A 57,671-nucleotide genomic window follows, 5' to 3' on the forward strand; every position below is an offset into this window, starting at 1 on the left:
ACCCGGGCCGCCGCGGTGGCGGCCCGCGCCACGGAGCTGGCCCGCGAGGCGGCACGCCGGCACCCCGAGCGCGTGTGGGTGGCGGCGTCGGTCGGGCCGCTGGGGGCGGTGCGTGCCGACGGCGGCGAGTACCGGGGACGCTACGGGCTGACCGAGGCGGAACTGGTCCGCTTCCACCGGCCGCGCATCGAAGCGGCCGCGGCGGGACGTCCCGACGTGCTCGCCCTGGAGACGGTCCCCGACGTCGTGGAGGCGCGGGCGATGCTGACCGCCGCGGCACGGGTCGACGTGCCGGTGTGGCTCTCGTACACCGTCGCCGACGGGCGGACGCGCGCCGGGCAGTCCCTCACCGAGGCGTTCGCCGTCGCCCTCGGGCATCCCCGCGTCATCGCGGTCGGCGTCAACTGCTGCGCCCCGGCCGAGGTCGCACCGGCGCTGCGCGTCGCAGCCGCCGTCACCGGCCTGCCGGGGGTGGCCTACCCCAACAGCGGCGAGCGGTGGGACGCCGAGCGGGGCTGGCACGGGTCGGCCGTACCCACCGCCGACGCGGTCGCCGCGTGGTACGCGGCCGGTGCCCGGCTGATCGGGGGGTGCTGTCGGGTCGGCCCCGCCCGGCTCGCCCCCGTCGCCGCCGCGGTCCGGGATCTCGGGGCACCGCCGACTGGCGCCGGGCTGAGGGGCTGACCGAGGGGCTGACCGACGGGCGCCGGGCCGCGCCGCGGCGGCACGGCCCCTGGGCGCGTCGCTCAGCCGAGGGTGGCGACCAGGACCGCCTTGATGGTGTGCAGTCGGTTCTCCGCCTCGTCGAACACCACGGAGTGCGCGGACTCGAAGACCTCGTCGGTGACCTCCAGGGACTCCAGCCCGAACCGCTCGTGGATCTCCCGCCCGAGCGCCGTGCCGAGGTCGTGGAAGGCGGGCAGACAGTGCAGGAACTTCACGTCGGGGTTCCCGGAAGCACGCAGCACGTCCATGGTGACCGCGTACGGCGCGAGGTCGACGATCCGCTCCTCCCACACCTGTGCGGGCTCTCCCATCGACACCCAGACGTCGGTGGCGACGAAGTCGACGCCGGCCACCCCCTCGTCCACGTCCTCGGTGAGGGTGATCCGGGCCCCGCTGACCTCCGCGAGCCGGCGTGCCTCGGCGACGACCCCGGCGGCCGGCCAGTACCGCTCCGGCGCCACGATGCGCACGTCCATGCCGAGCAGCGCCCCGGTGACCAGGTAGGAGTTGCCCATGTTGAAGCGGGCGTCGCCGAGGTAGGCGAAGGAGATCTCCTCCAGCGGTCCCGGGCGGTGCTCGGTCATGGTGAGCACGTCGGCGAGCATCTGTGTCGGGTGCCAGTCGTCGGTGAGCCCGTTGTAGACCGGGACGCCGGCGTGGGCGGCGAGCTCCTCCACGGTCTGCTGGGCGCTGCCCCGGTACTGCACCGCGTGGAACATGCGCCCCAGGACCCGCGCGGTGTCCTTCGCCGACTCCTTGTGGCCGATCTGCGAGCCGGCCGGGTCGAGGTAGGTGGTGGTGGCCCCCTGCTCGGCGGCGGCCACCTCGAAGGCGCAGCGGGTCCGCGTCGAGGTCTTCTCGAAGATCAGCGCGACGGAGCGGCCGGTCAGGCGCCTGACCTCGGTGCCCGCGCGGCGGGCTGCCTTCAGTTCGGCCGCCAGCTCGATCAGCTGCCGGAACTCAGCGGCGGAGAAGTCCAGTTCCTTGAGGAAGTGGCGCCCGGTGAGGTCTGTCGCCATGGTGGCTCCTGGGTCGTTGCGTCGGCGCGGTGGATACCGGAAGCTGGAAGTATATGCATCACCCAGTATCGCTATGCGGGGTGGGGGTGGGTCGGCCGCCTCCTCGCGCGGGCCCGCACCAGGAGGCGGCCGCCCCCGCTCAGCTCACCGGGTCGCGCTCCACCGGGCAGCTCATGCACCGCGGGCCACCCCGGCCGCGGCCCAACTCCCCACCGGGGATCTCCAGCACCTCGACCCCGCTGCGCCGCAGGTGGGCGTTGGTGGTGGTGTTGCGTTCGTAGGTGAGCACGACGCCCGGCTCCACCGCCAGGACGTTGCAGCCGTCGTCCCACTGCTCCCGCTCCGCCGAGTGCGTGTCCTGCGTCGCGGTCAGCACCCGCAGCCCGTCCAGCCCCAGTGCGGCGGCGATGGCGCGGTGCATGTGCTCCGGGGGGTGGTCGGTCACCTTCAGCTCGTTCTCCGCGGCGCCCGGCTCGATGGTGTACGAGCGCAGCATCCCCAGCCCCGCGTACTGGACGAAGGTCTCGCCGTCGACCATGGTCAGCACCGTGTCCAGGTGCATGAACGCCCGGGTCTTCGGCATGTCCAGCGCCACGATCGTCCGCGCCGACCCCGCCGCGAACAGCCCCCGGGCGAGCATCTCCACCGCCTGCGGGGTGGTCCGCTCGCTCATCCCGATGAGGACCGCGCCCGACCCCAGCACCAGCACGTCGCCGCCCTCGATGGTGGACGGGTAGGCGGCCTGGCCCTCCGACCACAGCCGGAAGGGACGCGCCGCCGCCGAGGTGAAGAGCGGGTGGTGGTGGTAGATCGCCTCGAAGTGCACCACCTCGCGCCGGCGAGCGGGCCAGCGCATCGCGTTGATCGAGACCCCGTCGTAGACCCACGCCGAGGTGTCGCGGGTGAACAGGTGGTTGGGCAGCGGATCGAGCAGGAAGTCGTCCGGCTCCATCGCGTGGAACCGGACCGACGTCGGCTCGGCGTGGCGCTCCAGGAACTCCCGCTTGGTCATGCCGCCGACCAGCGCGCCGGCCAACTCCGCGCCCGGCAGCTCCTCGAACGCCTCCCGCAGGTGGTCCGTGGCCAGCGGGCCGTACTCCTTCTCGTCGAAGACCCGGTCCAGCACGAGCTCGCGCGCCGCCGGAATCGACAGGCTCTCGGAGAGCAGGTCCTGGAACAGGTGGACGGCCACGCCCCGCTCGCGCAGCACCGCGGCGAAGGTGTCGTGCTCCTGCTGGGCCCGGCGCACCCACAGCACGTCGTCGAAGAGCAGGTCGTCCTTGTTGGACGGTGTCAGTCGCTTCAGCTCCAGACCCGGACGGTGGAGCACGACGCGTCGCAGTCGGCCGACCTCGGAGTCGACGTGGAATCCCATGCCCTCCATCCTGCCCGGCCGCGCCGGCTCACGCGCCTGATCCGGTCGTACCCCGGCGCCGACCGGATCACCGGCGCGTACCGCCCTCCCCGGTCCGTCCCTCGATCAGCACCGCGACCCCGTCGAGCAGCCGCTCCAGGCCGAAGGCGAAGGACTGCTCCGGCGGAATCCGTGCGCCGTGCAGCTCGCCGACGACCGGGCCGACGCGGTCGGAGACGGGGTACCTGCCGGCGGGCCAGACCTCGTCGAGCAGCGGCGCGACCGCCCCCCACCACTGGTCGTCGGTCATGCCGGTGCGGTTGTCGACGTCGGCGGCGGCGACCGCCGAACGCGACGCGCCGTGGACGTAGTGGGTCACCAGGTCGACCACGCTGTCCATCTCGACCTCCGTCAGGCCCACCCCGTCCACCGCGTGCAGCGCGCGTTCGTACCAGTCGAGGACGTGCGGGCCGAGGGACGGGCGCGCCGTGGTCACCTGCAGCAGCCAGGGGTGGCGGAGGTTCAGCTCCCACTCCGCCCGCGCCACCGCCGCCAGCCGGTCACGCCAGTCGGTTACCGGGGCGCCCCCGGTGTCGCCGTGGAGCGGGGCGGTGCGGGTCAGTTCGGGGCCGTCGGGTCCGGCGAGGACCCGGTCCAGCATCAGGTCCACCAGCTCCGCCTTGCCCGGTACGTAGGTGTAGAGCGACATCACGGTGACGCCCAGCCGTGCCGCCAACCGGCGCATCGAGAGCGCGGCGAGTCCCTCCTCGTCGGCGAGCGCGATCGCCTCGCGCGCCACTGCCTCCGCGTCCAGGCGCGGCCGCGGTCCGCGGGAGGGGCGGGGGCGTGCGCCCCAGAGCAGCTCCATGGTGGCGCGGGGGTCGCCGGCGTTGTTGCTCGCCGTGGCCTCGGGCTGCTCCTCGCCGCTGCCGGCGGTGGGCCGGGGCGGGTCGCCCGCCATCGGGGCCGCGGGGGCGCCGGCCGGGTCGGTGGGGCCGGGTCGGCCGGTCGGTTCGGGGGTGCGGTCGTGGTCCTCGGTGCTCACCGTGCTCGCTCCTCGCTCGGGTGGTCGTCGCGGGTCCGGCGCGGGAGGTGGTCGCGACGGTGGTCCGACTGTACTCCGTACAGTGTAGAGTGTCCAGCTCCGTACAGCGTAGAAAGGTAGGGGTGCATGTCGACCGACGGTGAGATCAACGTGGTCAGAGCGAGGGAGAACAACCTCCGCGAGGTGTCGCTGCGCATACCGAAGCGGGGGATCACCGTCTTCACCGGCGTCTCCGGCTCCGGGAAGTCGTCCCTGGCGTTCGACACCATCGCCGCCGAGGCGCAGCGCCAGCTCAACGAGACCTTCACCGCCTTCCAGCGCGGCTTCCTCCCGCAGCACGGCCGGCCGGACGCCGACGCCCTGGAGAACCTCTCCGCGGCGATCGTGGTCGACCAGAAGCGGCTCGGCGGCAACTCCCGCTCCACCGTCGGCACCATCACCGACATCGCCCCGCTGCTGCGGCTGCTGCTCTCCCGGGGCGGTGCTCCGCACCACGGCGCCGCCCACGCCTATTCCTTCAACGACCCGCTCGGCATGTGCCCGGCGTGCGAGGGCATCGGCCGCACCACCGAGATCGACCTCGACGCCCTCGTCGACCGGTCGCTCTCCCTCAACGGCGGCGCCATCCAGCACCCCGACTTCGGGGTCGGCAAGTGGTTCTGGGACAGCCTGGCCGGATCCGGGCTCTTCGACAACGACAAGCCGCTGTGCGAATGGACCGAGGCGGAGTGGCGGACCCTGCTGCACGGCGGCGACGCCCTCGGGCCCACCCCGAAGGGGTACGAGGGGCTGCTGGACCGGTTCACCCGCGTCTACGTCCGCAAGGACACCGCCGAGATGGCCGAGCGCAACCGCAAGGTCTTCCTCCGGTTCGTGACCTCCGCGACCTGCGGCCGATGCGACGGCAGCCGGTACAACGACGGTGTCCTCGCCAGCCGCATCGGGGGCCACTCCATCGCCGACCTCTCCGCCCTGGAGGCCACCGAACTCCTCGCCCTCCTGCCGAGCCTCGCCGCCCCCGACACCGAGCCCGTCGTCGCGAGCCTGGTGGACCGGGTCGGCGACCTGGTCGCCATCGGCCTCGGGTACCTCTCGCTGGACCGGCGGACCACCACGCTCTCCGGCGGCGAGTCGCAGCGGATCAAGATGGTGCGCCACCTCAGCAGCAGCCTCACCGACATGCTCTACGTCTTCGACGAGCCGAGCATCGGGCTCCACGCACGGGACGTCCACCGCCTCAACGCGCTGCTCCGCAAGCTGCGCGACAAGGGCAACACCGTGCTGGTGGTCGAGCACGACCCCGACGTCATCGCCATCGCCGACCACGTCGTCGACATGGGCCCGCGGGCCGGGGAGCACGGCGGGCAGGTCGTCCACCAGGGCACCCCGCAGACCCTGGCGGCGGCCGACACCGTCACCGGGCGCGAACTGCGGCGCCGCGCCCCCGTCCGGCAGACGTTCCGCACACCCACCGGCCGGCTGGAGATCCGCGCCGCCGCGCGGCACAACCTGCGCGACGTGACGGTGGCCGTCCCCACCGGCGTCGTCACCGCGGTCACCGGGGTCGCCGGCTCGGGCAAGAGCACCCTGGTGGGGGCGTTCCTGGAGCAGCATCCGGAGGCCGTCGTCGTCGACCAGTCCGCGGTCGGCACCAACCGGCGGTCCAGCCCCGTCACCTACACCGGCATGCTCGACGGCATCCGGCGGCTCTTCGCACGCGCCGGCGGGGTGAGCGCCTCCCTCTTCAGCTTCAACTCGACCGGCGCCTGCCCGGGGTGTCAGGGCATGGGGGTGGTCTGGACCGACCTGGCGTTCATGGACGGCGTCCGGACCCCGTGCGAGGAGTGCGGCGGCCGCCGCTTCCGCGAGGAGGTGAGACAGCACACCCTGCGGGGCCGCTCGATCGACCAGGTCCTCGCCATGACCGCCCGGGAGGCGGCCGAGTTCTTCACCGAGCGCGCCCTGCACGCCGCGGCGCGGGCAATGGTCGACGTCGGACTGGACTACCTGCGGCTCGGCCAGCCGCTCTCCACGCTCTCCGGCGGGGAGTGCCAGCGGCTGAAGCTCGCGACCGTCCTGCACGGCGAGGGCAGCGTCTACGTGCTGGACGAGCCCACCACCGGGCTGCACATGGCGGACGTGGACCGGCTGCTGGGCATCGTGGACCGGCTCGTCGCCGCCGGGAACACCGTGCTGCTCATCGAGCACAACCTGGAGGTGATCAAGCAGGCCGACTGGATCGTCGACCTGGGTCCGGAAGGCGGCAGCCGGGGCGGCCGCGTGCTCTTCGAGGGGACACCGCGGGCCCTGCTGGACTGCGCCGAGTCGCACACCGCCGCGTTCCTCCGGCGCGAGGCGGCCGCCGCCCGCTGACCACGGGCGGCGGAGCGGGTGGGGACGGCCGCGGGCCGCCCCCACCCCGGCGCGTCAGGGCTTGCGTGCCACCAGCCCCCACTGGTCCATCTGGTCCGCCGGCGCCGGCGCCGCCGTGTCCGGGTGCCACTCCGGGATGGGGCCGATCCCCGGGGGCAGGATCTCCAGCCCCTTCGCCGTGGCGGCCAGGTCCTCCCGGGACCGCACGTAGTAGGGCGCGGCGCCGGAGGCGGCGTAGTGCACGTTCAGCTCCACCATCGCCGGGGAGTCGATGCTGTCGCACGTCACCAGGTAGGAGCCCGACGGCAGTCGGCTCATGTACTCCTGGACCAGCTCCGCCGCGGGCCCGGGCTCGATATGCCCGAGCATCGACAGCAGCATCAGCGCGATCGGCTGCTCGAAGTCCAACGTCTCGCGAGCCGCCGCCAGCACCGTGTCCGGATCCCGCACGTCCCCCTCGATGTAGACGGTGGCACCCTCCGGGGTCGAGGTGAGCAGCGCCTCCGCGTGCAGCAGGACCAGCGGGTCGTTGTCCACGTACACGATGCGGGCGTCCGGGGCGTGGCGCTGCGCCACCTGGTGCGTGTTGTCGCCCGTCGGCAGCCCCGTGCCGATGTCGAGGAACTGCCGCACCCCGGCCTCCCGCACCAGGTGGCGGACGGCTCGGCCGAGGAACTGCCGCGAGGCGACCGCCAGGCCCGCGGCGCTCGGGTAGTCGGCGAGCAACTGGTCGACCAGTTGCTTGTCCACCTCGTACCAGTCGCTGCCGCCCGCGCAGTAGTTCCACACGCGGGCCGAGTGGGGGACGGAGGTGTCGATCCGGGAGATGATCTGGTCGCGGTCCCACTGGGACGGGTCTGCGCTCACGCGGTTGCTCCGTTCGGGTCGGGTACGGCCCTGGCGGCCGGCTCCGGCGGGCGGTGGGCGCCGCGCCCGCCCGTGCAGGCCGCGGCGCCCGCCGCAGGCCGGGGGCGGCGGGCGACACCATGCGTCCGCACACGGAACAGGTGCGTGGCGTCACCACCAGTCAGCGTACTCCGGGGGCGCCCGCCCGCACGGGGACCGCTGCCGTGCGCCGTGCCGCCCGCGCGCCGGCCGGGCCTCGCACGGGCGGGGCCCGGACCCCCTGGGGAGAGGGGGTCCGGGCCCCGCCGTCGGCGTGCCGTGCCTGCTACCGGTCAGAGCTCCTTGATGCGGATGTCGCGGTAGGAGACCACCTCACTGGCGCCGTGGACCTGCAGGCCCAGGTAGCCGGAGGCGTTGCGGCGGCCGTTGGTGCCCGGGTCGCCGCCACGCGGCGGCTCGAAGACCTGGCCGCGCGCGTTCTCGAACTCGTTGATGAGGACACCGTTGCGGTAGACCTCGTAGGACTGCCCGATCACCCGGATCTCGTAGTCGTTCCAGGTGCCCTTGGGGGTGACCCCGGCGCCGCCGAGACCGACGCGGTCGAACCCGTAGATCGAGCCGGTCTTGTACATGTCCCCGTCGGGGCGGTCGTAGATCTGGATCTCGTGACCGTAGTTGATCGCCACCCACTCGGGCCGCGACTCCTCGGGGTGCCCGTGGACGTCGGGGAAGCGCACGAAGACGCCGCCGTTGGTGAAGATGCCGTCGGGCGCGTCGTCACGCCACTGGAGCTTCAGCGAGAAGTTCTCGTACTGCCGCTCCGGGAACCACAGCATCCCCATGCCGTTGACCTCGGTGCTGCTGGTCATGGCGTTGTCCTCGGACAGGTCGAACGCCCCGCCGCCGACGTGCTGCCAGCGCTCGAAGCTCCGCTCGCTGCCGTCGAAGAGGCTGCGGTAGCCCTCGGTGTTGCCGGGGGTGCCGACACCGGAGTCGCGCGCGGCCTCACGGATCAGACCGGCCTCGCGCTCGTCGATGACGCCCTCGTCGAGGAGCTGGCCCACGACGTCGTCCACGTGACGCAGGAACAGGGCGTGCGAGGACCAGTCCTTCTCGTCCTCGATCCGCTCGTTGATGCGGCAGCGGGTGTCGGTGATGCGGTTGGGCACCCCGGTGTCCACGTCACCGACGATGACCGTGCGGCGCTCGTCGAACTCGGCGCAGTTGGGGGCGGGAACCCCGCCGCCGCGCGCCACGCTGAAGACGACCTGGCCGGGCTCGGAGGTGTTGCCGGCGACGTCCGTCGCGCGGTACGAGACGGTGTGCCGCCCCACGCCGTCGACGATGACGGTGTCGGTGTACTCCAGGTAGGGGCCGGCGTCGAGCGAGTACTCGATCCGCTCCACACCGGAGTCGTCGTCGGTGGCGTCGATCGTCACGCGGGCGTGACCGATGTAGGCGCCGCTGGAGTTGGTGGTGCCGGCCACCGTCGCGGAGACGTCCGGGGGAGTGGTGTCCTCCTCCACCTGCTCCACCACGGTGAACTCGACGCTCGCCTCCTCGGAGGTGTTGCCGGCGCGGTCGGTCGCCCGGTAGCGCAGCACGTGGGTGCCGAGTTCGTGGACCGCGACCGGGCCCTCGTACTCCTGCCACTCGCCGTCCGCACCGAGCGCGTACTCGATGGTGTTGACGCCCGAGCCCGCGTCGGAGGCGGTCACGGTCACGGTGGCAGAGCCGAGGAAGTTGCCGTCCCCGTCCTGCTCGCCGCTGACGGTGGCCGAGGTCTCCGGCGCCTCCTGGTCGTCACTGGGCTCGACGACGGTGAACTCCACGGTGCCCGGCTCGGAGGTGTTGCCCGCCACGTCGGTGGCGCGGTAGCGGATCAGGTGGTCGCCCACCTGGTCCACCACGACCGGGTCGGTGTAGGGCTGCCAGTCGCCGTCCTCGCCCTCGGCGAACTCGACGCTCTCCACGCCGGAACCGCTGTCGGTCGCCTCCAGGGTGACCGTGGCGGAGCCGAAGAAGTTGCCGTCCTCGTCCTGGGCGCCGCCCACGGAGGCGGTGACCTCCGGCGGGGTGGAGTCCTCGCCGTCGTCCTCGGTCACGATCAGGGTGCCCTGCATGGTGCCGTGGCCGGGGATGGCGCAGTAGTACCGGTAGGTGCCCGGCGTCAGGTCGACCTCGACCTCGTGCACCCCGCCGTTGTTGTCGGTCGGGTTGGCGAGGAGGTTGATGTCGACGTCGTCGTTGTACTGCGGGTCGCTGGTGTCGAAGGTCAGCGTGTGGGGCATGGCGATGTCGTTGCCGGCCTCCACGCTGTTGTCGAACACGATCGTCGCAGGTCCCGCGACGGCGGTCTCCGGCGCGGAGGCGTAGGTGTCGACCCGGTCGTCGGCCGTCCAGGTCAGCACCTGCTGCTGCGCGGTCTCCGCGTCGTCGCGCGGCTCGGCCTCACCGGACCGGCCGTCGGCGCCGGCGAAGGCCACCGTCGGGGTCAGCCCCAGCAGCAGCACCACCGAGGCCAGCAGCGCGGTCCACAGGCCGCCGCGTCGAACGCGGTGCGGCGCTACGGTCGTCGGTCTCATCAGTCGCCCTTTCTGACCAGGTCGGCCGCGGCCGGGGTCGGCGCGCCACCGTCGTAGGTCACCCGCCACAGGGCGGACTCGGAATGGGAGGTGAAGAACCCGCGGCCGTAGTCCAGCACGTACAGCGACCCGTCGGGCGCGAACTTCCAGTCCATGAGGTTGCGGATGCCGCCCTCACCGACCGGGATGATGTCCTTCAGCGACTCGGCGTGCGTGGGCAGCGCCCCGGTCCCGAGGCTGTCGGGGTCGAGGAGCACGGCGTGGCGCGGCTGCACCCCGTCGTAGAAGTCGCCGACGAACCACTTGCCGTCCCAGTAGGAGGGCCACTTGACGTCGCTGGCGCGGTTCTCGTCGTAGCGGTAGACCGGGCCGGTCATCGCGGCCTGGCCGCCGCCGCGGGCCCACGGCAGGAGCTGGAACTCCTCGTCCGCCTCGTAGGAGGGGACGCCGTCGGCGTTGCGCGGGTAGTCGGTGCCGCCGCCGTTGGGGGCGTACCAGATCGACACCGGGGTGATCGGCGGGATCTTGACCAGCCCGTCGTTGTGCGGCGACTCGTTGCGCGGGGCGTCGCAGTCGTACCAACCCAGCGGCTGGTCCGGGTTGGGCAGATTGCGGTCCCGGTAGGGCTGGTTGTTGCCCATGCAGAACGGCCAGCCGAAGTTGCCGGGCTCGGTGATGGCCGCGTACGACTCGTACTTGGCGGGGCCCCAGGTGGGGCTCGGAGCCGAGGCGTCGGGGCCGACCCAGCCGGCGTAGAGCACGTCGGTCTGCTTGTCGACGAAGATTCGCGAGGGGTTGCGGACACCCATGGCGTAGATCTCGCCCTTGGTCTTGCCGCCGCCCTCGGCCGTCTCGCGTCCCGTGAACAGGTTGCCCGCGGGGAGGGTGTAGGTGCCGTCCTGCTCGGGGTGGATCCGGAGGATCTTGCCGTTCAGGTTGTTGGTGTTGCCCGAGGTCCGGCGGGCGTCCGCGAACGAGATGCCCTGGTAGACCGGCTCCGGGTTGTTGCCCGAGTAACCGCCGGTGAAGCCGGAGGAGTTGGTGTCACCGGTGGCGATGTAGAGGTTGTCGTGGCTGTCCCACGCCATGCCGCCGCCGGCGTGGCAGCAGCTGTGGATCTGCACCTCCCAGTCCAGCAGCACCTTCTCCGAGGACAGGTCCAGCCTGCCGGTGGAGCGGTTGACGGTGAAGCGGGAGACGCGGCGCTCGGCGACGCGCTTGTCGCGGTCGATCTCCGAGTGCGGCGTCCAGTGCAGGTAGATCCACCCGTTGCTGGCGAACCGCGGGTCGAGCTCGATGCCGAGCAGGCCCTCCTCGGTCTTGACCAGCTCGCCGCCGCCGCCCTTGTTGCCGAAGATCGTGAGCGACCCGACCAGCGAGACCTCCTCCGTCCTCGGGTCCCAGACGTGGATCTCGCCCTCGCCCTTGCCGATGTCGGGGTCGTTCCAGTCGGTGACGACGGGTTCGCCGGAGGCGCGGCCGCCGCGGCTGATGTAGAAGATGCGGCCGTCGGGCGCCGCGACGAGACCGTGGGGCTCACCGATCTGGTCGTGCTCGCCGGGCTGGTTGGGCGCGGTCAGCCGCTCGGCGACGTAGTTCCCGGTGACGGTGGCCTGGCAGTCCGCGCGAGCGACGCGGTTGGTCCAGGTGAGGGCGCCGCGCAGGTGGTCGCGGAAGTCGGCCTCGGCCCAGGACCCGACGGTGCCGCCCATGGCGGTGTAGAACGACCGGCCGCCGGCGTAGTCCTGGCACCAGCTGATCGGGTGGTCCGGTCCGTTGGCCGACTCGCCCGGCTCGTAGTCGAGTTCCCGGACTCGCGCGACGGTGTGGACGTCACCGGAGGGGTTGTCCTCCCAGTTCAGCCAGCGGTCGAGCCGGTTCCACTCCAGGGGGAGGTCGGCGGTGGCCGGGTGCTCGCGGTCGCCGACCTCGACGGTGGCGCGCTGGGCGACGCTGCCGCTGTCCTCGGTGGCGCGGGCGCCGATCAGGTCGCGGTACCAGTCGGAGTAGGGCTCGGTGCGCGCTGCCTCGTGGACGCCGAGGAAGCCGCCGCCGGCACCCAGGTAGGCCTGCAGGCCCAGCTCCTCCTCGGGGTTGAGGACGTCGCCCTCACCGGTGAGGAAGACGACGGAGTTGAACGTGCCGAGCTTGCGGCCGTCGGTGAAGACGGAGGCGTCGTCGGTGGCCTCGATGCGGAACCGCTGGGCGGCGGGTCCGGAGCGGCCGATGCTCTCCAGCGCGGCGATGCCCGCGTTGACGGTGGGGGACTCCTCGTTGGCCGAGCCGTGGAAGACCAGGACGCGGACGTCGTCGCCGCCCGGTGGGGACGGCAGGTTGAGAGCCGAGGCGACGCTTTCCGCCGACGGCTGGGCGCTGGCGGGCGTCGCGTAGAGCGCGCCGGTTGCCATCACGCCGGAGAGCAGAGCCGCGGACCAGGCGCGCGTGCGACGCGAGCGGCGCATGCGGCCGCCCGCGTCCGCGCCGGGTCTGTTCCCGGGCTCCGAACTCATGGGACTGTGATGCGGTGTTGGCCGCATGTGCCACCCACTCCTCACTGCTTACGGGGTCAGCGAGCAAGGTAAACCCCCGACAGGTGCACGCCAAGGGGTTATGCCGAAGAACGGCAAAAGTTTGTCCCAGGTCTGGAAAAAGTCACCGCGGCTGGCTACGTTGTGCCGGTCCTGAGAGGTGGCGCTCCTCGCGTCGATCGCTCAACTGGCCGAAGTCAGAGGGAGTTCTGCTGATGAATGCCGCGACCAGCGGCCACGGCGGTGGCAACGGATCCGAGGGCGCCTGGCGCGACGCGAGCACCACCACGGGGGACCGCGGGCTCGGCAGACGGTCCCTGTTCTGGGGCGCCGCCGCCATCGCCGGCGCCGCGTCCCTGACCGCGGTCAGCCCGCCCAGCCGCGCCGACGGCGCCTCGCCGCTGTCGGTCCGCACCGCGAAGGCCCGCAACGAGACCCGCCGCATGAAGCTCTTCATCGAGCGGCTGAGCGACGGACGGATGGGCTACGGGCTGGAGAAGGGCAAGGCCAGCGTCCCCGGGCCGCTCATCGAGATGGTCGAGGGCGACACCCTCCACATCGAGGTCGAGAACACCATGGACGTGGACGCCAGCCTTCACGTCCACGGCGTCGACTACGAGATATCCAGCGACGGCACCCGGATGTCCAACAGCCACGTCCCGCCGGGCGGCAAACGCACCTACACCTGGCGCTCCCACATCCCCGGCCGCCGCGCCGACGGCACCTGGCGCGAGGGCAGCGCCGGCTACTGGCAGTACCACGACCACGTCGTGGGGACCGACCACGGCACGGCCGGGGTGCGCAACGGGCTCTACGGCGCCCTGGTGGTCAGGCGGGACGGCGACATCCTTCCCGACCGCACGCTGACCATCGTCTTCAACGACATGCTCACCAACAACAACCGCGTGGGGCCCGACTTCGAGGTCACCATGGGCGACCGGGTCGAGATCATCAACCTCACCCACGGCGAGCTGTACCACACCTTCCACATCCACGGGCACCGGTGGGCGGACAACCGCACCGGCCTGCTCAGCGGCCCCGACGACTCCAGCCGGGTCATCGACAACAAGATCACCGGCCCGGGCGACTCGTTCGGCTTCCAGATCGTGGCGGGGGAGGGCGCCGGACCCGGCGCCTGGATGTACCACTGCCACGTGCAGAGCCACTCCGACATGGGCATGGCCGGGCTGCTGCTGGTCAAACGGCCGGACGGCACCATCCCCGACTACGAGCACCACCACGCCGGCGGTGGTGACGGCGGTGGCCACGAGGGCCACGGCGGCGCCGAGGAGGGTTCCGGGCACGACCACTGACGCGGAGGCGCGTCGACGGCGGCGGTGACCCGGCACCGGGCGGTGCCGGGTCACCGTGGTGTCAGCGGGCGGTACCGGGCCGCTCCGGCGCGGGGCTCCCACTGGCGTCGGCGTCGGCGTCCCGGCCGGCTTCGGCCGGGGGCCCGGCTGCCTCGGACGCCCCGAGGGCGGTCTCGGCCGCGTCCTCGGCCCCGGCGGCGGCCGGGGTCTCGCCGGCGGTCACGGTCTCGCCGGCGGGCTCGGTCGCGGTCACGCTCTCGGCGGCTGTCGCCGTGCCGTCGGTCGTCGTCGACGCCGGCGTGTCGGTGGCCGCGACCGCCGACGCCGCGTCCGAGACACCCACCTCGGCGGCGGTCGCCTCCGCCGTGGCGGCGGCTGCCGCGGGGCGGCGGGCCAGCTCCGGTTCCACCGTGTCGACCAGCGAGGGATGCGGCTCCCCGCCCGCCATCCGCAGCAGCCCACGCAGGCACCGGACCGTCAGCAGCCAGTTCTTCGGGTTCCGCATGTTCAACCCGCCGATGAGCTGCCGCAGCATGGAGAGCGTGTCGAAGTAGACCCGCTCGCAGACGAGGTTCTCCGCCGCGTCGAAGATGAAGTAGGCGGTCATCCGGACGCGGAAGGTGCCGCCCGTCGCGGGGATCTCACCGAGCGGGCCGAGATGGGTGCCGATCAGCCAGAACTCCACGATCACCGCGTCATCGGCGTGCCGGAGCGCGATGATCTCGTGGCGCTGGTCCGGGAAGGCGACCCGCGTCTCGTGGTAGTAACCGCGCACCTGGTCACCGCCGTCGTGGACGGTCATGGTCGGGATCAGCTCGTAGTGCGGGTGGGGGAAGGTCGACAGCACGTCGTCCCACTCCTGCCGCACCTCGTCCTCGAAGTGGTCGAGCACCAGCTGCTGCCGTGCGGCGCGGATCTCGTCCGTGATCATGTCGTTCCTTGCGTGGGGGCGGCCGACTGCGGCCGGGATGCGCCGGGCCCGCGCCGTCGCGCGCCCGGACGGGGCGACGTCACCGTATGGCGTGGCCGACCGGCGGCATGCACCCTCGGGCAAGGCGAGCATGCCGTTCCGGCCACCCCGGATATCCGGGCTCGTGTTGCGGCGGCTGCGCCGGCGGACCGGGGCCGGTGCGCACCCCGCCCCGGCCGTGTGCCCGTGGCGCGCACCGGCCGGGGGTCCGGAGTCGCTGTCGACGGAGCTCTCCACCCGCACCGTCTCCGCGTCGCCGCCCTGGAAGGTGAGCGGCAGCGCGAACGCCCGCACGTTCGCCGGGGCGGGGCGAAAGTGACGACCGGAGCGGTGTCGATCGGCTCGAACTCGTCCGTCGTCGCCGAGGTGGAGGTCATGTCGAGCGTGACCTCGGTGGAGACGTCGGTGGAGGCCGCCCCGGAACCTGGCCGCGGCAGCGCGGCTCGGGTTCGGTTGGCGACTTACCGGTCACCGTCGCGACGACTCGCCGGACCGGATCCTTGACCGTGCCCCAGGGGCACGGTGTGGGCTTCTGGTGCGCACACCGACCCGGCCGACGCCGTCACGGTGACAGGGAGCCGCTCGCGGAACCACTGAAAGGACACGCTGATGACGACCCGCTGGGAACACAAGGTGCTCACCTACAAGCTCGGCTGGAAGGCCTTCGACTACGCGCAGATCGAGAGCGATCTGACCGCACTGGGCGCCGAGGGCTGGGAGGCGGTCGGCACCCTCGCTCCCAGCTTCGGAGCCGGCCAGGCCATCGAGATCGCCGTCATCGCCAAGCGGCCCGCGAGCGACTGACGGGACGCGCGTGCTCGGGACGCAGGCCGGCGCCCCGAGCCCTACGCTCGGCGGAGGCTCGGCGGGCCCACAGGAACTGGTCCGCCGGATCATGCTCCGCCACGTGTGTGCCACCGCCGAACCGTTGAAGCCCAGCCCCTGCGCAGGCTGCCGGAAGGGGGGCCCGAGGACGTCCTCGCACTCTTCGAACCCCACCGCGACGTCCGGATCGAAGGCGTAGAGATCGTTGACCGTGACCACGTGGGCCGACAGGTGACCCGTGCCCGTGCTCGCCCCGCAGCAGCCCCGGCACGGAGATGTCGTGGCGGAGACGCGCGCTCGCCCCGCACCTCAGGGCGGCTCGGACCGCGCCGCTGCGCCGCTGTCGCTCGCGTGGGGGAGCATGCGCCGGGAGTGCTCGGAACCCTGAGCCCAGGCTTAGCGTGGAGCCCCGGTGTCTGCTGCTTGCCCCGGTACCGCCGGAACCGTTGTGTGCACGATCCCGTCTCTACGGCCGAGTGCCCTGCCGGCCGCCTGCACCTCGGGGTGTCCGGGACATGACGTATCGTGACTCGTATTTCTCTGTTCGAACGCTTCCGAGGGGTTTCTGACATGCGGCGCCGAATCTCTGCCTCTGTGGTCGCGGCCGTGCTGGCGACCGGCCTGCTCGCCACCGCCTGCGGCGGGAGCGACGACTCCAGCGACGACGCGCTGCCCGGCGTCGACGCCGGTTCCTCGGCTTCGCCGGATCCCACGGAGGGCGAGGGCGACGAGGCGGAGGACGAGACGGGCGAGGACGAACTGCCCGAGGACGGTATCGACCGTCCGGAGATCAACCTGCCGGACGAGGTGAACAACGTCTTCGAGGAGGTCGACACCGACGACCCGGTCGAACTCGCCGTCCTCGCCGACCAGGAGCACGCCATCAACGCCGTGGACGAGGCCATCACGAGTGGCGACACGAAGGTGCCGTCCCTGCCGTTCTACCAGGCGGACACGGCGCTGCTGGAGAGCCTTGAGTTCGCCTCCGGTATGCATGACGACGGGCTTTCTTTCGGAGGCACCACGTACTATTACAACCGCACTCTCGAGATGCAGTCCGACACCGCGGCCGTCGCTACGTACTGTGCGGACATGTCCGAGTCATACCTGGTGAAGGTGGACAGTGGTGAAAGAGAGCCGGACAGCGGTACTTACTACTACACCTCGCGTCAGGAACTAAACGATGTCGGAGTTTGGCAGACCGTGGTGCTGACGACCGAGCGGGAAGACGACACGTGCGTGCGGTGAGCTCGGTTGCCGTACTGGTCGGTGCGCTGCTGTTGTCGGCGACCGCACCAGCGGTCGCCACAGACGGCGGTGGTGGTCGCGGGGACCGAGGAGGAGATGTCCGCGGAGACCGCAATGGCAACAAGCTGAAGGCAGGTGTCTCCGGGGCCGGCGTGGCTGGCGTGGTGTTCGATCCGCCGCATTCGGGTGATGGTGGGTCGTTGTCCGGGCGGCAGGCGAACTGGTCGCCGCCGCCGTGCTATTACGCGCCTCGCTGGTCGGCGTCGGAGTTCAAGGACTGGTGGGACAACTACGCCAAGAACGAGGCGTACAAGACCGACCCGGACAATGCTCAGGAGATCATCGACTCGCACGATGAGACCTACGGCGAGAACAGTCGGCACGAGGATCACAACATCGGGCGGGAGGACGAGGGGGCCTGGTGGACGGTGCACTCCAACCCGAACCACCCCGACGGGTCGACTGCGAGCTGTGAGTCCCGGATCTTCTGGGTGGACCACGATGACACCCCGCCGCCGCATCCCAACTCTCCGACGCCGGAGATGCTGGCGGAGTTGGCGTATGCCGAGGTGGAGATCCCTGATGTCCGTGCCGAGTTGAGTCCGGCGGCGGATGCGCAGAAGGTGAATCTGGCGACCTGGGTGTGGATGGACGCGTCCGATCTGGCGCCGGTGTCGGTGACGGCGTCGATCAGTGGCTACTCGCAGCTGTCGGCAACGGTGACCGCGACCCCGTCACATGTGGAACTCGACGCGGGGACGGGGGACGCGACGGTGCACGACGGCTGTGATGTCGGGGCGGACGGCGCTGTGGGGCGGCCCTATGCCTCTGCTGACGCCGGGACTGCGCCGGCCTGCGGCCTCACCTACCACCGGGCGACCCACGACCGTGGCCCGTACCCGTTCAGCGCGACGGTCGTGTGGGAGGTCAGCTGGGAGGGGTCGGACGGCAGCGGCGCGACCCTGCCGGATGGCGAGTTCGGTACCACCCAGGACGTCACCGTCCAGGAGATCCAGACCATCGTCCGCTGAATCGGTACGGGCTGCGACTGAACGCCGCCGCCCGTACCGACGCCGCGGTCCCTCCGCGCGGCTGTCCGTCGAGGGCCGACGAGAAGCAGCAACGGGGGCACGCCGGACGGTCGACAGCTCCGCGCCGTGTGTGGGCGCAGCCCCGTCTGTGGTGGACGCACCCGTCGCCTCGGCCCGCACTCCCGAGTTGCGCTGCGCGCTGCCCTGAGCGACCGGACCCCGGCTGCCGCTCTTTCTGCTCGTCGGCTCGACCGGCGGCTCCTGTGCGCGGCCCTTGGCGGGCGTGGTCCGTCTCCCGCTGGTGTGCGCGCGGACCGACCAAGGCCGAGCCCGGGGCGAGCTGGCCCTGACCTTCTTGGTGCTCGTGCGCACACCGACGCACAGCGCGGTGCGGGCACTCGCCGTGAGGGTGCCACGGAATTCCTTGCCGCTTCCGCCCGGATCCGGACGGCAGCCGTAGCGGGTGAAGCGATACCCCGCGTTTCATCCTCGCCGGCCCCTGCCTCGCCCGGCGGCTTCGGGAGATCCGTGGTGGACAACGGTCCGCAGAGGGGTCTAAGTTCTCCTCTGTTGAACATGGGTTCCATTATCGATGGAAAGCGCAGGTGGCCCGTGCCGTCGCCCTCGCCACTCGTACCACCCCGGGGAACGCCCCTGATCGGGCAGCAGCGGCAGGCGGCAGCTCCGGTGGCGCCCGGCCCGAAGCGCCGCCTCGCCTCCCGGCGCGGGCTGCTCGGCGCCTGCGCCGTGCTGACCCTTCTGCTGCTGGTCTCCGTCGTCGTCGCCATCGGCCTCGGGCCGGCGGTCATCGCGCCGGGCGAAACCGCCCGCCACCTCTGGGCGGCGCTCAGCGGCGGCACCATCGGCGCGGACGAGGTGACCACCCACCAGATCATCTGGCAGATCCGCACCCCTCGCGTGCTGCTGGCGGCGCTGGTCGGTGCCGGGCTGAGCACGATCGGTGTGGTGATCCAGGCCATGGTCCGCAACGCGCTCGCCGACCCGTTCGTCCTGGGCGTCTCCTCGGGCGCCTCGGTGGGGGCGGTCGCCGTCACCACCACCGGCGGGCTGGCCGTCCTCGGCATCCACGCCGTCTCGATCGGTGCCTTCCTCGGAGCGCTCGGCGCCTCGCTGCTGGTCTACCTCGCCGCCGCCGGACGCGGCGGACTGTCGCCCCTGCGGCTCGTCCTGACCGGTGTGGCGATGTCGCTCGGCTTCCAGGCGGTGATGAGCCTGCTCGTCTACCTCGCCCCCAACAACGAGGCCACCAGCACGGTGCTGTTCTGGACGATGGGCAGTTTCGGTGCGGCGAGTTGGGACGTGCTGCCGGTGGTGGCCGTCGCGGTGCTCGGCGGGCTGGTGCTGATGTACCGGCGGGGCCGGGTGCTGGACGTGCTCTCCCTCGGCGACGAGACGGCCGCGAGCCTCGGCGTGGCCGCGGGCCGGCAGCGGACCGTGCTGCTGGTGATGGTCTCCCTCGTCACCGGTGTCATGGTCGCGGTGAGCGGCGCCATCGCCTTCGTCGGGCTGGTCATGCCGCACGTCGTCCGCATCCTCGTCGGTGCCACGCACGCCCGGGTCCTCGCGGTCGCCCCGCTGGCCGGGGCGCTGTTCATGGTGTGGGTGGACCTCGCGGCCCGCACCGTGGTCGCCCCGCGCGAACTGCCGCTCGGGGTCATCACCGCGCTGGTCGGTGTCCCCGTCTTCGTCGCGCTGATGCGGCGCGGCGGCTACACGTTCGGAGGCCGCTGACATGGAACTGCGCATCGAGGAGCTGTCGGTGGTGACCGACGGCAGGACGCTGGTGGACCGGCTCTCGCTGACGGTGTCCGAGGGGGCGATCGTCGGCCTCGTCGGGCCGAACGGCAGCGGGAAGTCCACCGCCCTGCGCTGCGTCTACCGGGCGCTGCGCCCCAGCGCCGGCGCGGTGCTGCTGGGGGACCAGGACCTCTCCCGCCTCACGCCCCGGCAGAGCGCGCGGACCGTCGCCGCGACGACACAGGACGGCGGCGTCGATGTCGACTTCACCGTCGAGGAGGTCGTCGCGCTGGGGCGCGCGCCTCACCGGCGGGGCAACGAGCCGCTGAACGCGAGGGAGCGGGAACTGTGCCGCGCGGCGATGGAACGCCTCGACGTCGCGCACCTCGCCCAGCGGACCGTGCCCGGCCTCTCGGGGGGCGAGCGCCAACGGGTCCTGCTGGCCCGGGCCCTCGTCCAGGAGCCCCGGGTGCTGGTCCTGGACGAGCCCACCAACCACCTCGACATCCGCCACCAGCTCGGCCTGCTCTCGTTCCTGCGGGGCTCCGGCCTCACCGTCCTCGTCGTGCTGCACGACCTCAACCTCGCCGCAGCGGTCTGCGACCGGGTCGGCGTGCTCGCCGACGGCAGGCTCGTCGCCGCCGGGACCCCGGCGGAGGTCCTTACCGCGCGGCTGGTCGAGGAGGTCTTCGGCGTCCGCGCCGAGGTCGTCCCGCATCCGGTGAGCGGCGCACCGCAGTTGTTGTACTCACTCGATCCCTCGTGACCGGAAGGCGACCCACCATGCCCAGGAAGACCCCCTCAAGCGCCGCGCGCCGCACCGCCGTCTCCGGAAGTGCCGTGGTGATGGCGCTGGCCCTCGCGGGTTGCGGCGCGGAGGTGGAGGAGCAGGACGACGAGAAGTCGGACGCGTCGTCGTCCGTCCAGCGCTGCGGCGAGTCCGTGACCTACACCGTGCCCGAGCGCGCGGTCGCCTACGAGGCCGGCAGCGCGGACAAGCTGTTCGCTCTCGGTCTGACGGACCGCGTGGCCGGGTACGTCATGCCGCCCGCCAATCCGCCGGTCGAGGAGTCGCCGTGGGCGGCCGACTACGCCGAGGTGGAGATGCTCAGCGACGACCTGCTCAACAAGGAGATCGTGGTCGAGGCCCGGGCCGACCTGGTGGTCGCGGGGTGGAACTCAGGTTTCAGCGAGCAGCGCGGCATCACCCCCGAGATCCTCGACACCCTCGGCATCCAGAGCTTCCTGCACACCGAAAGCTGCTTCAACTACCCCGGCCACCCCGAGCGGATGGCGCCGTTCGACGCGCTCTGGGCCGACCTGGAGCGGCTCGGCGCGATCTTCCAGGTGGAGGAGCGCGCCGCCGAGGTGGTCGAGGAGTTGCAGGGGCGGGTGGAGGCGGTCCGCGCCGCCGCGCCCGACGGTGACCCGCTGCCGGTCTTCCTCTACGACTCCGGTACCGACCAGCCGTTCACCGCCGGAAGCCAGGTGCCGCCCAACGACATCATCGCCTCGGCCGGTGCCCGGAACATCTTCGACGACCTGGACGAGCGGTGGACGCAGGTGAGTTGGGAGTCGGTCGCCGAGGCGGAGCCCGAGGTGATCGTCATCCTCGACTACGGCGACCTCGCCGCGGAGAAGAAGATCGACTTCCTCAAGGAGTCGCCGCACACCCGCGAGCTGCCCGGGGTGCGGCAGGACAACTTCTTCGTCCTTGACTACAACGAGGGCATCAGCGGCCCCCGCACCGTCGACGGCCTGGAGAAGTTCGCCGCGTACCTGGCGGAGCTCGCCGACTGACGACCCCGTCGGGCCCGGAGGGAACGGCCGTCGTGGCCGACCCTCCGGGCCCGATGCTCACCGTCCGTGGGACGGTGACCGGGAGAACGTGCGGGCGCCCGGCGCCAGTGCGGCGAGCGCGGGCGCCGCGAAGCAGACCACGGCGCAGCCGAGCAGCACGGGCTCCGCGCCGAACGCGGCGACGGCCGGCGCGATGACGGCGAGACCGACCGGAGCGAGCCCGTACGACAGCAGGAAGTCGAGCGAGGAGACCCGGGCCAGCTTGTCCGGCGCGACCTCCCGCTGCGCGGCGGTGAACCACGGCACGTTGAACAGCTCGATCCCGATGCCCGCGACCGCGTACGCGGCCAGCACCACGGCGGCGGGCACCGGCAGCAGCAGGCTCAGTGGCGCGAGACCGTAGAGGGCGAGGCCGGTCAGCGCCACCCACCCCGCCGAGCGCGGGTGCCAGCGTGCGATGAGGAGCGCCCCGGCCAGCGCCCCCGCCGTGTACGCGGTGACGGCGCCCGCCAGCACCGCCTGGCTGCCGTAGTCGTCCCGGCTGACGGTCGGCAGCACGACGCCGGTCGCGGAGTAGCCGGTGGCGATGACCGCCGTCAGCGCGCCCAGCCCCGCGAGGAACCACGGGTGCCGGCGCGCCTCCCGGACGCCCTCGCCGAACTGCGCGGCGAACGAAGCGGCCGCGACCTGGTCCTGCTCGGGGCGCGCGTTGGCGCGCCGTGCGCCCCGACCGGGGACGCAGGCCGAAACGAGCCAGAGCAGGCCGATGGCGAGCAGAAGCGTCCGGGTGTGGAGGAAGACGGCGAGCAGCGCGGCGAGTGACGGTCCGGTGAGGATGGTGCCCCGGACCGCCAGGGTCATGGCGGCGTTGGCCTGCTGCCGCCGGTCGGGGCCCACCACCTCGGCGGTCAACGCCTGGTAGGCGGGCCGGCAGGCGCCCTGCCCCGCGCCGGCCAGGGCGGCGCCCGCGGCCATCAGCAGGACCGAGCGGTCCACCCCGAGGGCTATCACGGGCGCCGCCGCGCCCGCCGCCAACCCGGACCAGAGGACGACGCCGCGACGGGAGTAGCGGTCGGCCAGGACCCCCGCCACCGGGACCGCGGCGAGGAACCCGACCGTTCGCGCGGCGAGCAGCAGGCCGAGTTCCGTGGCCGAGAGGGTCCGGTCGACAACCGCGAGGCCGAGGACGAACGGCAGCGCCCAGGTGGCCAGACCGGAGGCGGTCGCGCCTGTCCAGAGTCGCAGGAAGGCCGTGTCGAGCAGGATCGAGGGCTGCTCCGGGGGCGGGACGGTCGCGGTTCCGGGTGGCGCGGCGGAAGTGGTCACCGGGGCTCCTGACGTGGCACGGGGGAGGTTCCGGTCGCCACGGTCCTCGCGGCGAGCGGTGTCCGAGTGGACGGGACGGTGCGGCCGCCTCGGTCGCAAACCTCAGGCCAGGGCGCGCCGTTGCGTGAAAGAACACTATCGCAATGACAATCATTGCCATTAGGGTGCTCTCGGTCGTGCCACTCCGGTACGCGCCACCGTCCTGTGCCCCGACGCCTCCGCCCCCACCCCTCGGACACCGCCGACGGCCGCTCGCGGTCCGCTACGCACCGCGCCGCCGCGCACCGAGGCTCCGCATGCGCGCGCCCGTTCCACCGACGAAAACGGAAGAGAACTCATGGACCGCACCGCGACCGGCACCGCCCTCCTCGCACAGCTGCCGCCGCCGCTGCCCGCAGACCGCATCATCGCCGTCAACCGCCCCTCGTCCGACCTGCACACCACCCGCTCCCACACCTGGAACGGCTGGACCTTCGACGTGCCGCCGGGCGTCTTCGTCCCCGGCTGGACCAGCCGCATGATCCACGACCGGGTCCTCGACGGCCGTATCGAGACGCGCGGTCTCCGCTACGCCGCCATGGGGGTGGGGCTCGGCGTCGAGGCCGTGGCGGCCGGGCTGCGAGGAGCCCGCGAGGTCCATGCCCTGGACGTCCACCCGGCGAGTATCGCTGCCACCACCCGCCACTACCGGCAGCTGGTCGGCGACCGGCCGGGGACCGCCTTCCACCCCCGGGTCGGCGACCTCTTCGACGCCGTCCCGGACGGCAGCCGGTTCGACGTCGTCACCTTCAACCCCCCGGCCGTCAGCCGGCCGGTGAGCGACGACCCCGACATCGTCCGCAACGTCTGCGTCGGCGCCCCGCTCGTCGCCCGCTTCTTCTCCCACCTCGCGGAACGCGAACTCCTCGCACCCGACGGCGAGATCCACCTCATCGCCTCCACCACCGCAGACCTGCGCGCCCTGGTCGGGCATGCGCTCGACCACGGGTTCGATCCGCGGATCGACCACCTCCACGACTGGCAGGACGGCGTCATCACCTTCCTCTTCCGCATCACCCACCAGGGCCGCCGGGACGGGGGTCGACCGTGAGCGCCGTCGACGAGCTGACAGCCGACGTCCGGGCCGGCCGCCACGGGACCCCGCCCCGTCACCTGGTCGCCACCAGCGTCTTCTGGGCCCACCACGGCACCCGACTGGCCGGCGGAGACACCACCTACCTCAACCAGTACCTGCTCGTCCGCGTCGGTGACTCCTTCGGCGCCTGCGCCTTCGAAGCGGACGAGGTCGACCCCGCGGTGTGCCGCGACGCCAGCGGAGCGAGCCTCGACTCCCTGCTGCGCGACGGCCCCCGCGCGCTGCGCATCGCGGCGCTCGACGCCTGCCTCGCCGCGGCGTCGCCGCACCGGGACACCGCAGGCGCGGAGGCCGTCGTCCTCCCCACCGGCACCCCCGAGCGGCGGGCCGCCGCGCGGGACGCCGCCGTCGCCGATCTGCTCGGCGACGCGACCGGCAGCACCGTCGGACTCATCGGCGTCGTCAACCCGCTCGTCGCCGCCATCCGCGAACGCGGCGGTGAACCCCTGCTCTGCGACCTCAACCTGCGGACCACCCGCTGGGGCGACCCGGTCACCGACGACATGCACGCCGTCCTCGACACCGCCGACGCCGTCGTCGCCACCGGCATGACCCTCGGGAACGGCACCTTCGACACCGTCCTCGGCCGCTGCCGGGAGCGCGGTGTCCCCCTGGTGGTCTACGCACAGACCGGCAGCGCCGTGGCGCGCGCCTTCCTCGGAGCGGGGGTGACGGCACTGTGCGCGGAGCCGTTCCCCTTCTCGCAGTTCAGCGCCGACGCCACCACCGTCTACCGCTACCGGGCGGTGGCGTGACACCCACCTCGCTCGTCCCGTCACCGCCCAGGAGCCACCCCGTGGACGACCACATATCGGATGCAGTCGGCCGCCCGGACCTGATACGGCTCGACGACTCCCTCCTTTGCCTCCGCTTCGAGACCATGAAGGTGGTCTCCGCGCTGGCCGCCGTGCGCCGCCTGCTGGAGACCGGCGCCGTCCGGCCGGGCGACACCCTCATCGACAGCTCCAGCGGCATCTACGCCTACGCCTTGGCGTTGGCCTGCCACCGCCACGGCCTGCGCTGCCACATCATCGGCTCCGCCACGGTCGACCGCACGCTGCGCACACAGCTGGAGGTGCTCGGTGTCCGCCTGGAACTGATGCGCGCCGGCAACGACCTCAAGCTGGACCAGAACCGCCGGGTCGCCCGCATCCGGGAGATCCTGGCGGAGCACCCGGAGTACCACTGGATGCGCCAGTACCACGACGACATCCACGACCTGGGTTACGCCGAGGTCGCGGACCGGCTCGCCGCCCAGCTCGGCGACGGGCCGCTGACCCTCGTCGGCGGCGTGGGGACCGGTGTCTCCACCGGAGCGCTGGCCCAGCAGCTGCGGCGGCGGGGTGCGGACGTCCGGCTCGTCGGCGTCCAGCCGTTCGGCAGCGTCACCTTCGGCTGCGAGCACGTCGCCGACCCGGAGATCATCATCGCCGGGATCGGCAGCTCCATCCCGTTCGGCAACGTCCGGCACGACCGGTACGACACCGTCCACTGGACCGCCTTCGACGCCGCCCTCGCCGGTAGCGTCGACCTGCTGCGGCGCCACGCCGTCTTCGCCGGCCTCTCGGCCGGCGCGGCGTACCTGGCGGCACGCTGGGAGCACCGGACGGCCGCCGACCGGACGGTGCTGTTCGTCGCCGCGGACACCGGCCACCGGTACGTGGACTCCGTCTTCGCCCGGCACCGCGACGCGGTCCCGGTGGAGCGCCTGGCGCCCCGCCAGGTCCGGTCGGCACGCGAGATCGCACTGCCGTGGTCCCGCATGGCCTGGAACGGCGCCCCCGCCCCGGCAGCAGCACGGGCCGCGGACGGCCGCCGGAGCACCGCCCCGCCGGCCACCGCCGCCCGCCACGGCTGATCCCCGGGCCCGCCCTGCCGAGCCCGGGGCCCGCGACGACCCGCCGCCCGGAGACGGGCGGCGGGTCGTCGGCCGGGGACGGCTTGCGTGAGACGCAGCACGGCGAGAACGCGTGAGCGCTCTTCGGCGGTCCGCTTCAGGTCGCCCAGTGCGGCGGGTGCTGCAACGGAGGGGAGATCCTCGTACGCGCATCACCGCGAGCGGAGTCAAGCTGAGACCGGGTCAGGAACAGTGCGTTGCGCAGGTCCGCCCCGGACAGGTCGGCGTCTCGCACGTCCGCGCCGATCAGGTCGGCGTCGCGGGGGTCGGCGCCGGAGAGGTCGGCCGCGATGAGCAGGGCCCCTCGCAGATCGGCGCCCCGCAGTTGCGCGCCGTGCAGCCGCGCGCCGGCGAGGTCGGCTCTCCGGTGGTTCCTTCCGCTCGCCGGAACCGCCGCCCGGGCCAGTTCGGCGGTGCGCAGCAGCAGCGGGGCGACCGTGGCGCGCAGCGCGTCGATGTCGACGTCGAGCACAGTCTGGGGCGTCTCCCGGGTGAGTGCGTCGATCTGTTCGTAGGCGCGGCGGAGCTCCTGGTGGACGGGCCGTGCCGAGGGCAGGTCCAGGGCCTGCGCGGTGTACGTGAGGAGCTCGTGGAGCCGGCGCATGATGGGGAGGACCTCGAACATCGCGCGGGCCGAGGCGGGCTCATCACGCCAGCTGACGCTGGTGAAGGTGACCCGGGAGACCTTCTGGCCGGCGCCGAAGCAGTCGAACACCGCGCAGCCGTTGTAGCCCCTGTCGCGCAGCTGCTCGTGGATTCCGCAGCCGAAGTCCTTCTGGAGATTTCCGCAGGGTGTGCCGGCGGACTTGTTCACCGGGAAGTCAGCCGACCGTGAGAAGGGCAGTGCCACACAGCACAGCCCGAAGCAGTCGCCGCAGTCGGCTTGCAGGTCGGGGTGGGCGGCGTGCGAGGTGCGCTGGGACAACCGGTGACTCCTGGGTCGGCGTGCGGCGAGGGCGGCACGTGCGCGGCGCACGTGCTTGTCCTCGTCCAGCAGGAACCGACTCTGTTCCCCGAGGTTCGGAGCGGACTGCCCGAAGACGGTAGAGACGAGAACGCGAGCAGTCCGCCGCGGTGCTTCGCGGAAGGAGCCTCCCACGCTCCGACGACGCTGTCGTCACATTTTTTGACCACCGGACCGGATTGCCGACCGGCCCCCGAAGGGGCCGCTTCCTGAGCGCCGGAGAGTCGATGGCCACTCGGCTCGTCCGGGGCCGGCGGGAGGTTCTGCTGGTCACCGGCACCGCGTGTCTCCCGGAGCCCGGACCGCGTCCAAGACAGGGTGCCGGGGCTGACCGCCTGTACGGCATCGACGGGCAACCCGCGTGCCCTGCGACCCGGCCGGAAGTGAACGGCGGACACGGCCGCCCACAGCCTGCGGTGTCGACCCTGTGTGCCGTGGGGGACTCAGATGCCCGTGGCGGATCGTGCTCCGTTCACGGACAGCCTGCGCACGCGTCCTGGGAGAGGTCGAGAACGGATCAGCGAAGCGCCCGGGCCGGTGTGTCCGCAGGCGGCCGAGACGGCGCGGCGTCGTGCCCCTGCTGCTCAGGGGCACGACGCCCCGTCCGTCAGATGTCCCGGAAGATCTCGATCTGGGCGCCCACCGAGTTGAGGCGTTCCGCGAGGTCCTGGTAGCCGCGGTTGATGACGTACACGTTGCGCAGTACCGAGGTGCCCTCGGCGGCCATCATCGCCAGCAGGATGACGACGGCCGGTCGCAGCGCGGGCGGGCACATCATCTCGGCGGCGCGCCAGCGGGTGGGGCCCTCGACCAGGACGCGGTGCGGGTCCAGCAGCTGGAGGCGGCCACCGATCCGGTTGAGGTCGGTGAGGTAGATGGCGCGGTTGTCGTAGACCCAGTCGTGGATGAGGGTCTGACCGTGTGCCGAGGCCGCGATGGCCGCGAAGAACGGCACGTTGTCGATGTTCAGGCCGGGGAACGGCATCGGGTGGATCTTGTCGATCGGCGCCTCCAGCTTGGAGGGCCGGACGGTGACGTCGGCCAGCCGGGTGCGGCCGTTGTCGGCGGCGTACTCGGGGGTGAGGTCGTAGTCGAGCCCCATCCCCTCCAGCACGGCGAGCTCGACCTCCAGGAACTCCACCGGCGCCCGGCGGATCGTCAGCGCCGAGGAGGTGACGACCGCGGCGGCGATGAGGCTCATGGCCTCGACCGGGTCCTCGGAGGGCGAGTAGTCGACGTCGCGGTCGATCTCGGCGAGGCCGTGGACGGTGAGCGTGGTGGTGCCGACACCTTCCACCCGCACGCCGAGCTGCTCCAGGAAGAAGCAGAGGTCCTGGACCATGTAGTTCGACGAGGCGTTGCGGATGACGGTGACGCCGGGGTGGCGCGCGGCGGCGAGCAGCGCGTTCTCGGTCACGGTGTCGCCGCGCTCGGTCAGCACGATGGGCCGTTCGGGGGTGACGGAGCGGTCGACCTGCGCGTGGTAGGTGCCGTCGGTGGCGGCGATCTCCAGGCCGAAGCGGCGCAGCGCGGTCATGTGCGGCTCGACCGTGCGGGTGCCGAGGTCGCAGCCGCCGGCGTAGGGCAGCTTGAACTGGTCGACACGGTGCAGCAGCGGGCCGAGGAACATGATGATGGAGCGCGTCCGCCGGGCGGCCTCGGCGTCGATGTCGTCGAGGGCGAGTTCCGCCGGCGGCACGATCTCCAGGTCGTCGCCGTCATTGATCCACCGCACCCGGACGCCGATGGAGCCGAGGACCTCCAGCAGTCGGAAGACCTCCTCGATCCGCGCCACCCGGCGCAGCACGGTCCGGCCGGAGTTGAGCAGGGAGGCGCAGAGCAGGGCGACGCAGGCGTTCTTGGAGGGCTTGACGTCGATCGAGCCGCTGAGGCGGCGACCGCCGACGACGCGGAGGTGCATCGGGCCCGAGTAACCGAGGGACACGATCTCGGAGTCGAGGGCTTCACCGATACGGGCGATCATCTCAAGGCTGATGTTCTGGTTACCGCGTTCGATGCGGTTGACGGCGCTCTGACTGGTATTCAGTGCCTCCGCCAGCTGCAGCTGTGTCCAACCCCGGTGCTGCCGGGCGTCGCGGATGAGCTTGCCGATGCGGGAGAGGTAGTCATCGCTCATGCGGTCGACCATATCTCAGATATGAGATCTGATCGCGACGGGTGGGCCGTTTGGCGGAGTGATGTGCGTGTCGTGACGTGGGTCACGGTCTCGCGTCGAGGGATTGCATTGTTCTAGTTGCATGCGAATAATGGGCTTCCGTGAACAGGTGGAGGCGCCGCCCGGAGCGGTGGCCGCGGAGGGGGTTCGATGCGGGGAGTCCAGCGACAGTGGAAGACGCGTGCGGCACTGGTGGTGGGGACCGCGTACCTGGTCGCCCTGGCGGTCGTCGCCGGCACGTTCGTGCTCTGGTGGGATCGGCTGCCCGATCCGATGGCCTCGCACTTCGCCGGTTCCGGGGAGGCGGACGGCTTCGCCGGCCGCGCCGTGCTCCTGGGAACGGCCGTCCCGCTGCTGCTGCTCATGGGCGGGATGTTCGCCGCCATGGTCGGGGCGCCGCGGACCGTGGAGCCCGCTGCCCGACTGCTGGTCGCGGCGGGTGCCGCGACCGCCGGGCTGCTGGGGGCGGTGATCACTTCCGTCACCGCGGCCAATCTCGACCTCGCGCAGGCGCAGGACGCCGCTCTGGGACTCCGTGACCTGGCCACGGCGATCGCCACGGCCGGTGCCGCCGGCGCGCTGTCGTGGTGGATCGTGGGCTCTGTTCCCGAGGGTGAGCTGCCGGGGTCGGAGTCGGGGCCCGGGGCGGCCCCCGCGGTCGCGGCCGTGCCGCTGGCCGAGGGGGAGGTGGTCGTCTGGTCCCGCCGCGTGGGCTCCCGTGCGATGGGCGTCGTCGCCGTCCTGACGTTGCTGACCGCGCTGCTCCTTGCCCACCTCGGTCTGTGGGTCGGCGCGGTGCTCATGTTCCTCGCCGCGCTGCCGGTGGCGGCCCTCGCGCGGCTCACGGTGACCGTCGACCGGCGCGGGCTGCGGGTGGCGCCCGCCGGGCTGCGGGCGCCGGCCAAGCTCGTCGAACTGCCGGAGGTGGAGACGGCCGGGGTGCGGAAGGTCAACGCCTTCCATGAGTTCGGTGGTTGGGGCTACCGCATACGGCCGGGTGCCACGGGTGTGGTGATGCGCTCGGGTGAGGCACTCTGTGTACGCCTGCTCTCCGGGCGGGAGTTCGTCGTGGTCGTCGGGGATGCACGGCAGGCCGCCGAAACACTGAACGCGCTGGTGGAACGCCGGCGCGACGAGGACGAGTGATCACACGTGCTGTTCCGACTCGACACCGCATCCCCGGTCGCGCTCGGCGACCAGATCGCGGCCTCGGTCCGCGGGGCCATCGCCGAGGGGCGTGCCGGCGCGGGGGAGCGGCTGCCCTCCGCCAAGGAGCTGGCCGCCTCCCTCGGAGTCAACGTGCACACGGTGCTCCGCGGCTACCAGCAGCTGCGGGACGAGGGGCTGATCGAGCTGCGGCGCGGCCGTGGCGCGGTCGTGACCGGCGTCCAGCCGGAGGCGCGGGCCCGGCTGGCGGCCGACATCAGGGTGCTGGTGGAGGACGGCCGTGAGCTCGGCCTCACCGACGAACAGCTCCTCGCGCTGGTCCGCTCCGCGCTGAGCGACGACTGACGGCTCGGCCGTCCGCTCGCGCGCACGCGACCACCCCGGTGTCCGGCGCGGCCCAGGGGTGGTCGGGTGGGTGGCAGCCCTACCGGACGAGCAACTGATGCGCGGCCAGCTCGTGGTAGAGGGAACTGCTCCGCGTCAGTTCGTCGTGTCCGCCCGCGGCCACGACCCTGCCGTTGTCGAACACGATGATCTGGTCGGCATCGACGACGGTCGCCAACCGGTGCGCCACGATGAGCAGCGTGCGGTGCTCGGCGACGGCGTCGAGCGCTTGGCGCAGCGCGTGCTCGCTACGGGCGTCCAGGTTGCTCGTCGGCTCGTCCAACAGCAGTATCGGGGCGCCGGTCAGCAGCGTACGGGCCAGGGCGAGACGCTGACGCTGCCCACCGGACAGGAGCGCACCGGACTCGCCCACGGGGGCGTCCAGACCGGCCGGCGAGCGTTCGACCAGCTCCGTCAGTTGAGCTGCGCGCAGCGCGGCCATGAGGGCTGCGTCATCAGCCTCCGGAGTCGCGATCAGCAGGTTCTCGCGTATGCTCCCGGCCAGCACGGGAGCGTCCTGTTCGACGTAGCCGATCCGGCCCCGAAGCTCCGCCCGGGAGAGGTCGCGCACATCCACCCCGTCCACGCGCACGGCACCGCGGTCCACGTCATAGAACCGTTCGATCAGAGCCAGCGTCGTGGACTTGCCGCCGCCTGACGGCCCCACCAGGGCACAGCGCGACCCCGGGGGCACCCGGAAGGCCACCTCGCGCAGCACCGGATCGGCCGCGTCATACCCGAAGGTCACCCCATCGAACTCGATGGCGGCCGGTGACCCGGTCGGGGCGGCTCGGTCGACGCTGACGGGCACCGGCCCGCTCCGGCGGTCGTCGGCCGTCTCCTCCGCCAGCGACAGCACCTCCTCGATGCGCCGCAGTGCTCCGAGCCCGGTCTGCAGATCCGCGTATGCGCCGACGGCCTGCAGGATCGGCATCATCATCATGAACAGCAGCGCCACGAACGCGACCAGGTCCCCGACACTCATGTCGCCTGCGGCGACGCGACTGCCGCCGACGCCGAGCACGACGAGTGAGGCGACCTGCACGGCAGAGGTCATGAGTGGCCCGACGAACGCCCGCAGCCGAGCGATCCGCAAGCCCGCGCGGTAGGCGCCTCGGGCACAGCGGTTGATCTCCTGTGTCTCCCGTTCCTCGGCCCTGGCCGCCCGCACCGTCCGGATGCCGGAAATGGCCCGCTCGGTGGCCGACGTCATTTCGCCCAGCTTCTCCTGGGCTGCGGTGGAGGCGCCCTGGATGCGCTGGGCGACTGCCACCGCGCCAACAGCACCCGCCAGCCCCAGTACGGTGACCGCGAAGAGCAGCGGGTCCAGCACCAGCATCAGGGCGACGGCGCCCACCAGCACGACGACCCCGCTCAGAAGTTCCATGAGACCGCCGGTCACCACCGAACGAAGCAGGGTCGAGTCGCTGCTCAACCGGGCCAGCAGATCCCCGGTGCGTCGGCAGTCGTACTCGGGCATCGGCAGCCGCAGCATGCGTGCGGCCAACTGCTGCCGTACGGACAGCACCACGCCCTCGCCCGTCCGGTGCAGGAGGTAGTCCCGCACCGCGGAGGCGGCTCCGGCAATCAGCAGGAGGAGCACCAGGGCGAGCAGCAGCCCGCCGACCGCAGCCCCGGCGTGCAGGCCGTCCAAGACGGACCGAATCAGCATCGGCTGGGCGAGTAGACCCGTCGCGGTCGCCACCGAGAGTGCCGACACCGCCCCGAGCACCTTCAGGTGGGGACGCAGATAGGGAAAGAGAGCGCCGATGCCCACCTTGCCGACGCCGGGCGAGGCGCCGTCCCCGTCGCGGCCGTCACTCTGGCTGGCTGTCAGCTCCTCGGCCCCGACTTCGGCTGCGGGGCCTCCTGCCGGACCCGGCTGCCCCGCCGTCGCGGCACCTCCGTCCGGGTGTGCGGCACTCCTCGGCTCCGACCGTTGCGCGCGCAGCAGCGAGCGCTGCACGTGGCCGCCCACCACGACATCCCAGAACTGTGTGAGCAGCAGTGCGAGCGCCACTCCCGTGGCGGTCGCGGTCGCCGTCCACACCGGACGTTCCGCCCAGCCGGTCAGGTCCGTGAGCACTCCTCCGGCTCCGAAAGCACCCACCACGGCCATGCCGGCTATGAGGAGGTTGCGGACAACGGTCGCCCCTCCCATCACCGCGCGCTGACCGAAGCACCGGCAGTCCACCAGCAGGCCCGAACGCATCACGCTCAGCGAGACGGCGCAGAACAACAGCAGCAGGCCGACGGCCAGTGCCAGCCCGAGGCGGGTCGCCCCCGGGGTCAGCAGGGAGGCGACGACCGCGACCTCGGCCGGGAGAACCAGGGCTGCCAGGGCCGTGGCGATCCGCGGGCTTCGCACGAAAGGCAGCTGCTCCACCGAGGTGGTGAAGGAGCGGAACCGAGCCCTGCTCCGAAACTTGCCGAGCGCGGACATGACGAAGACGACCACGATCAGCGTCTGTCCGGCGGCCGACCACCAGGCGCCGCTCACCGGACCCCCATGGTCACCGCGTAGGTGGCGACTTCCTCGTGCTCTCCGACGGGGACACCACCGACCGCCACCCACGCGTGGGCACGGAACGGCTCCAGCCGCACACCGGTGCGCCACTCCGGCACGCGACCGGAGAGCCGGCACAGCAGGAACGTGGCGATCGACCTCTCCAGGCACCCCTGCCCGGCGCAGTGGACGCTGACCGCGACCACCGCTTCGCGAGCTTCCATGGCCTCGGCCGAGGTGGCCGGCCGTGCGCCCCGGCTCACCAGCTCCAAGAGCCCACGAAGGCGCTGCGGCCGACAGCGGCGCAGCTGGAAGGCGGCTGCGACCGCAGCACGGGCGGCGAACCTGCGGGTCCGCGGGACGGCGTCTCGCGCGGCTCGGGGCTCCAACGTCACGGGAAGGCTCATGACCGCTCCACGACCTTCGCCTCCAGCAGCGCCCGCACCACGAGGTGGACATCGCCGGGTATGGCGTCGGCCGCCTCCGGGTGGCGTGCGCTGAGCTCGGCTATCGCACGGGCCGGCGCGTCGCCCTGTGCACCGTGCTCGGTGAGGTGCCGCAGGACGGCGGCACCGCTCTCGTTGAGCAGACGGTACGCGCCGGTCCTGAGGTCGAGGATGACGGTGCCCCCGTCCGTCTCGGCCACGGTCACTCCGTCGGCAAGTCTGTAGGTCATCGCTGTCCTCCGTCGGGCAGGGACCGAAGCCAGTTCTCGCAGGCCAGGGTCGGAATCAGCGGGATGATGCTGAAAGCGTTGAGGTGGGGGGTGGTGAGGGCTGCGCGGAAAGCCGCGGCGTCCACGAGGCCGAGCTTCTCCAGCCGCATGTCCTCGCACAGACCGAGGAGCGTTCCCCGGTTCTGGCGCAGCCCCGCGTAGGCGTCGGCGCTGAACTCGTGCTTGGTCCGGCGTTCGAGCAGCCGCGCCGGCACGATGCCGCGCATCGCCTCGGTGAGCCCGGGCTTGTACCGGTCGACGGGCACCGCGTCGGCCAGACGGACGGCGAGGGCGGCCTCGATGACGTGGTCGTCGAGAAAGGGGGCGTGCAAGGAAAGCCCCATCTGCTCCGACAGCCGTGACCGTTGCCGTGTCACCTCGCCTGCTGTCCGGGCGTCCGCCAGCAGCAGGTGTTGCGGCGCCGATCCCGAGAGCGGAGTCGTGTCGGCCAGGTCGTGCACGGCATCCCCGACGGCGGCGGCCGCGTCGTCGCTCGCCCATTCCGGTAGTCGGGTCTCGGCGCCCCAGCCGAAGTCCGGTCTGCCGCCCGCGACGCCGATCGGGGCGTGCAGGGTGTCCGCGGTCGAGAGGAGGGCGTCCCGGAAACTGCGGGAGCGGACCAGACCGGCCAACGTGGCGCGACGCCCCCACCGGTACAGCGCGCGGTAGCGGCGTGCGTGCGAGAGCGCGAGCAGCGGGTTCGTGCGCATCAGCGCGTGCAGATGCGTGGGCGTCGCGTGGAACAGCTCGTCCCCACCGTCGCCCGACAGGTGCGCGGTCACGCCGCGTTCCGCCAGCAGCCGCGCCTTGTGCTCGTCCTGGGCGCGGGTGCGTATCCAGGCCTGCGGTGCTTCCAGGTCGTCGTAGGGCTCGGCCATCCGGCCGAACCACGCCGGTGCGGAGCTGCCGCCTTCCACGATGTGCGTTGCGTCCGGCAGGCGGGTGGTCGCGAACTCCGCCCACTGCCGGTCGTCGTTGTTCGGGTCCGCCACCTCCCAGCGGAACGTCAGCATGTTGCGGGCGCTGCCCCTGTGGGTGGGGAGGCTGTCCGGCTCCTCGGCCGCCATGAGGAAGCACAGACTCGTCGAGTCGAGCCCCCCGGACAGGTCGGCGCCGATGGTGGGGTGGGCGCGCAGGCGGGCCCGCACCGCGGCGCGCAGGGCACGCGCGATCTCCGGGGCCGCCTCGGCCATGGGTGCGGCGGCGTCCGGCGCGTTCCAGTGGCGCCTCGTGCGCGCCTGGCCGTCGCGGTCGAGTTCCAGGTGGTGGCCGGCGGGCAGGGCGTTCACGTCGTCCCACACCGGCTTCTCACCGAGGGGCCACGGCGGCAGCGGAGCCACGAGCCGTACCGCCAGCCTCTCCGGTGAGACCTGCGACAGGGAGTTCACCGTGGCGAGAGCCGCCGGATTGTCCGCGGCCACGGTGACCCGGTCCAGACTCCGGTGAACCGGCTGGTAGCGAGACGACAGCGTCCCCTGGAGGCGGACGCGTCCGCCGGCGGAGATCAGCAGGTGGTAAGCGCCCGGCACGGCCGAGGCCAGTGCCTCGACGCCACCGCCACGACTCAGCCGCACGCAGTGCTCGGCGAGCGCGTCGCCGTCCGTGTCGAACGCGCCGAGAAGGACGACCCGGACGCCGCGGGCGGTTGCGGTGGCGACTTCGTGGTCCTCCCACTCCCCGTCGACGAAGGGGCGTCCGGAAGGGTGGTCAATGGTCCGGGGGCCACGCGGCAACGCGGCCCATGCGCTGGGCAGCATGCAGTCGGGCCGTACAACGAATCGCATCGCTCATCTTCTCCTCGGGGCGGCTGCGGCGCCGGGGCGCGCCGGCGGCGGGAGCCGGTCCGACGCGCCCCGTAGCCCGGATCAGACCTGGCAGTTGAGCCAGCGGCAGAGCATGGAGCTGTCGAAGCCCCAGCTGACCCGGCCGAGGGTGACCTTGGTGAAGTCCCCGGCGTCGAGCAGCGCCGGCGCCTCGTAGAGCGAGGTGGTGGTGTTCTTCATGTTTCCTCCGGTCGTGGGTTCTGGTGGTTCACCGCGGTGTCGGATGCGACCCGGGGGATGCGCCCTGCCGGAAGCAGGTGCGCCGGGGCGCCTTCAGGAATGACGTTCGGCACCGGACGAAAGGATGGCCGGTCGACGAGCTCTTCCCGCCGGAATTCTCCGGTGGCTCGCTCGTGCTCTTTCACCGCATGTCATCCCGCCGTCGAGATCAAGCGGGCTGGCAGTTGATCCAGCGGCAGAGCATGGAGCTGTCGAAGCCCCAGCTGTTGCGGCCGAGGGTGACCTCGGTGAAGTCCCCGGCGTCGAGCAGCGCCGGCGCCTCGTACGGCGTGACGGTGGTGTCCTTCATTTCTCCTCCTCGGAAGACCGTGGTGTGCGTTCTCGAGCAACGCTAGTAGGAGCTCATTTCACCGGTCTTTCACTGCGCTTTCGTCGTCCCGGGGCGGCCGGTACCGCCGCGGAGAACGGCGAGGTGCGCGGCTTTCAGGAGGCAGCCGGGCTCGGCGCCGAGTTCGGCGCGTGCACGGTCGCGGAACTCCGAGAAGACGCGGAGTGCCTCGGCGTCCCGTCCGGAGTGGTGCAGGGCGAGTATGCGCGCCCGCCAGAGCCGTTCGTGGTAGGGAAAGGCCGTCGCCAGAGTGGTGAGCTCCGGTATCAGTCTCTGCGGACGTCCGAGCGCGAGGTCGACCTCGGCCCGCCGCTCGGCGGACGCCAACCATTCCTCGGTGAGCCCCGGCAGGACGGCGCGGCGCAGGGTCCGGGACCCGACGTCCGGAAGGGCGGGCCATGACCACAGGGCGAGGGCGGCACCGAGCAGTTGTGACTCCTTGCCGTGGTTTCCCTCGCGCCGGGCGGTGTCGGCACGGCGGACCAGCGAGCGGAACTCGACCAGGTCCACATAGCAGTCCGAGGACGCCAGCCCGTATCCGCTCCCGCGGCGGCGGATGACGTCGCGGGAGCGTGCTTCGCCGCACAGCGCTCGTCGTACTCGGGTCACGACGGTGTGGAGGGCGGCAGCGGGGTGTTGCGGGAGGGAGTCCTCCCAGAGGTAGTCGATGAGCTCGTCCGTCGACAGCACGCGGTCGGGGTGCAGCAGAAGCGAGGCCAGGAGCGTGTGCTGTTTCCCCGTCGGTGTTTCCGGGCGTGCGCCGTCGATGCGTAGATCCAGGCCTCCGATGATCGAGAAGCGGAAACTGGTTTCCTGTGCAGCTGTGTGCTCTCGATTCACTGCCGATCCTCCGTAGTCCGTCGCCGCGTGGGCGGTGGTCCGGCGCCATTGGTGACGGCGTCATGGCCGTCGCGCGGTGGTCGGCCGCGCCCGCTCCGCGTCGGTTCCGCCGGTCGCGGGAGCTTTGCAGCGCGCGCGCTTTTCCGTCAAGAAAGCGAGACGGTCGATCGTCGCCGATCCGCAATGGCGGGAACGGGTTGCGAACCGGTGGGTCGACTTCTACCGGCTCGCCGGCAGTGTGATCTGGAGCTGTATCAATCGCGTATCGCCACAGTAGGGTCCCGGTCATCACGGGCTGTTTTTCTCGCGACTGCAATCTGCAGTGCTTTCGGCGTGCGAATTTCCGTTGGCGAGGCGCGCGGGGGCGGATCGTGGCGACCCGGCCGGCGTCTTGCGGTGCTCTCGGGTGGCGCGGCTCGACTGAAGCGCGCGGTTCCGGGTAACCGGCGGGTGCGGTCCCGCTTCCCAACGGCCCCCGGGGCCGGACGGCACGACGGTCGGTCGACGGCGGGGCCGCCGGGCTCGTCCCGCCGCGATGCACTAGAGTTATCTCGACATCGAGATATCTTGAGAGGCCCCGTCCGTCGGGGAGAACTGAGGGTGACCTCAGTGGGCCGGCCCGCAGTCGGGCGGCTTGAATGGCGGGCGGACGCGCCACATCATGCACCGAAGGAGACTGTCGTGTCGGCGAACAGCTTCGACGCCCGCTCCACGCTCAGCGTGGGGGACGAGTCATACGAGATCTTCCGGCTGGACAAGGTCGAGGGCTCCGCCCGCCTGCCCTACAGCCTCAAGGTCCTGCTGGAGAACCTGCTGCGGACCGAGGACGGCGCGAACATCACCGCCGACCACATCCGCGCGATCGGCGGCTGGGACTCGCAGGCCAAGCCCAGCCAGGAGATCCAGTTCACGCCCGCGCGCGTGATCATGCAGGACTTCACCGGCGTCCCCTGCGTGGTCGACCTCGCCACCATGCGTGAGGCCGTCAAGGAGCTGGGCGGCGACCCGGCCCGCATCAACCCGCTGGCCCCGGCCGAGCTGGTCATCGACCACTCCGTCATCGCCGACAAGTTCGGCACGCCGGACTCGTTCCAGCAGAACGTCGAGCTGGAGTACGGCCGCAACCGGGAGCGCTACCAGTTCCTGCGCTGGGGCCAGACCGCGTTCGACGAGTTCAAGGTCGTCCCCCCGGGCACCGGCATCGTCCACCAGGTCAACATTGAGCACCTGGCCCGCACCGTCATGGTCCGCAACGGCCAGGCCTACCCCGACACCCTGGTCGGCACCGACTCCCACACCACCATGGTCAACGGCCTCGGTGTGCTGGGCTGGGGCGTCGGCGGCATCGAGGCCGAGGCCGCGATGCTGGGCCAGCCGGTCTCCATGCTGATCCCGCGCGTCGTCGGCTTCAAGCTGACGGGCTCGCTCAACCCCGGCACCACCGCCACCGACCTGGTGCTCACCATCACCGAGATGCTGCGCGAGCACGGCGTCGTCGGCAAGTTCGTGGAGTTCTACGGCGAGGGTGTCGCCGAGACCACGCTGGCCAACCGCGCCACCATCGGCAACATGTCGCCGGAGTTCGGCTCCACCGCCGCGATGTTCCCGATCGACGACGAGACGATCCGCTACCTCAAGCTCACCGGCCGCAGCGAGCAGCAGCTCGCCCTGGTCGAGGCGTACGCCAAGGAGCAGGGGCTGTGGCTGGACCCGGCCGCCGAGCCGGACTTCTCCGAGAAGCTGGAGCTCGACCTCTCCACGGTCGTCCCCTCCATCGCCGGCCCGAAGCGCCCGCAGGACCGCATCGTCCTCGCCGACGCCGCGCAGCAGTTCGCGCAGGACGTCCGCAACTACGTCACCGACGACGAGGAGGCGGGCAAGGAGTCCTTCCCGGCCTCCGACGCCCCGGCCGTCTCCACCGGTGTGCCGACCCGCCCCACCCAGGTGACCGCCCCCGACGGCAGCACCTACGAGATCGACCACGGCGCCGTCACCGTCGCCGCCATCACCTCCTGCACCAACACCTCCAACCCGACCGTCATGGTCGGCGCGGCGCTGGTGGCGAAGAAGGCGGTCGAGCGCGGCCTGACCCGCAAGCCGTGGGTGAAGACCACCCTGGCGCCCGGTTCCAAGGTCGTCATGGACTACTACGACCGCGCCGGTCTGACCCCGTACCTGGACAAGCTGGGCTTCAACCTGGTCGGCTACGGCTGCACCACCTGCATCGGCAACTCCGGCCCGCTGCCCGACGAGGTCTCGGCCGCCGTCAACGAGGCCGACCTCGCGGTGACGTCGGTGCTCTCCGGCAACCGGAACTTCGAGGGCCGGATCAACCCCGACGTCAAGATGAACTACCTGGCGTCGCCCCCGCTCGTCGTCGCCTACGCGCTGGCCGGCTCCATGACGGTGGACATCACCCGTGACCCGCTGGGCCACGACTCCGAGGGCAACCCCGTCTTCCTCAAGGACATCTGGCCCTCGGAGGCCGAGGTCGAGGAGGTCGTGGCCTCCGCGATCGGCGAGGAGATGTTCGGCGAGTCCTACGCCGACGTCTTCGCCGGCGACGCCCAGTGGCAGGCGCTGCCGATCCCCACCGGCAACACCTTCGAGTGGGACCCGGAGTCGACCTACGTCCGCAAGCCCCCGTACTTCGAGGGCATGACCGCCGACCCGTCGCCGGTGCAGGACATCACCGGCGCCCGTGTGCTGGCCAAGCTGGGCGACTCGGTCACCACCGACCACATCTCGCCCGCCGGCGCCATCAAGGCGGACACCCCGGCCGGCAAGTACCTCACCGAGCACGGTGTCGCCCGCCGCGACTTCAACAGCTACGGTTCGCGCCGCGGCAACCACGAGGTCATGATCCGCGGCACCTTCGCCAACATCCGGCTGCGCAACCAGATCGCGCCCGGCACCGAGGGCGGCTACACCCGGGACTTCACCCAGCCCGACGGTCCGGTCTCCTTCATCTACGACGCCTCGCGCAACTACATCGAGCAGGGCACCCCGCTGGTGATCCTCGCGGGCAAGGAGTACGGCTCCGGCTCCTCCCGCGACTGGGCCGCCAAGGGCACCGCGCTGCTCGGCGTGAAGGCCGTCGTCGCCGAGTCCTACGAGCGGATCCACCGCTCGAACCTCATCGGCATGGGCGTGCTGCCGCTGCAGTTCCCCGAGGGCCAGTCCGCCGCCTCGCTCGGCCTGACCGGCGAGGAGACCTTCTCCGTCAGCGGTGTCACCGGCCTCAACGACGGCGGCATCCCCGCCACGATGAAGGTCACCACCGACACGGGTGTGGAGATCGACGCGGTCGTCCGCATCGACACCCCCGGTGAGGCGGACTACTACCGCAACGGCGGCATCATGCAGTACGTGCTGCGGTCGCTGCTCCGGAAGTAACGTTCCGGAGGGTCCGTCAGGTCGCCCGTTCGGCGGCGGCACCACGCCGCCGAACGGTTGAACCGTGAACGACGGACGACGGGGGCGGGGAGCGGTGCTCTCCGCCCCCGTCGCCGCTCCGGGTGGCCGTTGCGGCACCTGGGGGAGCACCGGGTGGGTGACCACTCGAACGGGCGTCGCGACGTCCGGTGAACGGTGCACGTGAAGGCGCCGTCGGGATCACTCCCGGCGGCGCCTTCACGATGTGGTGGACCAATGGCCGTATCTTCTCGCTGAAAGCTCCGGCCCGTGCCGTGTGTCGGGGAGGTATCGACTCGGAAAAGCCCACCGGTGAAAGTTGTCTTCGATCTTGCCGCCCCCGGGAGACCGGACTATACCTGTCGGCACCCGGGCGGCCCCGGCGCCGACGGGCGCGGGCCCGTCCGGTCGGTAGAGCGTTCCATGAGCCTGCGTGGCATGGCTGAGCAGCTGAGTAGACCTGCGGGGTCGGGGCCCACGCGTCGAGACGACGGACGGGGGACCGCGACCGCCGCAGCGTCCTGTAGGAAGGCGAGGACCCACGCATGACCTCCAGTTCCCACCTGAACCGGCGAACGCTGCTGAAGCGGTCCGCCCTGGCCGGTGCCCTCACCCTCCCCGGTGTTGCGGCGCTGACCTCCTGCGCCAGCGGTGGCGGCGGCAACGGCGGCGACAGCACCGGATCCGGTGAGGTGAGCGACCGCAACCCCTTCGGCGTGGCCGAGGACGGCGGTGTCGAAGTGGTCATCTTCGACGGCGGGTTCGGCGACGAGTACGCCCGTGACACCGCGGCGCTCTACGAGGAGCACTACGGCTCGGTCACCCTGGACTCCACCCAGGAGATCAGCCAGCTGATGCAGCCGAGGCTGGTCGGCGGCAACCCGCCGGACATGATCAACAACTCGGGCGCCAACCAGATGCCGCATCCGGCGCTCATCCGCGACAACCAGATCGCCGACCTCACCGAACTCTTCGACGCGCCGTCCTGGGACGACCCGGACGTCCCCGTCCGCGACACGTTGCTGCCGGGCACCATCGAGGTCGGCCAGTACGGCGGCGACGCCTCCTACCACCTCAACTACGTCTACACCGTCCACGGCACCTGGTACTCCAAGCGCTTCCTCAACGACACGTTGGAGGAGGAGTTCCCGCAGACCTGGGACGAGATGATCCGCGTCTGCGAGAAGGCCCGGCGCGACCACGACGTCTACGGCTGGACCTACGCGGGGCAGCACGCCCGCTACCTCGCCTTCTCCATGCTGCCGATGGCCGTCAAGGTCGGCGGCAAGGAGGTCATGGAGGCCATCGACCGGCTGGAGCCGGACGCGTGGAAGGCCGACGCGGTGGTCGCCACCTTCGAGGCGTTCGAGGAACTGGCCGCCCGCGGCCTGGTCCTGCCCGGCACCCCCGGCATCGACCACATCGACTCCCAGACCGAGTGGGCCCAGGGCCGGGCGCTGTTCATCCCCAACGGCTCCTGGGTGGAGAACGAGTCCAAGGAGGTCATCCCCGACGACTTCGACCTCGCCGTCGGCGCGCCGACCGGACTGGACTCCTCCGACGCGCTGCCCTACGGCGTCATCTACGCGGCGGCCGGTGAACCCTTCCTCGTGCCGCAGAACGCGAAGAACCGCGCCGCCGGCATGGAGTACCTGCGGATGATGCTCAGCAACGACATGGCCCGCAACTTCACCGACAAGGTCGCCTCGCTCACCTGCGTCGCCGGCTCCGCCGACGACCTCGACCTGCCGCCCGGCCTGGCCAGCGCCCAGCAGGCCATCCAGGGGGCGGGCGACAACATCATCGTGCCGCGGTTCCGCGACTGGTACGCGGAGCTGTTCATCGACCACATGGGTGTCGCCATGGGCCAGATGATGGCCGGCGAGCTGACCGCGGCGCAGGCGACCGACCGCATCCAGCAGGCGGCGAACCGCATCGCCGACGACGACAACGTCGAGAAGTACCTCTGACCGTTCGCCGGTGGCCGCCGCGGCGGCCACCGGCGAACGCGGCGCGGGACCGCCCGCACCGCCGCCGACCCGTGCCCAGCCGCGGCCGCCGAGACGGCCGCCCACAGAGGACCGACGACGAGAGACGGGGCGCAATGCACAGTGAGGTCCCACCCGACAGCTCGCGGGAGGCAGCCGGCGACCCCGCCGACGGCCGACCCGCCGCCCGCAGCGGGGTCGCCGTCGCGCCGCCGCCGGAGCGACCGCGGCCGGAGGTCCGGCCGGGTGTGCCCACCCGCCGACTGGTCCTGGCGTTCTTCCTGCCGCCCTCCCTGACGCCGGAGGCGGTCAAGTACGACCGGCGCTACCGGGCGCTCGACAAGTACCGGTTCGTGGCGTGGTTCACGCTGCTGCCGCTCGCGTTCTACCTCCTACTCGTCGCCTGGCCGTTCGTTCAGGCGTTCTACTACTCGATGACGGACTGGTCCGGCTACGGCACCGAGTTCAACTTCATCGGCTTCGACAACTACACGCGCCTGTGGAGCGACTCCCAGTTCTGGGACGCGACCCGCAACAGCCTCGTCCTGCTGGTGTTCGCCCCGGTGATCACGCTGGCGCTCGGGCTGTTCTTCGCCTACATGCTCAACGCGGGCGGGCGCCACCGCCGCAACGAGACGGTCTCCGGGGTCTTCGGCTCGAAGTTCTACAAGGTCGTCTACTTCTTCCCGCAGGTCCTGTCCGTCGCCATCATCGCCGTGATCTGGGCGCGCGCGTTCAGCCCCCGCTCCGGCGTGGTCAACCCCCTGCTGGAGAACGTCGGGCTCGGCGCGCTGACGCAGAACGACTGGCTCGGCAAGTACGGGCTGTGGGTGACCCTGCTGGTGCTGTGCTGGTCCTTCGTCGGCTTCTACGTGGTGCTCTTCTCCGCGTCGATGGGGTCGATCCCCAAGGAGATCTACGAGGCATCGCTGCTCGACGGGGCCAACCGCTCCACGACGTTCTTCCGGATCACCTTCCCGCTGACCTGGGACGCCATCAGGACCGGCTGGATCTACATGGGCATCCAGGCACTCGACGCCTTCGCGATCGTCTCCATCATGATCCCGCGCCAGGGCATCGACGTGCTGCCCACCTTCCTCTACCTCAAGGCGTTCCGCGACGGCCAGGCGGCCTACGCGACCGCCGTGGGGGTCGTCCTGTTCCTCATCACCCTGACCTTCGCGCTGCTCATGATGCGCGTCGGCCGGCGTGACCGGATCGAGTTCTGAGCGGGGAGAGCGAACACCATGAGCACCACCGACACCGCCGACCGCGCCGAGGACGGCGAACTCCGCCCCGAACGCCCCGCACCCGCCGAACCGCCCCCGTCCGGCGGGCACGTGAAGGAGGAAGGCGGCGTTCTCAACGTCTTCGCCCACTCCTTCCTCGTGCTGTGGACCGTCATGGCCGCCGCCCCGCTGCTGTGGATCGTCGTCTCCGCCTTCAAGACCTCCGCCGAGGTGCTCAGCGACCCGTTCGGCCTGCCCAGCGGCCTCCACTGGGCCAACTTCGCCAACGCCTGGGCCGAGGCCAACATCGGGCGTTACGCCCTCAACTCGCTGATCATCCTGTCGGGTTCGCTGACCGGGACGATGCTGCTGGGCTCGATGGCCGCCTATGTGATCGCCCGCTACACCTTCCGCGGCAACCGCGCGCTCCACCTGCTGTTCATCGGCGGGCTGATGTTCCCGATCTTCCTGGCGCTGGTGCCGCTGTTCTTCATGCTCCAGAACCTCGGCCTGCTGAACACCCGGCCCGGGCTGATCCTGGTCTACATCGCGTACTCGCTGCCGTTCACGATCTTCTTCCTGACGGCGTTCTTCCGCACGCTGCCCAGCGGGGTCCATGAGGCCGCCATCGTCGACGGCGCCTCCCACACCCGCACGTTCTGGCAGATCATGATGCCGATGGCCAAGCCCGGGCTCATCTCCATCGGAATCTTCAACTTCCTCGGTCAGTGGAACCAGTTCGTGCTGCCCCGGGTGCTGAACGTCGGCAGCCGGGACGACTACGTGCTGCCGCAGGGGCTCGCGGCCCTGATGGTGCAGATGGGTTACGAGGGCGACTGGGGCGCGCTGTACGCCGGCCTGACGGTCGCCATGCTGCCCGTCCTGGTCGTCTACGTGACCTTCCAGCGACAGGTCCAGGCCGGGCTGACCGCGGGAGCACTGAAGTGACATAGGGGCGCGCACCGTCCAGTGGTGCGCGCCCCTGTCGGCGGGCCACGCCGTGAGGCGGTGCCGACCCGTCAGACCTGGGCGGGAATGTCGTAGGCGGTGCCGGGGCGCCCCTGCCCCGCGCCGGACACCTGGACGAAGACGCAGAACGCCTTCGCGCCGCTGTGGAACGTGACCCCGAAGCCGGGGTGTACGGAGGGGGTTTCCCGTCCGGAGTAGCTGTACACCCCGGACACCTCGGTGCTGCCCGCGTTGCGGATCGTCCCCGCGAGGAACGCCTCGACCGTGGTGACCGGCACCCTCGACGTCGCCTCGGGAAGCGGCTCGGGCGCCGGGGCATCGCCCTCGACGACCTTCTCGGGTTCGGAGGACTTCTCGCCCTCCGGGCTCAGCACGGTCACGGCGTGCCACACCTGCGCCCCGGAAGGGAGGGTCACCTTGACTCCGAGCGGGCGTTTGGCCCCGTCGTCCCACGGCTCGGCTGCGAGGCCCGCCGTGGTGTAGCTCTGCACTGCGAAGTCGCGGAACCGCTCGGGGCGCATGCCGGCATGTCCTTTCTGTTGAACTATGTCGCAGTCTAGGACCCGTCACGGACGGTCCCCGTCGTGTGCCTGGGGGCGCTGGGGCGTTTCTATAGTGGTGCGACCGGCGGGTCCGCGCGGTCCCGCCGAGTCGAGCTGAAGGGGGAGCCGGCCGTGGTGCAGACTCCTGGGTCGCAGTCGTCACTGCACCGGGCCAACCTGGAGCGCGTGGTGCGCGCGGTGCGTGGAGCCGGCGCGTTGACGCAGGCGGAGATCGCCCGGACGACCGGGCTGTCGGCCGCCACCGTGTCCAACATCGTGAGGGAGTTGCGAGAACTCGGCACCATCGACGTGCGCGACACCTCCGCCGGTGGCCGTCGCGCCCGCAGCGTCTCGCTGTCGAGTGACGCCGGTGTCGTCGTCGGGGTGGATTTCGGCCACTCGCACCTCCGTGTCGCGGTCGGCAACCTGGCGCACCAGGTCCTGGCGGAGGAGTCGGAGCCGTTCGACGTCGACTCCGCCGCCGATGTGGGGTTCGAGCTGGCCGAGCGGATGGTGGACGGACTGCTCGCCACGGCGGGCGCCTCCCGGGCGAAGATCATCGGGGTGGGGCTCGGTGTGCCGGGACCCATCGACGCCGAGCGCTCGGTCATCGACGCGACCGCGCTGCTCCCCGGCTGGCACGGCACCAACCCGCGGGAGGAGCTGAGTCGCCGGCTGGGGGCGCCGGTCTACGTGGACAACGACGCCAATCTGGGCGCCCTGGGCGAGCTGGTGTGGGGGAGCGGGCAAGGCTGCGCCGACCTCGCCTACGTCAAGGTGGCGAGCGGGGTCGGCGCCGGGCTGGTCATCAACGGGCAGATCTACCGCGGGCCGGGCGGCAGCGCGGGGGAGATCGGGCACATCACGTTGGACGAGTCGGGCCCGGTCTGCCGCTGCGGCAACCGCGGGTGCCTCGAGACCTTCGCCGCCTCCCGCTACGTCCTGCCGCTGCTGGCGGCCACCCACGGGCCGGAACTCACCATGGCCGGCATGGTGCGCGCGGCTCGCGACGGGGACGCCGGCTGTCGGCGGGTGCTCGCCGACATCGCCCACCACGTGGGGAGCGGCGTGGCGCAGCTGTGCAACGTCCTCGGCCCCAGCCGTGTCGTGATCGGCGACGAACTGGCCGACGCGGGCGAGCTGGTGCTGGAGCCGATGCGGGCGGCGGTGCGCCGCTACACCATCCCGAGCGCGGCGCGGCAGCTGTCGCTGGTGGCAGGCGCGCTCGGCGGCCGGGCCGAGGTCCTGGGCGCGTTGGCGCTCGCGCTGCGCGAGATGGGCGACGGGGTGCTCATCGGTGCCGGTACTCCCCGGGAGGAGGTGGGCTGAGGTCGCGTCCGGCCGACGCCGGTCCGGCGCCGCGGTGCCGACCTTGGTCCGCGTGCGGGCGTCGAACGGGCCGTGGGGTGCGCCGTCCGGGCATCCTTCGCTGCGGTTCTCTCGCGGCATCGCGTCCGGCGGTGACCCGGCCCCGGCTGTGCCGCCCGCATCCGCAGGCACCCTCGGGGCGTGGAGAAGTGGTCACCTCCGGGCACCTGATCCTGTTCGAACGGGCATCCGGAATGCCCCGGCGAGCAGGTGTGTCGATCCTCGCGCGAACCGGCGGATCATGGCCGGTACCGGACCATGGGGAATCCCGTTCCGACCTGTTGACTGTCCCGGGCAGTGGGCGGTTAGCTCACCCCACTCGGGCCGCGTGGGCGCGGCCCCGACAGGAGGCGAACGATGGGCGTGCGACTTCGCGCAGTGCTGGCGGGCATAGCCGCGACCGGTCTGGCGGTGACCCTGGCCGGATGCGGCGAAGCGGGGGGCGGGAACGACGGCGGCGGTGACGGCGGCGGAGACAGCGAGAGCCGGAGCATCGGCCTCCTGCTCCCGGAGAACTCCACGACCCGGTACGAGGCGTTCGACCGTCCGGGCATCGAGGGCAAGATCAAGGAGCTGTGCGAGGACTGCACGATCTCCTACAGCAACGCCACCGAGGACACCGCCCTCCAGAAGCAGCAGTTCGACGCGCTGCTCACCCAGGGCGTCGACGTGATCATCCTCGACGCCGTGGACGCCGGCGTGACGGAGTCCTGGGTCGCGGAGGCCGCCGACCAGGGCGTGCCGGTCGTCGCGTACGACCGCCTCGCCGAGGGCGAGATCGACGCCTACATCTCCTACGACAACTTCCGCGTCGGCCAGCTCCAGGGCGAGGCCATGCTGGAGGCGCTCGGCGACGACGCCGAGGGCGCTCGCGTCATCATGATCAACGGATCGCCCACCGACCCCAACGCGGCGATGTTCAAGGCGGGCGCCCACGACGTGCTGGACGACGTCGTGGAGATCGTCTACGAGCAGGACATCGACGGCTGGGACCCCGCCGAGGCCAACTCCACGGTGAGCACCGCCATCCAGGCGCTCGGCACCGACGGCTTCGACGCCGTCTACTCCGCCAACGACGGCATGGCGGCCGGCATCGTCACCGCCCTCGGCAACGCGGGAGTGGGCGAGATCCCGGTCGGCGGGCAGGACGCCGAACTGGCCGGTCTGCAGCGGATCATCGCCGGCGAGCAGGCCTTCACCATCTACAAGGCGCTCATCCCGCAGGCCGAGACCACCGCCGAGGTCGCGGTCCGGCTGCTGGAGGGGGAGGACTTCGACGACCTCACCCCGGACAGCGTGGACAGCCCCACCCAGGACGGCGTGCCCAGCGCCCTGCTGACGCCTGTCGCGGTCACGGCGGAGAACATCGCCGACACCGTCCTCGCCGACGGCTTCTACGAGGTCTCCGACATCTGCACGCCGGAGTACGCCGAGGCCTGCGCCGAGCTCGGTCTCGACTGAGCCACCCCACGTGCGGGGCCGGGTGCGACCCGGCCCCGCCCCGCCCGGAGCGGCCGACCGTCCCGGGCGGACGCGCCCGCCGGGCCCCCCTCCCGGCGGGTTCCAGCCCGCGAAGGAGCACACCGCACCATGACCACCGCACCGCTGCTGGCGCTGCGTGGCGTCTCCAAACGCTTCGGCGCCGTCCAGGCCCTCAGCGACATCGACCTGGAGATCCATGCCGGCCGCGTCACCGCCCTCGTCGGCGACAACGGCGCCGGCAAGTCCACCCTGGTGAAGACGATCGCCGGGGTCTACACCGCCGACGCGGGGACCATCGAGTGGAAGGGGGAGACGCGCCGCATCGCGCGCCCCCAGGACTCCCAGGACCTCGGCATCGCCACCGTCTACCAGGATCTCGCGCTCTGCGACAACCTCGACGTCGTCGCCAACCTCTACCTCGGCCGGGAGACCCGCGCCCTGGGGGTCCTCGACGAGGTCGCCATGGAGGCCCGCTGCCGGGAGCTCCTGGACAGCCTGTCGATCCGCATCCCCAGCGTCCGGATTCCCGTCGCCTCGCTCTCCGGCGGGCAGCGGCAGGTCGTCGCCATCGCGCGCGCCCTGATCGGCGAGCCCGAGGTGGTGGTGCTCGACGAGCCGACCGCCGCGCTCGGCGTCGAGCAGACGGCCCAGGTGCTCGACCTGGTGGAGCTGCTGCGCCGCCGAGGGCTCGCCGTCGTCCTCATCAGCCACAACATGGCGGACGTCCGCGCGGTCGCCGACGAGGTCGCCGTGCTGCGGCTGGGACGCAACAACGGTGTCTTCCCGGTCGCGGAGACCAGCCACGAGGAGATCGTCGCCGCCATCACCGGCGCCGCCGACAACGCGGTCACGCGCCGCAGCGCGCGCACCCACACCCAGGACGGTGCCGCGCCGTCGACGGACGCCGCGACCGACGGCGACCGTACCCGCACCACCGAAGCCGGCGAGGAGACAGCATGAGCGGCACCACCCCGACCGGCGAGCAGGAGCCGGCAGGCGCGGCCGCACCCGTGGTCGATCCCCGGCTCCTGGTCCGCGAACGCGGCATGGCCGGGTACGTCGAGGAGTTCCGCCGCAAGATACGCGGCGGTGAGCTCGGCGCCATACCCGTGGTCGTCGGCCTGATCATCATCGCCGTCGTCTTCCAGTCGCTGACCGGCACCTTCCTCACCCCCGGCAACCTCAGCAACATCACCGTCTACATCGCCGGACCCGGTCTCATGGCGGTCGGGATCGTGCTGGTGCTGCTGCTGGGCGAGATCGACCTCTCCGTCGGCTCCATGGCGGGGCTCAGCGCCGCGATCTGGGCCGTCCTGAGCGTCGGTCAGGGTGTCAACGACCTGCTCGCCATCGTGCTCGCCATCGCCGCCGGCGCCGTCGTCGGCACCATCCACGGCTTCTTCTTCGCGAAGATCGGCGTCCCGGCGTTCGTCGTCACCCTCGCCGGCTTCCTCGGCTGGAGCGGCCTGCAGATCTGGATCATGGGCAGCGAGGGGACCATCAACATCCCCCGCGACAGCCTCGTCCGGGATTTCAACAACTTCTACTTCAGTGACATCGCGGCCGCCTACGGCCTTGCCCTGGTGATCACGCTCGGTTATGCCGCCGCCCTCTGGACGGGCGAGCGACGGCGCGCGGCGGCCCAGCTGCCCACCCGGCAGATCGTCGACCTCGCGGTGCGGATCGGTCTGGTCGCGGTGGCCTCCTTCACCGTCGCCTACGTGCTCAACCAGCACCGCGGGCTGCCGCTCGCCCTCGTCATCTTCCTCGCGGTGCTGATCGCCGCCGACTTCATGGTGCGGCGCACCTCCTACGGCCGGCAGATCTTCGCGGTCGGCGGCAACGCCGAGGCCGCGCGGCGCGCCGGTATCAACGTGGTCCGCGTCCGGCTGACGGTCTTCACCATCGCCAGCTCGCTCGCCGCGCTCGGCGGCCTGTTCTGGGCCGCGCAGGCCGGCGGCGCCTCGAAGAGCCTCGGCTCGGGGAACCTGCTGATGAACGTCATCGCCGCGGCCGTCATCGGCGGCACCAGCCTCTTCGGCGGGCGCGGCTGGATCTGGTCGGCGCTGCTGGGGACCCTGGTCATCCAGTCGATCACCACGGGGCTGAACCTCCTCGGCATGGCCAGCGAGATCCAGTACATGATCACCGGCGCGGTGCTGCTGATCGCCGTCGTCGTCGACTCCGTCTCGCGCCGGACGCAACGCACCGCCGGACGCACCTGACCGCCGGACGCACGTGACCGCCGGGCCACCCGTCCCGCGTCGTCCGCCGCACGCCCTGCTGCACGCCCCGCGCGCCCCCCCGCGCCTCGTCACCGACCGTGGCCGGGCGCCGGTGCGCGGGGCGTGTGCGCACGGTGAACCACGCGCCTGCCGCGGCCACCCGGGTGACCTATCTCGCACAGCTCCGCGACGGGTCGCCCGGACGGAACACTAGACTCGTCGGATCGGCAACGGGGCCGTCCGCCGTGTGACGGCACGCAGATCGACAGCTAGGAGGCACGGGTGGCGCTGCTGACCCGCATCACGGGACCGCGCGATCTTGACCGGCTCAGCCAGGAGGAGCTGGTGACCCTGGCCGAGGAGATCCGGACCTTCCTGATCGACTCGATCTCCAAGACCGGCGGACACCTGGGCCCCAACCTCGGTGTCGTCGAACTGACGATCGCGCTGCACCGTGTCTTCGACTCCCCGGCCGACCGCATCCTGTGGGACACCGGCCACCAGAGCTACGTCCACAAACTCCTCACCGGGCGTCAGGACTTCAGTCGGCTCCGGTCCGCGGGCGGGCTCTCCGGCTACCCCTCGCAGGCGGAGTCCGAGCACGACGTCATCGAGAACAGCCACGCCTCCACCGTGCTCGGCTGGGCCGACGGCCTCTCCAAGGCCAACCAGCTGCACGGTCGTGACGACCACGTCGTCGCCGTCACCGGCGACGGCGCGCTGACGGGCGGCATGGCGTGGGAGGCGATGAACAACATCGCCGGCGCCAAGGACCGCCCGCTGGTCATCGTCGTCAACGACAACGAGCGCTCCTACTCGCCCACCATCGGCGGTCTCGCCAACCACCTGGCGACGCTGCGCACCACCGACGGGTACGAGAAGTTCCTCGCGCTCGGCAAGGAGGTCCTCAACCGGACCCCGGTCGTCGGCAAGCCGCTCCACGACGCGCTGCACGGGGCGAAGAAGGGGCTGAAGGACTTCATCGCCCCCCAGGGCATGTTCGAGGACCTCGGCCTGAAGTACGTCGGCCCGATCGACGGCCACGACATCGAGGCGTTGGAGTCCGCCCTCCAGCGTGCCCGGCGGTTCGGTGGCCCGGTCATCGTGCACTGCCTCACGGAGAAGGGCCGCGGCTACCGCCCCGCCCGCGAGGACGAGGCCGACCAGTTCCACGCGGTCGGTGTCATCCACCCCGACACCGGCCTCCCGGTCGCCGCCGCGGGTGCCGACTGGACGTCCGTCTTCGGTGACGAGATCGTCCGGATCGGCCGCGAGCGCCGCGACGTCGTCGCCATCACCGCCGCCATGCTCCGCCCGGTGGGGCTGAAGCAGTTCGCGGACGAGTTCCCCGAGCGGGTCTTCGACGTGGGCATCGCCGAGCAGCACGCCGCGGTCTCCGCGGCGGGTCTCGCCGCCGGCGGGCTGCACCCCGTCTTCGCGGTGTACGCCACCTTCCTCAACCGCGCCTTCGACCAGCTGCTGATGGACGTGGCGCTGCACAAGCTCGGTGTCACCTTCGTGCTGGACCGCGCGGGGGTCACCGGTCCGGACGGCGCCTCCCACCACGGCATGTGGGACATGTCGATCCTCCAGTGCGTCCCCGGTCTGCGCCTCGCCGCCCCCCGCGACGCCGAGCAGCTGCGGCTCCAGCTCCGCGAGGCGGTGGACGTGAAGGACGCGCCCACCGTGGTGCGGTACTCCAAGGGCGCGGTCGGCCCGTCGGTGCCGTCGGTCGGTACCGTCGGCGGCATGGACGTGCTCCGGGCACCGGAGGAGGGCACCGAGCGCCCCGACGTGCTGCTGCTGTCCGTGGGCGCCCTGGCGCCCATGTGCCTGGAGACCGCGGAGCTGCTGGCCCGGCAGGGCGTCTCCTGCACGGTGGTCGACCCCCGGTGGGTCAAGCCGGTGGACCCCGAGCTGCCCGGCCTGGCCGCCCGGCACCGGCTGGTCGTCACGGTGGAGGACAACAGCCGCGTCGGCGGTGTCGGCTCGACCGTGGCGCAGGCGCTGCGCGACGCGGAGGTCGACGTCCCGGTGCGTGACTTCGGCATCCCGCCGCAGTTCCTCGACCACGGCTCGCGCAAGGACGTCATGGCCGCCATCGGCCTGACCGCGCCCGACATCGCGCGCGAGGTCACCGGCCACGTGGCCCGCCTCGACGGCAGCCTCGACACCGCTCGCGCCTGACCCGACGGTCCGTCGCCCGCCGCGGCGGGCGACGGACCGCACCCCGCCGGGCGGCAGCGCGCGGCGACCGTCACCGCAAGGAGTCCCGACGTGGCGCGCATCCTCGGCCCCCTGACGCCGGAGGAGTTCCGCGAGCACCTGCCCGCGCTGGCGTCGCTGCTGACCGACGCGGTGGACGGCGGGGCCTCCGTGGGGTTCCTCGCCCCGTTCGACCGCGTCGCGGCCGTCGACTGGTGGCGGCGGCAGGCGCCGCACGTCGCCTCGGGCGCGCAGTGCGTCTGGGTGGCAGAGACGGGCGGCGAGGTCGTCGGCACCGTCATCCTGCACCGAGAGCCGAAGGCCAACGCCGCCCACCGCGGCGAGGTCAGGAAGCTGCTCGTTCGCCGGGACGCCCGGGGCGCCGGCCTGGGGCGCGGGCTCCTCGCGGCGGCGCGGCACCACGCGGCGGCCACCGGGCTGACCCTGCTGGTGCTCGACACCGCGACGGGGAGCCCGGCGGAGGGACTCTACCGGCAGGACGGCTGGACCCCGTACGGCGTCGTCCCCGACTACGCCCGCGACCCCGCCGGGGCGCTGGAGGACTGCACCTTCTTCTACCGCCGCCTGCCCTGACCGCGGCCCCGGGGCCGCGGTCAGGGCAGGGGCGCCGGACCGGCGCGGGGCGGGCCGCCCCTTCGGTCAGCCGGGGACGAACTCCACCACGAACAGGTGCGGCCAGAGCTTGCCGGTGACGAGGAAGGCGTCGTGCTCCGGCGAGAACGCGATGCCGTTGAGGACGTCCGCGGCGCGGCGCTCGTCCGCGGTGAGCAGTCCGGAGGCGTCGATCTCGGCGGTGACCCGCCCCTCGTCCGGGTCGATCCGCAGGATCGTGTCGGAATGCCACACATTGGCGTACACGGCGCCGTCCACGCACTCCAGCTCGTTGAGGTCCTCGACGGCTCCCGACGCCGACTCCACCCGCACCTCACCGGTCGGCTCGAACGAGACCGGGTCCCGGAACTGCAGCGTGTCCGACCCGTCGCTCATCACCAGCCGGTCGGAATCCTGCTGATGGCACAGGCCCCAGCCCTCGCCGTCGTAGCGCACGGTCCGCCGTTCGGCCAGCGTCCCGGGGTCGCGTTCGACGGCGACGCCGTCCCGCCAGGTCAGCTGCCACAGCGCGTCCTGTGTGAGGGTGATCCCCTCGCCGAAGAGCGGCTCGGGAAGGTCGGCACGCGCCAGCTCGGCGCCGGAGGACAGCTCGGTCGCCGCCACCCAGGAGCGGCCGACGCGCCCGGTGCCCTCGTAGAGCACGCCTTCGCGGACCTCCAGACCCTGGGTGAACGCCTCCGTGTCGTGCGGCAGCGTCGCCAGCACCCGGACGCGCAGCTGCTCCGGCGCTGCCCCGGCGCCGGGCTCCGCGGCGTCGTCCGCGGAGCGGGCGCCGACCGCCAGCAGCGCGACGGCGGTGGCCGCCGCCACCGCGGCGGCGCCCGCGGCCAGGGAGCGGCCCGAGGCCGGGCGGGGTCCGGACACGACGCCTCCAGGGCCGGGAACACACGAACACATCGACGTTCCGACGCGCTCTGGGCACGGCCGGTCCGTCGCCGGTAGCGTCGCACACACGGCGCGGTGGTTGACCCCGGACGTCACCGGACGCGGGACCACCGGCGGATTGGGCGGGGAACGTGAGCGACGGCCGATACCGACGACGGAGCTACGAGGGCCCGGCGGACCTGCGGGCGATGCAGAACCTCGCCCAGCGACTCTGGGCCGGTGGATCCGGCCGGTGGCACATCGGGGAGCTGGCGGACCGGGCGATGGCCCCGCGGCCGGAGTCGTTGTCCGCGGTGGCGCTGTGGGAGGACGGGGACACGGTGGTGGCGTGGGCCCGGCGCGGCGACGGGCCGACCGCCGGCGGCCCCGTGCGTCTCCAGGTGGACCCCGCCCATCTGGAGCTGACGGAGGAACTGCTCGGCTGGGCCGCGGACGCCGGAACCGCCGCCCCCGCAGCCCTGGCGGTCGCCGACAGCGAGGAGACGCTGCTCGCCAGGCTCGGGGCCGCCGGCTACCGCGAGAGCCGCGAGGGGCCCGCGGTGGTGCACCTGCGACGGGCCCTCACCGACCTGCCGACGCCGCAGACCCCGGAGGGCCACTGGCTGCGGCACGTGCGCGGCGAGATGGACGCCGGGGTCCGCACCACGGTGGGCGGGTGGGCCGGGGAGGACCCCGCCGTCGCGAGGGAGGAGTGGCTGCGCTCCACCCGCCGCTGGCCCTATCGACCCGAGCTGGACTGGCTCGCGGGGCTGACCAGCTGCGGGGCGGGAGCCGCGGCCCGCCTGGCCTGGTTGGACGACGCCAACCGGTCGGCCGCGCTGGAACCGGTGGAGGTGACCGGGGGAGCCGCCGAGGCGGCGCTGGTACGGGCGACCACACTCGCGGCGCTCCATGCCGCGCGGCGGTGCGGCGCCGTCACCGCGACCACCCGGGTGACCGAGGACAGCGAGGCGCACGCGCTGCACAGCTCCCTGGGCTTCACCACCGGCGCGCGCGAGCTGCGTCTGGTGCGGCAGAGCTGACGCGCCGGCCCGCCCGGGCGGCGTGCGGAGGTGGGTCTCAGTCCTCCCCGCGCAGCGAGGCCCAGACCGGCTCGGCTCCCGGCGCGTCCGCGGGCAGCGCCAGCATCTCCACGCCCTCGGTCCCCGTGCTGCTGAGGTCGCGCGCGAAGGCCACCAGGTCGGGGACGGAGCCCAGCCCGGCGTCGGTGGTCAGCGTCGCGGCGGCCGCCTCCGCGACCCGGTACAGCGTGGTGGGGCTCCCCAGTACGTCCTGGTCCCGGAGCTCGGCCAGCAGGGCCAGAAGGAGCCGCTGCTGCTCCTCCGGCCCCGCCGCCCGGGCGGCCGCCATCGCGGTGGAGCCGTCGAGCCGCTGCGGTCCGGCGGCCAGCGTGATGCCGCTGAGGTCGTCGCGCACCGGTTCGGTCAGCTCCACGCTGATGCCGCCGAGGGCGTCCACCAACTCGCCCAGGCCGGCGACGTCCACCTCGATGTAGTGATCCATCCGGATGCCGGAGAGCCCCTCCACCACCTGGACGACGCAGCCGGGGCCGCCCGCCGCGCGGACGGTGCGGAAGGCGATCTCGGCGCGATCCGCCGGGGGCTCCGCCTCGGTGACCTCGGCCGAGCCTGGCGCCGGCTCGCTCTCCGCCGCGGCGCAGTCGGGGGCGGGCACCGGGTGTGCCGCGGGGATGCCCACCGCGGTGGGGGCGCCCCCGTCGTCGGGGAGCCGCACGACCACGGCCGCTCCGGAGGCCGGCAGCGCCGCGCCCGGGGCGGCCGAGCCGCCCGTGTCGACTGCCGGCCGGGCACCCGGGTCGGTCGCCGAATCGGTGCCCAGCACGAGGATCGAGCGCCCGTCCTCCGGGCCCGGCCCGGGCCGCTCGGCCCCCTGCTCCGCCAGCTGCGCGTCGATGTCGACACTGCTGAGCTTGCCGTTGAGTTGGTGGTAGAGCCAGCCGCCCGTGGCGAGTACGGCGACCGCGAGTCCGAGCAGCCCCCACAGCAGGGCCCGCCGCGTCCGCCGCGTGCGCTCGGGCCGGCCCGCACCGGAGCCGCCGAAGAGGACGTGACCGGGGGAACGAACGGGCATCCGCGGACTCCTCGGGCCTATCTACGGAAAATCACCTGATGTTGGATGATAAGACGCCCGCTGTTCCCGGCGGACCCGACGTGCGCGTGACGGCCGCCACAGCAGGAGCGCGCCGCCCGCACGGCGGGTACGTCCGCGACGCCCGCTTCCAGCAGCCGCCGTCCGAGGACGCGCTCGGAGACGCCGGAGCGGTCGAGGTACGGCGTGATGCCGCCCAGGTGGAACGGCCAGCCCGCGCCGGTGATCAGGCAGAGGTCGATGTCCTGCGGCGCGGCGACGACACCCTCCTCCAGCATCAGGCCGATCTCCTCCGCGATCGCCGTCAGCGCACGGTCGCGGACCTGTTCCTCGGTCAGCGCCGTGTCACCCGTCTCGAAGAGCGCCAGCACCTCCGGGTCCAGCTCCGGGCGGCCGGAGTCGTGCAGGTAGAAGGCCCGCTTGCCGGCGGCGACCACCCGGCCGAGGTTCGGCGACACCGCGAACCGGTCCGGGTAGGCGGCGTGCAGGGTGCCGGCGACGTGGTGCGCGACCGCCGGGCCCACCAGTTCCAGCAGCTCGATCGGGGACATCGGCAGCCCCAGCGGGGCCAGCGCGCGGTCCGCGGTACGGATGTCGGCGCCCTCGTCGATGGAGGCGAGCACCGAGCCCATGAAGCGCGTCAGGATCCGGTTGACCACGAACGCCGGTGCGTCCTTGACCAGCACCGAAGTCTTCTTCAGCTTCTTGGAGACCGCGAAGGCGGTGGCCAGGGAGGCGTCGTCCGTCTGCTCGGCCCGCACGATCTCCAGCAGCGGCAGCACGGCCACCGGGTTGAAGAAGTGGAAGCCGACCACCCGCTCCGGGCGCGACAGTCGCGACGCCATCTCGGTGACCGACAGCGAGGAGGTGTTGGTGGCGAGGATCGCGTGCTCGGGCACCACCGCCTCCAGCTCGGCGAACACCTGCTGCTTGAGGCCCATCTCCTCGAAGACGGCCTCGATCACGAAGTCGGCGTCCGCGAAGGCGGTCGCCTTGTCCAGGGAGCCGGTCACCAGCGCCTTCAGCCGGTTGGCCTGGTCCTGCCCGACGCGTCCCTTGAGGAGCAGCATGTCGATCTGCTCGTGGACGTACCCGACCCCCTTGTCGACCCGCTCCTGGTCGATGTCGGTGAGGACCACCGGCACCTCGAGCCGCCGGGCGAACAGCAGCGCCAGCTGGGAGGCCATCAGCCCGGCCCCCACGACGCCGACCTTGGTGACCGGGCGCGCGAGGCCCTTGTCGGGAGCGCCCACGGGTCGCTTGGCGCGCTTCTGCACCAGGTTGAAGGCGTAGATGCCGCTCCGCAGCTCGCCGCCCATGATGAGGTCGGCGAGCGCCTCGTCCTCCGCTGCGAAACCGGCGTCGAGGTCGCCGTCCTTCACGGCGGCGACGATGTCCAGCGCGCGGTAGGCGGCAGGTGCGGCGCCGTGCACCTTGCTGTCGGCGAAGGTGCGGGCGGCGGCCACCGCCCGGTCCCACGCCTCGCCGCGGTCCACCGCGGGGCGTTCCACGGCGAGTTCGCCCCGCAGCACCGCGGAGGTCCAGTGCAGCGACTGCTCCAGGAAGTCCGCAGAGTCGAAGATCGCGTCGGTGATCCCCAGCTCGTGGACCTTGGGGGCCTTGAGCATGCGGTTCTGGCTGAGCGAGTTCTCGATGATCACCTTCAGCGCGCGCTCCGCGCCGATCAGGTTGGGCAGCAG

The 57,671-nt window shown here is 72.0% G+C and carries 45 protein-coding genes and 1 pseudogene (1 of these 46 running past the window's edge); 25 read left to right on the plus strand and 21 right to left on the minus strand.

The genetic code is table 11. The features are described 5' to 3' along the window. Window positions 1-684 (plus strand): homocysteine S-methyltransferase (gene mmuM, locus HCN52_RS01230; protein WP_168086445.1); only part of this gene is annotated, 684 nt, incomplete at its 5' end. A gap of 62 nt (window positions 685-746) precedes the next feature. Here the strand turns inward: mmuM and argF are convergent. The 3 genes from argF to HCN52_RS01245 all read right to left on the minus strand — a co-directional run bounded on the left by argF (window position 747) and on the right by HCN52_RS01245 (window position 4,144). Then, complete coding sequence (gene argF / locus HCN52_RS01235; RefSeq protein ID WP_168086446.1) at window positions 747-1,745, minus strand: ornithine carbamoyltransferase; 999 nt, start codon at window positions 1,743-1,745, stop codon at window positions 747-749. Window positions 1,746-1,884: 139 nt separating this feature from the next. Continuing rightward, window positions 1,885-3,120, minus strand: a complete 1,236-nt coding sequence (locus tag HCN52_RS01240; RefSeq protein WP_168086447.1) for an arginine deiminase — start codon at window positions 3,118-3,120, stop codon at window positions 1,885-1,887. A 67-nt stretch (window positions 3,121-3,187) separates the two neighbouring features. Continuing rightward, window positions 3,188-4,144 carry a TetR/AcrR family transcriptional regulator gene (locus HCN52_RS01245; RefSeq protein WP_312876480.1) on the minus strand — a complete coding sequence of 319 codons (957 nt, stop codon included), beginning with the start codon at window positions 4,142-4,144 and terminating at the stop codon, window positions 3,188-3,190. Between the two features lie 126 nt (window positions 4,145-4,270). Here HCN52_RS01245 and HCN52_RS01250 point away from each other — a divergent pair, with 126 nt between their 5' ends. Continuing rightward, entirely contained in the window at window positions 4,271-6,517 is a 2,247-nt protein-coding gene (locus HCN52_RS01250) for an ATP-binding cassette domain-containing protein (protein ID WP_168086448.1), read from the plus strand. A 54-nt stretch (window positions 6,518-6,571) separates the two neighbouring features. On the opposite strand, the gene HCN52_RS01255 is transcribed toward HCN52_RS01250, so the two are convergent. The 3 genes from HCN52_RS01255 to HCN52_RS01265 all read right to left on the minus strand — a co-directional run bounded on the left by HCN52_RS01255 (window position 6,572) and on the right by HCN52_RS01265 (window position 12,410). Beyond that, window positions 6,572-7,384: an SAM-dependent methyltransferase gene (locus tag HCN52_RS01255; protein ID WP_168086449.1), complete on the minus strand. Its 813-nt coding sequence runs from the start codon at window positions 7,382-7,384 to the stop codon at window positions 6,572-6,574. 311 nt (window positions 7,385-7,695) lie between these two features. Continuing rightward, on the minus strand, window positions 7,696-9,948 hold the full coding sequence (locus tag HCN52_RS01260; protein ID WP_168086450.1) for an OmpL47-type beta-barrel domain-containing protein: 2,253 nt from the start codon (window positions 9,946-9,948) through the stop codon (window positions 7,696-7,698). Continuing rightward, window positions 9,948-12,410, minus strand: a complete 2,463-nt coding sequence (locus HCN52_RS01265) for a ThuA domain-containing protein (RefSeq protein WP_209314030.1) — start codon at window positions 12,408-12,410, stop codon at window positions 9,948-9,950. The genes HCN52_RS01260 and HCN52_RS01265 overlap by 1 nt, the downstream gene beginning before the upstream one ends. A 281-nt stretch (window positions 12,411-12,691) precedes the next feature. On the opposite strand from HCN52_RS01265, the gene HCN52_RS01270 reads away from it, so the two are divergent. After that, the gene (locus HCN52_RS01270) at window positions 12,692-13,789 is read left to right on the plus strand and encodes a multicopper oxidase domain-containing protein (protein WP_168086452.1); all 1,098 of its coding nucleotides are present in this window, start codon (window positions 12,692-12,694) and stop codon (window positions 13,787-13,789) included. 61 nt (window positions 13,790-13,850) lie between these two features. Here the strand turns inward: HCN52_RS01270 and HCN52_RS24630 are convergent, their stop codons facing one another. Continuing rightward, window positions 13,851-14,720 carry an ester cyclase gene (locus HCN52_RS24630; protein ID WP_209314028.1) on the minus strand — a complete coding sequence of 290 codons (870 nt, stop codon included), beginning with the start codon at window positions 14,718-14,720 and terminating at the stop codon, window positions 13,851-13,853. A 648-nt stretch (window positions 14,721-15,368) separates the two neighbouring features. Between HCN52_RS24630 and HCN52_RS01280 the strand changes: the two genes are divergently transcribed. The 6 genes from HCN52_RS01280 to HCN52_RS01305 all read left to right on the plus strand — a co-directional run bounded on the left by HCN52_RS01280 (window position 15,369) and on the right by HCN52_RS01305 (window position 21,421). After that, window positions 15,369-15,563, plus strand: a complete 195-nt coding sequence (locus HCN52_RS01280) for a DUF4177 domain-containing protein (protein WP_168086453.1) — start codon at window positions 15,369-15,371, stop codon at window positions 15,561-15,563. A gap of 627 nt (window positions 15,564-16,190) precedes the next feature. Then, entirely contained in the window at window positions 16,191-16,832 is a 642-nt protein-coding gene (locus HCN52_RS01285) for a hypothetical protein (protein WP_168086454.1), read from the plus strand. Beyond that, a complete protein-coding gene (locus HCN52_RS01290) occupies window positions 16,820-17,863 on the plus strand; it encodes a hypothetical protein (RefSeq protein ID WP_168086455.1) in 1,044 nt (347 codons plus the stop codon). Before HCN52_RS01285 ends, HCN52_RS01290 begins: the two co-directional genes overlap by 13 nt. A 576-nt stretch (window positions 17,864-18,439) precedes the next feature. Further along, a complete protein-coding gene (locus HCN52_RS01295) occupies window positions 18,440-19,615 on the plus strand; it encodes a FecCD family ABC transporter permease (RefSeq protein ID WP_168086456.1) in 1,176 nt (391 codons plus the stop codon). A 1-nt stretch (window position 19,616) separates the two neighbouring features. Then, entirely contained in the window at window positions 19,617-20,387 is a 771-nt protein-coding gene (locus HCN52_RS01300; RefSeq protein WP_168086457.1) for an ABC transporter ATP-binding protein, read from the plus strand. Window positions 20,388-20,404: 17 nt separating this feature from the next. Continuing rightward, window positions 20,405-21,421 (plus strand): ABC transporter substrate-binding protein, encoded by a 1,017-nt coding sequence (locus HCN52_RS01305; protein WP_168086458.1) that lies wholly within the window; start codon window positions 20,405-20,407, stop codon window positions 21,419-21,421. Window positions 21,422-21,478: 57 nt separating this feature from the next. Here the strand turns inward: HCN52_RS01305 and HCN52_RS01310 are convergent, their stop codons facing one another. Next, window positions 21,479-22,747 carry an MFS transporter gene (locus HCN52_RS01310; RefSeq protein ID WP_168086459.1) on the minus strand — a complete coding sequence of 423 codons (1,269 nt, stop codon included), beginning with the start codon at window positions 22,745-22,747 and terminating at the stop codon, window positions 21,479-21,481. Between the two features lie 337 nt (window positions 22,748-23,084). On the opposite strand from HCN52_RS01310, the gene HCN52_RS01315 reads away from it, so the two are divergent. From HCN52_RS01315 to HCN52_RS01325, 3 genes are read left to right on the plus strand one after another with little or no spacing between them, the layout of a single operon-like run. Further along, the gene (locus HCN52_RS01315) at window positions 23,085-23,837 is read left to right on the plus strand and encodes a class I SAM-dependent methyltransferase (protein ID WP_168086460.1); all 753 of its coding nucleotides are present in this window, start codon (window positions 23,085-23,087) and stop codon (window positions 23,835-23,837) included. Then, on the plus strand, window positions 23,834-24,637 hold the full coding sequence (locus HCN52_RS01320; RefSeq protein ID WP_168086461.1) for a Rossmann-like domain-containing protein: 804 nt from the start codon (window positions 23,834-23,836) through the stop codon (window positions 24,635-24,637). Before HCN52_RS01315 ends, HCN52_RS01320 begins: the two co-directional genes overlap by 4 nt. Before the next feature lie 41 nt (window positions 24,638-24,678). Continuing rightward, window positions 24,679-25,740: a pyridoxal-phosphate dependent enzyme gene (locus HCN52_RS01325; protein WP_168086462.1), complete on the plus strand. Its 1,062-nt coding sequence runs from the start codon at window positions 24,679-24,681 to the stop codon at window positions 25,738-25,740. Between the two features lie 136 nt (window positions 25,741-25,876). On the opposite strand, the gene HCN52_RS01330 is transcribed toward HCN52_RS01325, so the two are convergent. Together HCN52_RS01330 and HCN52_RS01335 are read right to left on the minus strand one after the other, a co-directional pair. Beyond that, entirely contained in the window at window positions 25,877-26,704 is an 828-nt protein-coding gene (locus HCN52_RS01330; RefSeq protein WP_168086463.1) for a pentapeptide repeat-containing protein, read from the minus strand. Window positions 26,705-27,350: 646 nt separating this feature from the next. After that, window positions 27,351-28,880 carry a UDP-N-acetylglucosamine 1-carboxyvinyltransferase gene (locus tag HCN52_RS01335; RefSeq protein ID WP_168086464.1) on the minus strand — a complete coding sequence of 510 codons (1,530 nt, stop codon included), beginning with the start codon at window positions 28,878-28,880 and terminating at the stop codon, window positions 27,351-27,353. 189 nt (window positions 28,881-29,069) lie between these two features. Here HCN52_RS01335 and HCN52_RS01340 point away from each other — a divergent pair, with 189 nt between their 5' ends. Together HCN52_RS01340 and HCN52_RS01345 are read left to right on the plus strand one after the other, a co-directional pair. After that, window positions 29,070-30,065: a DUF1648 domain-containing protein gene (locus tag HCN52_RS01340; RefSeq protein ID WP_168086465.1), complete on the plus strand. Its 996-nt coding sequence runs from the start codon at window positions 29,070-29,072 to the stop codon at window positions 30,063-30,065. Window positions 30,066-30,071: 6 nt separating this feature from the next. Continuing rightward, the gene (locus tag HCN52_RS01345) at window positions 30,072-30,431 is read left to right on the plus strand and encodes a GntR family transcriptional regulator (protein WP_168086466.1); all 360 of its coding nucleotides are present in this window, start codon (window positions 30,072-30,074) and stop codon (window positions 30,429-30,431) included. Window positions 30,432-30,510: 79 nt separating this feature from the next. Here HCN52_RS01345 and HCN52_RS01350 read toward each other — a convergent pair whose 3' ends face one another. The 7 genes from HCN52_RS01350 to HCN52_RS01380 form a co-directional block, all read right to left on the minus strand. Beyond that, on the minus strand, window positions 30,511-32,970 hold the full coding sequence (locus tag HCN52_RS01350; RefSeq protein WP_312876481.1) for an ABC transporter ATP-binding protein: 2,460 nt from the start codon (window positions 32,968-32,970) through the stop codon (window positions 30,511-30,513). Then, window positions 32,967-33,383 (minus strand): lasso peptide biosynthesis B2 protein, encoded by a 417-nt coding sequence (locus HCN52_RS01355; RefSeq protein WP_167968246.1) that lies wholly within the window; start codon window positions 33,381-33,383, stop codon window positions 32,967-32,969. Before HCN52_RS01355 ends, HCN52_RS01350 begins: the two co-directional genes overlap by 4 nt. After that, window positions 33,380-33,652 carry a PqqD family peptide modification chaperone gene (locus tag HCN52_RS01360; protein ID WP_167968245.1) on the minus strand — a complete coding sequence of 91 codons (273 nt, stop codon included), beginning with the start codon at window positions 33,650-33,652 and terminating at the stop codon, window positions 33,380-33,382. Before HCN52_RS01360 ends, HCN52_RS01355 begins: the two co-directional genes overlap by 4 nt. Next, window positions 33,649-35,475 carry an asparagine synthase-related protein gene (locus HCN52_RS01365; protein ID WP_168086467.1) on the minus strand — a complete coding sequence of 609 codons (1,827 nt, stop codon included), beginning with the start codon at window positions 35,473-35,475 and terminating at the stop codon, window positions 33,649-33,651. The genes HCN52_RS01360 and HCN52_RS01365 overlap by 4 nt, the downstream gene beginning before the upstream one ends. A gap of 81 nt (window positions 35,476-35,556) precedes the next feature. Then, window positions 35,557-35,694 (minus strand): keywimysin-related RiPP, encoded by a 138-nt coding sequence (locus tag HCN52_RS01370; protein WP_167968243.1) that lies wholly within the window; start codon window positions 35,692-35,694, stop codon window positions 35,557-35,559. Between the two features lie 208 nt (window positions 35,695-35,902). Then, window positions 35,903-36,043: a keywimysin-related RiPP gene (locus HCN52_RS01375; RefSeq protein ID WP_167968242.1), complete on the minus strand. Its 141-nt coding sequence runs from the start codon at window positions 36,041-36,043 to the stop codon at window positions 35,903-35,905. Window positions 36,044-36,112: 69 nt separating this feature from the next. Next, window positions 36,113-36,922 (minus strand): AfsR/SARP family transcriptional regulator, encoded by an 810-nt coding sequence (locus tag HCN52_RS01380; protein ID WP_168086468.1) that lies wholly within the window; start codon window positions 36,920-36,922, stop codon window positions 36,113-36,115. A 681-nt stretch (window positions 36,923-37,603) separates the two neighbouring features. On the opposite strand from HCN52_RS01380, the gene acnA reads away from it, so the two are divergent. From acnA to HCN52_RS01400, 4 genes are all read left to right on the plus strand, one after another. Next, the gene (gene acnA / locus HCN52_RS01385; RefSeq protein ID WP_168086469.1) at window positions 37,604-40,318 is read left to right on the plus strand and encodes an aconitate hydratase AcnA; all 2,715 of its coding nucleotides are present in this window, start codon (window positions 37,604-37,606) and stop codon (window positions 40,316-40,318) included. Between the two features lie 563 nt (window positions 40,319-40,881). Further along, complete coding sequence (ngcE, locus tag HCN52_RS01390) at window positions 40,882-42,306, plus strand: N-acetylglucosamine/diacetylchitobiose ABC transporter substrate-binding protein (RefSeq protein WP_168086470.1); 1,425 nt, start codon at window positions 40,882-40,884, stop codon at window positions 42,304-42,306. A gap of 134 nt (window positions 42,307-42,440) precedes the next feature. Then, window positions 42,441-43,553, plus strand: a complete 1,113-nt coding sequence (locus tag HCN52_RS01395) for a carbohydrate ABC transporter permease (protein WP_168086471.1) — start codon at window positions 42,441-42,443, stop codon at window positions 43,551-43,553. A gap of 18 nt (window positions 43,554-43,571) precedes the next feature. Beyond that, window positions 43,572-44,501, plus strand: coding sequence for a carbohydrate ABC transporter permease (locus tag HCN52_RS01400; protein WP_168086472.1), 930 nt, complete (start codon window positions 43,572-43,574; stop codon window positions 44,499-44,501). A gap of 71 nt (window positions 44,502-44,572) precedes the next feature. Here the strand turns inward: HCN52_RS01400 and HCN52_RS01405 are convergent, their stop codons facing one another. Then, a complete protein-coding gene (locus HCN52_RS01405; RefSeq protein WP_168086473.1) occupies window positions 44,573-45,043 on the minus strand; it encodes a hypothetical protein in 471 nt (156 codons plus the stop codon). Window positions 45,044-45,199: 156 nt separating this feature from the next. Between HCN52_RS01405 and rok7B7 the strand changes: the two genes are divergently transcribed. The 6 genes from rok7B7 to HCN52_RS01435 all read left to right on the plus strand — a co-directional run bounded on the left by rok7B7 (window position 45,200) and on the right by HCN52_RS01435 (window position 52,938). Continuing rightward, window positions 45,200-46,393 (plus strand): ROK family transcriptional regulator, encoded by a 1,194-nt coding sequence (gene rok7B7 / locus HCN52_RS01410; protein WP_168086485.1) that lies wholly within the window; start codon window positions 45,200-45,202, stop codon window positions 46,391-46,393. A 396-nt stretch (window positions 46,394-46,789) separates the two neighbouring features. After that, window positions 46,790-47,893 (plus strand): substrate-binding domain-containing protein, encoded by a 1,104-nt coding sequence (locus HCN52_RS01415; RefSeq protein WP_168086474.1) that lies wholly within the window; start codon window positions 46,790-46,792, stop codon window positions 47,891-47,893. 129 nt (window positions 47,894-48,022) lie between these two features. Then, entirely contained in the window at window positions 48,023-48,874 is an 852-nt protein-coding gene (locus HCN52_RS01420) for an ATP-binding cassette domain-containing protein (RefSeq protein WP_168086475.1), read from the plus strand. Further along, window positions 48,871-50,139 (plus strand): sugar ABC transporter permease, encoded by a 1,269-nt coding sequence (locus tag HCN52_RS01425; RefSeq protein ID WP_168086476.1) that lies wholly within the window; start codon window positions 48,871-48,873, stop codon window positions 50,137-50,139. The genes HCN52_RS01420 and HCN52_RS01425 overlap by 4 nt, the downstream gene beginning before the upstream one ends. A gap of 282 nt (window positions 50,140-50,421) precedes the next feature. Then, window positions 50,422-52,326: a 1-deoxy-D-xylulose-5-phosphate synthase gene (gene dxs, locus HCN52_RS01430; RefSeq protein ID WP_168086477.1), complete on the plus strand. Its 1,905-nt coding sequence runs from the start codon at window positions 50,422-50,424 to the stop codon at window positions 52,324-52,326. Window positions 52,327-52,416: 90 nt separating this feature from the next. Next, window positions 52,417-52,938: a GNAT family N-acetyltransferase gene (locus HCN52_RS01435; RefSeq protein ID WP_312876482.1), complete on the plus strand. Its 522-nt coding sequence runs from the start codon at window positions 52,417-52,419 to the stop codon at window positions 52,936-52,938. Between the two features lie 66 nt (window positions 52,939-53,004). Here HCN52_RS01435 and HCN52_RS01440 read toward each other — a convergent pair whose 3' ends face one another. Beyond that, window positions 53,005-53,841 carry a glutaminyl-peptide cyclotransferase gene (locus HCN52_RS01440; protein WP_312876483.1) on the minus strand — a complete coding sequence of 279 codons (837 nt, stop codon included), beginning with the start codon at window positions 53,839-53,841 and terminating at the stop codon, window positions 53,005-53,007. 152 nt (window positions 53,842-53,993) lie between these two features. On the opposite strand from HCN52_RS01440, the gene HCN52_RS01445 reads away from it, so the two are divergent. Next, a complete protein-coding gene (locus tag HCN52_RS01445) occupies window positions 53,994-54,884 on the plus strand; it encodes a hypothetical protein (protein ID WP_168086479.1) in 891 nt (296 codons plus the stop codon). 37 nt (window positions 54,885-54,921) lie between these two features. Here the strand turns inward: HCN52_RS01445 and HCN52_RS01450 are convergent, their stop codons facing one another. Further along, a complete protein-coding gene (locus HCN52_RS01450) occupies window positions 54,922-55,953 on the minus strand; it encodes an LCP family protein (RefSeq protein ID WP_168086480.1) in 1,032 nt (343 codons plus the stop codon). A 122-nt stretch (window positions 55,954-56,075) separates the two neighbouring features. After that, window positions 56,076-57,671, minus strand: a pseudogene (locus tag HCN52_RS01455) (3-hydroxyacyl-CoA dehydrogenase NAD-binding domain-containing protein) (its annotated part continues 528 nt past the right edge of the window); the annotation flags it as partial.

The sequence above is a fragment of the Streptomyces bohaiensis genome, assembly GCF_012033785.1.
GTDB lineage: Bacteria > Actinomycetota > Actinomycetes > Streptomycetales > Streptomycetaceae > Streptomyces > Streptomyces bohaiensis.

Bases quoted from the DNA above. Each gene is read 5' to 3' on its own strand.
- HCN52_RS01305 (WP_168086458.1), top strand. From the start codon at position 20,405: ATGCCCAGGAAGACCCCCTCAAGCGCCGCGCGCCGCACCGCCGTCTCC.
- ngcE (WP_168086470.1), top strand. From the start codon at position 40,882: ATGACCTCCAGTTCCCACCTGAACCGGCGAACGCTGCTGAAGCGGTCC.
- HCN52_RS01405 (WP_168086473.1), bottom strand. From the start codon at position 45,043: ATGCGCCCCGAGCGGTTCCGCGACTTCGCAGTGCAGAGCTACACCACG.
- HCN52_RS01355 (WP_167968246.1), bottom strand. From the start codon at position 33,383: ATGAGCCTTCCCGTGACGTTGGAGCCCCGAGCCGCGCGAGACGCCGTC.
- HCN52_RS01240 (WP_168086447.1), bottom strand. From the start codon at position 3,120: ATGGGATTCCACGTCGACTCCGAGGTCGGCCGACTGCGACGCGTCGTG.
- HCN52_RS01300 (WP_168086457.1), top strand. From the start codon at position 19,617: ATGGAACTGCGCATCGAGGAGCTGTCGGTGGTGACCGACGGCAGGACG.
- HCN52_RS01315 (WP_168086460.1), top strand. From the start codon at position 23,085: ATGGACCGCACCGCGACCGGCACCGCCCTCCTCGCACAGCTGCCGCCG.
- HCN52_RS01375 (WP_167968242.1), bottom strand. From the start codon at position 36,043: ATGAAGGACACCACCGTCACGCCGTACGAGGCGCCGGCGCTGCTCGAC.
- HCN52_RS01395 (WP_168086471.1), top strand. From the start codon at position 42,441: ATGCACAGTGAGGTCCCACCCGACAGCTCGCGGGAGGCAGCCGGCGAC.
- HCN52_RS01260 (WP_168086450.1), bottom strand. From the start codon at position 9,948: ATGAGACCGACGACCGTAGCGCCGCACCGCGTTCGACGCGGCGGCCTG.
- HCN52_RS01265 (WP_209314030.1), bottom strand. From the start codon at position 12,410: ATGCGCCGCTCGCGTCGCACGCGCGCCTGGTCCGCGGCTCTGCTCTCC.
- HCN52_RS01400 (WP_168086472.1), top strand. From the start codon at position 43,572: ATGAGCACCACCGACACCGCCGACCGCGCCGAGGACGGCGAACTCCGC.
- HCN52_RS01450 (WP_168086480.1), bottom strand. From the start codon at position 55,953: ATGCCCGTTCGTTCCCCCGGTCACGTCCTCTTCGGCGGCTCCGGTGCG.
- HCN52_RS01280 (WP_168086453.1), top strand. From the start codon at position 15,369: ATGACGACCCGCTGGGAACACAAGGTGCTCACCTACAAGCTCGGCTGG.
- HCN52_RS01370 (WP_167968243.1), bottom strand. From the start codon at position 35,694: ATGAAGAACACCACCACCTCGCTCTACGAGGCGCCGGCGCTGCTCGAC.
- HCN52_RS01420 (WP_168086475.1), top strand. From the start codon at position 48,023: ATGACCACCGCACCGCTGCTGGCGCTGCGTGGCGTCTCCAAACGCTTC.
- HCN52_RS01365 (WP_168086467.1), bottom strand. From the start codon at position 35,475: ATGCGATTCGTTGTACGGCCCGACTGCATGCTGCCCAGCGCATGGGCC.
- argF (WP_168086446.1), bottom strand. From the start codon at position 1,745: ATGGCGACAGACCTCACCGGGCGCCACTTCCTCAAGGAACTGGACTTC.
- HCN52_RS01340 (WP_168086465.1), top strand. From the start codon at position 29,070: ATGCGGGGAGTCCAGCGACAGTGGAAGACGCGTGCGGCACTGGTGGTG.
- HCN52_RS01295 (WP_168086456.1), top strand. From the start codon at position 18,440: ATGGGTTCCATTATCGATGGAAAGCGCAGGTGGCCCGTGCCGTCGCCC.
- HCN52_RS01250 (WP_168086448.1), top strand. From the start codon at position 4,271: ATGTCGACCGACGGTGAGATCAACGTGGTCAGAGCGAGGGAGAACAAC.
- HCN52_RS01415 (WP_168086474.1), top strand. From the start codon at position 46,790: ATGGGCGTGCGACTTCGCGCAGTGCTGGCGGGCATAGCCGCGACCGGT.
- HCN52_RS01360 (WP_167968245.1), bottom strand. From the start codon at position 33,652: ATGACCTACAGACTTGCCGACGGAGTGACCGTGGCCGAGACGGACGGG.
- HCN52_RS01425 (WP_168086476.1), top strand. From the start codon at position 48,871: ATGAGCGGCACCACCCCGACCGGCGAGCAGGAGCCGGCAGGCGCGGCC.
- HCN52_RS01270 (WP_168086452.1), top strand. From the start codon at position 12,692: ATGAATGCCGCGACCAGCGGCCACGGCGGTGGCAACGGATCCGAGGGC.
- HCN52_RS01335 (WP_168086464.1), bottom strand. From the start codon at position 28,880: ATGAGCGATGACTACCTCTCCCGCATCGGCAAGCTCATCCGCGACGCC.
- HCN52_RS24630 (WP_209314028.1), bottom strand. From the start codon at position 14,720: ATGATCACGGACGAGATCCGCGCCGCACGGCAGCAGCTGGTGCTCGAC.